This window comes from Negativicoccus succinicivorans (assembly GCF_018372215.1).
GTDB lineage: Bacteria > Bacillota > Negativicutes > Veillonellales > Negativicoccaceae > Negativicoccus.
Genome location: NZ_JAHAJN010000010.1, coordinates 1 through 40933, shown reverse-complemented (window position 1 = coordinate 40933; position 40933 = coordinate 1). Strand labels below are relative to the sequence as shown.

Here is a 40933-nt window from a genome sequence, read left to right as displayed (position 1 = left end):
GATGAAAATCGAACTGATCACGCCGATCGCGATTGAAGAAGGTTTGCGTTTCGCGATTCGTGAAGGCGGTCACACCGTCGGCGCGGGCGTTGTCAGCGCGATTGAAAAATAAGTTTACAAGAGCAGGCGAAGAGCGGTTGAGGTAACCGCTCTCTTGCCGGCCCAACTAAGAAGTAGGAGGTGGCCCGCCTGTGGCGGGGAAATTCCTATGGAGTTAGCCCATTCAGAGAAATGGACGCTGGGAGGAAACAGTTATGTCGAAAGAACAGAAAATTCGGATTCGCTTAAAAGCCTACGATCACAAAGCATTGGATCAGAGCGCTGCGAAAATTGTCGAAGCCGCTCACCGTACCGGTGCGATCGTTTCGGGGCCGATCCCGTTGCCGACGGAAAAAGCAATCTATACTATTTTACGTTCGCCGCACGTTAATAAAGACAGCCGCGAACAATTCGAGATGCGCACTCATAAGCGCCTGATCGATATTTTGGAACCGTCGAGCAAAACGGCGGACGCGTTGATGCGGTTGGAACTCCCGGCCGGCGTCAATATTGAAATCAAATTATAAAAGGAGGTGCGAACATGTCGAAAGCTATTTTGGGAAAAAAGTTAGGAATGACGCAAGTCTTCACTGAAGCAGGACAGCTCGTTCCGGTGACTGTTGTCGAAGCGACACCGAGCGTTGTTGTACGCGTAAAGACTGATGAAACCGATGGCTATCAGGCGATTCAGCTGGGTTACGGCGACATCAAAGAAAAACATTTGACCAAACCGATGCAGGGTCAGTTTGACAAAGCGGGCGTTACCCCGGTCAAATATCTCCGTGAACTGCGCTTACAAGAAGCAGGCGATTATACGGTCGGCCAAACTCTGGCAGCGGATATATTCGCAGCGGGAGATCTGGTGGACGTGATTGGTACCAGCAAAGGCAAAGGCTTCGCTGGTGGCATCAAACGCCATAACTTTTCGCGTGGACCGGAATCTCACGGCTCCAAATCGCACCGCGAACCGGGTTCCATGGGAGCCATGACATCCGGTGGCGGCGGTATTGTATTAAAAGGTAAAAAACTCCCGGGACAAATGGGCGGTATTCAAACGACTGTGCAGCGTCTGGAAGTGGTCCGTGTGGACACCGATCGCAACATCATCCTGATCAAAGGCGGTATCCCCGGAGCCAAGGGAAGTTTAGTTATGGTTCGCAGCACAGTGAAACCGAACAAATAAGTCGGAAGGGAGGATATATAAATGCCGAAAGTAACACTCTATGAAATGACCGGCGCGAAAGCCGGCGAAATAGAATTGCAGGACAGCGTATTTGCTGTGGATTACAACGAAGCGGTAATCCATGCGGCGATCGTACGCCAGCAGGCGAATGAACGCTTAGGTACGCACGCGACAAAAACGCGCGGCATGGTTCGCGGCGGCGGTAAAAAACCGTGGCGTCAAAAAGGAACCGGCCGGGCACGTGTAGGTAGCATCCGTTCCCCGTTGTGGGTTGGCGGCGGTACCATCTTCGGACCGCAGCCGCGTAGCTACGTGAAAGCGATGCCGCGGAAACAAAGACGCTTAGCGATCAAATCCGCGTTGAGCCACAAAGTCGCTAACGATGACGTATTTGTTATCAACGAGATCGAATTAGCGCAGCCGAAAACAAAAGAAGTATTGAACCTGCTCAATAACTTTGAAATCGGCAACGATAAAGCGCTCATCATTACGGAGGGGGACGCCATTTTAGAACGTTGCGCACGCAACATTCAAGGCGTCAAGGCGATGCCTGTCACCGCACTCAATATCTATGATATCGTGCATTACACTAAACTCTTCATCACCGAGGGCGCTGTCAAACAGCTCGAGGAGGTGCTGGCATAATGGATGCACGCGATATTTTAATTAAACCGATTGTTACGGAAAAATCTACGGCATTAATGGCGGAAGGTAAATACACCTTCAAAGTGCCTCTCAATGCCAACAAATACCAGATCCGTGATGCAGTCGAAGAAATTTTCAATGTGAAAGTCGCCGCGGTAAGCACCATGCGTATGGAAGGCAAGAAAAAACGCATGGGCCGTTTCGAAGGTAAGCGCAGCGATTGGAAAAAAGCAATCGTCACGCTTAAAGAAGGCGAAACGATCGAATTGTTCGAAGGCGTGTAAGCGTCTGATTTAAGGAGGCACTATAATGGCTTACAAATCATTCAAACCGTACACCCCCGGGCGTCGGTTTATGACCGTATCGGCCTTCGACGGAGTCACCAAAGCGGAACCGGAAAAATCGCTTCTGGCGCCGGTGACCAGAAAAGGCGGCCGAAACAATACGGGAAAGATGACCGTTCGCCATCAGGGCGGCGGCCATAAACGTCGGTATCGTTTGATTGACTTCAAACGCACGAAAGACAATGTACCGGCAAAAGTTGCGGCGATCGAATACGATCCGAACCGCACCTGCTTCATCGCTCTGTTGAACTATGCGGACGGTGAAAAACGTTACATCTTGGCGCCGCAGGGCTTGAAAGTCGGCGACATAGTGGAAAGCGGACCGGAATCCGATATCAAAGTAGGCAACGCATTGCCGTTGGTGAATATCCCGATCGGTACCCAGGTCCACAACGTGGAACTGAAAATCGGCAAAGGCGGCCAGATGGTTCGCAGCGCCGGCGCCTCGGCTCAGCTGATGGCGAAAGAAGGCAAATACGCATTGTTGCGTCTGCCGAGCGGCGAAGTTCGTCGTGTCTTGGTAAACTGCCGTGCGACTGTTGGTGTCGTAGGCAATGCCGAACACGAAAACATCACCATCGGTAAAGCCGGCCGTAATCGCTGGTTAGGCAAACGCCCGGCGAACCGCGGCGTTGTCATGAACCCGAACGACCATCCGCATGGCGGTGGTGAAGGTAAGTCCCCGGTCGGACGTAAACGTCCAGTTACTCCGTGGGGTAAACCGGCTTACGGCGTGAAGACGCGTAATAAGAAAAAAGCATCCAATCGGATGATCGTCAATCGACGCAAGTAATGGAAGGAAGGGGAAACAAGAGTGTCCAGATCAATAAAAAAAGGACCGTTTGTTGCGGATCACTTGGAAAAGAAGATCGCTGCACTGAACGCTTCGGATGAGAAAAAAGTAGTCAAAACTTGGTCCCGGGCTTCGACCATCTTGCCGGACTTTGTCGGTCACACGATCGCTGTCTATGACGGCCGTAAACACGTGCCGGTGTATATTACGGAAGATATGGTCGGCCATAAGCTCGGTGAATTTGCACCGACCCGCTTGTTCCGCGGTCACAACAAGAGCGACAAAGCGACGGAATTGGAATAAGGAGGAGAAAATGGAAGTAAGAGCGTTTACCAACAACATCCGCATTTCGCCTCGTAAAGTACGCATTGTCGTTGACCTGATTCGCGGTAAAAACTGCGGTGAAGCATTGGCAATTCTTGCGCACACGCCGAAACGCGCCTCGAAAGTGGTTGAAAAAACCCTGCGCAGCGCGATGGCAAATGCAGAAAACAATCATGACTTAAATGTAGATAAACTGTATGTATCGACAGCCTTTGTCGATGCCGGTCCGACTCTGAAACGGATTCACCCGCGCAGCCGGGGGCAGGCATTCAGCATTTTCAAACGCACGAGTCAATTGACCGTAAAAGTATCCGAAAGAGAATAAAGGAGGGAAATGGTGTGGGTCAGAAAGTAAATCCCCATGGAATGCGTGTTGGCATCATCAAAGATTGGGATACCAAATGGTATGCCGAAAAAGATTATGCAAAGCTTTTGATTGAAGATACGAAGATTCGTCGCTTCCTGAAGAAACATCTCTTCATCGCAGGCATCTCGCGCATCGAAATCGAACGCACATTAAAGCGCATTAAATTAACGATCTATACGGCAAAACCGGGCATGGTCATTGGCCGCGGCGGCGCCGGTATCGAAGACATCAAAAAAGCCATGACTCGTTTTACGACGCAGGAAGTGGATGTCAATATTAAAGAAGTTAAAAGTGCGGAATTGGACGCAACCTTGGTTGCGGAAAACATCGCTTCTCAGCTGGAACGTCGTATTGCGTTCCGCCGTGCGATGAAACAGGCAGTCGGCCGTACCATGCGGTTCGGTGCTAAAGGTATCAAGGTTCTTTTGAGCGGCCGTTTGGGCGGCGCGGAAATTGCCCGTTCGGAAGGCTACCATGAAGGATCGATTCCACTGCACACATTACGTGCCAACATCGATTACGGTGTGGCAACGGCACAGACCACCTACGGTGCGATCGGTGTCAAAGTATGGATTTATAAAGGCGAAATCATGCCGGGCGAAATGGTGAACAAAGACGAAAATGTACGCGAGAACCGTGGCGGTAAAGAACGTCGAGTGGGCGATCGTCGTAACAACCGTCGAGGCCATCGCGGCGGCCGCAACGAACGCGGCGAACGTCGTGACAACGACCGGCAACCGAACAACGCAGAAAGGAGCGAAGCCTAATGCTAATCCCGAAGCGTGTAAAATATCGTAAGCAATTTCGCGGTCGTATGAAAGGCAGAGCGAACCGCGGTAATACAGTATCCCACGGCGAATTTGGCTTAGTTGCCATGGAACCGGCTTGGATTACAAACCGACAAATCGAAGCGGCTCGTATCGCGATGACGCGCTACATTAAACGTGGCGGCCAAGTGTGGATCAAAATTTTCCCGGATAAGCCGGTTTCCAAGAAACCTGCCGAAACTCGTATGGGTAAAGGTAAAGGCGCTCCGGAATATTGGGTTTCTGTCGTCCGCCCGGGCCGTGTGATGTTTGAAATGGCAGGCGTTACCCCGGAAATCGCTAAAGAAGCGATGCGTTTGGCCTCGCACAAACTTCCGATCAAAACGAAGTTTGTCGTCAAGGGCGAAGAAGAAGTGGCAGGTGACAACTAATGAAGGTACAAGAAATTCGGAATTTGTCCGCCGAGGAAATGAACGAAAAAATCGCCGGTCTGAAGGAAGAATTATTCAACCTCCGTTTTCAGCATGCGACCGGCCAGTTGGAAAATCCGATGCGTTTGCGTGAAGTAAAGAAAACCATTGCCCGAATTAAAACCGTGCAGCGGGAAGCAGAATTGAAAGCGCAAGCGTAAATCGTAAAGGAGGAACCGTGGTGGAAGAAAGAAACGTACGCAAATCGCGTGTCGGCAAAGTCGTCAGTGACAAAATGGACAAAACCGTTGTTGTTGCTGTAGACCGTAAAGTGCCGCACAAAAAATACAATAAGCCGCTCACTTCGACGAAGCGGTATAAAGCGCACGACGAAAACAACGAATGTAAAATCGGTGATACCGTGCGCATCGTTGAAACGCGCCCGATTTCGAAAGATAAATGCTGGCGTGTAACGAAGATTATTGCCCGTGCCGAATAATTCGGTAGAAAGAGGAGGAACACGATGATACAGCAAGAAACTCGCTTAAACGTGGCTGATAACACGGGCGCCAAAGACATCTTGTGCATCAAGGTGCTGGGAGGATCATTCCGGCGCTACGCGAATATCGGTGATGTAATCGTTGCTTCGGTAAAAGATGCATCGCCCGGTGGCGTTGTCAAGAAAGGTGAAGTAGTTAAGGCCGTAGTCGTTCGTACGAAGAGAGGTTTACGTCGCAACGATGGCTCCTACATTCGCTTTGACGAAAATGCAGCCGTTATTATTAAAGATGATAAGAGCCCGCGCGGGACTCGTATTTTTGGACCGGTAGCTCGTGAGCTTCGTGATAAGAACTTCATGAAGATTATTTCGCTCGCACCGGAAGTACTATAAGGAGGTGCGGATATGAGCAAACGTAAACTGCAAGTCAAAACCGGTGATACCGTCATGATCATTGCCGGCAAAGACAAAGGCAAAACGGGTAAGATCATTGCCGCACAGCCGGCCAAAGATCGCGTCATTGTGGAAGGTCTGAATCAAGTCAGACGGCATACCAAGCCGAACCAGGCCAATTCGCAAGGAGGCATTATCACGAAAGAAGCACCGATTCATGTCTCCAATGTCATGGTCATCGATCCGAAGACCAAAGAACCGAGCCGCATTAAAAAGGTACAGCAAAAAGACGGCAGCTACGTTCGTGCGACCGTTAAAAGCGACTCGATTATCGACAACGTAAAATAATACGAAAGGAGGACGAATTCGGTGTCTCGTTTAAAAGATCTCTACAATTCCCAGATCAAAAATGATCTGCGTGAAAAATTTAACTATAAAAACGTAATGGAAATTCCGAAATTGGAAAAAATCGTCATCAACATTGGTGTCGGTGAAGCTGTTACGAACTCCAAAGCATTGGATGCCGCGGTGAACGACCTGACGGCGATTGCCGGTCAGAAACCGATCATCACGCGTGCGAAAAAATCCATTGCGAACTTCAAAATTCGTGAAAACATGCCGATCGGCTGCAAAGTTACGCTGCGCGGCGAAAAAATGTACGAATTCCTGGATAAACTGATCAATATTGCGATTCCACGCGTCCGCGACTTTCGTGGCGTGCGCGCGACCAGCTTTGACGGTCGCGGCAACTACAGCTTGGGCATTAAGGAACAATTGATTTTCCCGGAAATCGACTACGATAAAATTGACCAAGTACGCGGCATGGACATCATCATGGTGACCAGCGCGAAGACCGACGAAGAAGCGCGTGAACTGTTACGTGCCTTCGGTATGCCGTTTAAAAAATAAGACAAAGGAGGAAGTATAATGGCGAAAAAGTCCATGATTGAACGTGAAAAGAAACGCCGTAAAATGGTGGAAAAATACGCGGCAAAACGCGCCGAATTGAAAGCCAAAGGCGACTATGCAGCGTTGAGCAAACTCCCCAAGGATGCTTCCCCGACACGCTTGCACAATCGGTGCCTTCTGACCGGACGTCCGCATGGTTACATGCGTAAGTTCGGCGTGAGTCGAATCGTTTTCCGCGATTTGGCATATGAAGGTGAAATCCCTGGCGTGAAAAAAGCCAGCTGGTAACGATTGTCCGTGGGAGGAGGTAAACTAATATGGGAATGACCGATCCGATTGCGGATATGTTAACGCGCATTCGCAACGCCAACTCGGCGCTGCACGCGAAAGTGGATATGCCCGCTTCGAAAAAGAAAGCTGCTATACTGGACATTCTGGCCCAAGAAGGCTACATCCACGGATATGAAACTGTGGAAGAAGAAGGCCATCCGGTATTGCGCGTCACATTAAAATATGGCGCGAATAAAGAAAAAGTAATCACGGGTCTCAAACGTATTTCGAAACCCGGTTTGAAAGTGTATGCAAAGAAGGACGAATTACCCCGCGTTCTCGGTGGTTTGGGAATTGCAGTAATTTCGACGTCCAAAGGCGTAATGAGCGATCGTAAAGCCCGTCAGGCTGGTCTTGGCGGCGAAGTTATCGCTTACGTCTGGTAAGTGAGGAGGTAACGCATGTCACGTATTGGGAATCAACCGATTGCCATTCCGAACGGAGTGGACATCACCTTGGACGGACATACCCTCACTGTCAAAGGACCGAAGGGTACATTGTCCCACAAACTGCCGCAGTCAATGCAGGTGGAAGTCACCGCAGACGAAGTGAAAGTTGCGCGTCCGTCGGATGACAAAGAACATAAATCGTTGCACGGTCTGACGCGTTCGCTGATCAACAACATGGTGATCGGTGTTACGGAAGGCTACTCGAAGACGCTTGAAATCGTTGGCGTCGGCTATCGTGCCGCGATGAAAGGTAAAAACTTGAACTTGACACTCGGTTTCTCGCACCCTGTCATCATGGAACCGCCGGCGGGGATCGAATTTGAAACCCCGGAACCGACGAAAATCATCGTCAAAGGTGCGGATAAAGAAGTCGTCGGCCAAGTCGCTGCAGAAATTCGCGACTGGCGTAAACCGGAGCCGTATAAAGGCAAAGGTGTTCGCTACGAAGGTGAACACGTACGTCGTAAAGCCGGCAAGACCGGTGCGAAATAGTTCGGAAGGGAGTGGACAAGTTGCGTAACAATTTACGAAATAAAGCACGTCAACGCCGTCATGCTCGTTTGCGTCGGCATATTGCCGGCACGGCCGAACGTCCTCGCTTGAATGTCTATCGCAGCCTTGCTAACATTTACGCGCAGATTATTGATGACACCAAAGGTACTACTTTGGTAGCGGCCAGTTCTCTGGATGCGGAAGTGAAAGAAGCTCATGCCTATGGCGGTAACGTCGAAGCGGCGAAAGCGGTTGGTGAACTGATCGCCAAACGCGCGCAGGAAAAAGGCGTGAAAGAAGTAGTCTTTGACCGCGGCGGCCAGATTTATCACGGTCGTATTGCGGCGTTAGCAGAAGGTGCCCGTGAGGGCGGCTTGACATTCTAAGCAAAGGAGGAAACGGTAGATGGCAAGATTTGAAAAGAAAGAATCGGATCTGCAAGAGAAGGTCGTCTTTATCAATCGCGTAGCGAAAGTTGTTAAAGGCGGTACCCGTTTTTCCTTCAGCGCTCTCGTCGTTGTAGGCGACGGTAAAGGTAACGTTGGCGCGGGTATGGGGAAAGCGAAAGAAGTTCCCGAAGCGATCCGCAAAGGCGTAGCAGATGCGAAGAAAAATATGGTTGCAGTTCATTTGAAAAACGGTACGATCCCGTATGCCGTCACAGGCATTTGCGGTGCGGGCCGCGTTTTCTTGAAACCGGCTGCAGAAGGTACCGGCGTTATCGCCGGCGGTCCTGTGCGTGTGGTTTTGGAACTCGCCGGGGTACGGAACATTTTAACGAAATCGATCGGTTCGGCAAACCCGATGAACATGGTCAAAGCGACCGTCAACGGCTTGCTCGAGCTCAAACGCGCGGAAGATATTGCGGCGTTGCGCGGCAAATCCGTCGAAGAATTGTATAACTAAGGAGGCGGATGATGGCTAAGAAAGTTCAGATTCAATTGAAGAAAAGTCTGATCGGTTCGAACCAGACGCAGCGACAGACGGTCAAAGCACTGGGACTGAAGAAGACGAATTCCGTCGTCACCCAGGAATTGACACCGCAAATTGAAGGCATGATTCACCGAGTACGTCACTTGGTGGAAGTTACAGACGCAGAATAAGGAGGTGCAAACATGAAACTTCATGAAATGAGCCCCAACGAGGGTTCTCGCAAAGCACGTCGCCGTGTTGGTCGCGGTATCGGAAGCGGCATGGGCAAAACCTCCACGCGTGGTACGAAAGGTCTTTACTCGCGTTCGGGCGGCGGTGTTCGTCCGGGCTTTGAAGGCGGCCAGATGCCGTTGTATCGTCGGTTGCCGAAGCGCGGTTTTACGAATATTCACGCCAAAGACTATGCGGAAGTGAATGTGAGCCAACTCAATCGGTTTGAAGCGGGCGACGTTGTCGATCCGGTCAGCTTGATTGAAAAAGGCATCCTGAAAAATGTACGCGATGGAGTACGAATCCTCGGTAACGGCGAGCTGGAAAAAGCGGTTACTGTCAAAGCGCACGGTTTTACAAAGACGGCGCAGGAAAAAATCGAAGCAGCCGGCGGTAAAGTCGAGGTGCTCTGATGCTCGAAAAACTTTCGAACATATTTCAGATCTCCGAATTACGGAACCGACTGATTTATACGTTCGTTATGTTTATGGTGTTTCGCGCCGGGATTCATATTCCGGTACCGGGCGTTGACGCCTCGGTGATCGAACATCTCTTTTCGAGCGGCAGCCTGTTCGGTTTTTTGGATTTATTTGCCGGCGGTGCATTGAGCAAGTTTTCCATCTTTGCCATGAGTATTACTCCGTACATCAACGCATCCATTATCATGCAGTTGCTGACGGCGGTCGTACCTGTTTTTGAAGAGTGGAAAAAAGACGGCCAGGACGGCTTTAAAAAAATTCAGAAAGTAACCCGTTACGGCACGGTGGTTTTGGCCTTGATCCAAGCCTTCGGTATGGCCTACGGTTTACGCGCCAATCAAGCATTGGTCGATAATAGTTATTTAACGGTACTGATGATTACGTTGACACTGACCGCGGGAACCTGTTTCCTGATGTGGGTCGGGGAACAGATTACGGAAAAAGGTGTCGGCAACGGCATTTCATTAATCATCTTTGCCGGTATCGTGGCGCGGATGCCGGCCGGCATTCGAGTCATTATGGAGTACTTGCGGACCGGTACCATCAACTTTTTCCAAGCCGGTTTATTCGCTGTCATCGCGATCGCAATGATCGTGATTGTCGTTGCGGTAACGCAGGGTGCGCGTCGCATTCCCGTTCAGTATTCCAAACGGGTTGTCGGTCGTAAAATGTACGGCGGACACTCCTCGCACCTGCCTTTGAAAGTCAATCAGGCCGGTGTTATTCCCATCATCTTCGCATCGTCGATTTTGATGCTGCCGATTACTATGGCACAATTTATCGATGTCCCATGGATCAAAGAGATGGCGAATCTCTTTACCTGGGGAACGGTATTAAATACCGTATTGTATGCGATTTTGATTGTTTTCTTTACCTACTTCTATACGGCGATCTCTGTCAATATTACGGATATTGCCGATAATATGAAAAAGTACGGCGGTTTTGTTCCGGGCATTCGTCCGGGGAAACCGACCGCTGATTACTTGGATCGCGTATTGACGCGGATCACGCTCGCCGGCGCGTTTTTCCTGGCGTTCGTGGCGGTACTTCCCAACATTTTGGGAAACATCACCGGCATTCAAGGTGTATACTTTGGTGGGACGGCTCTTTTGATCGTAGTAGGTGTCGCCCTGGATACCATGAAACAAATTGAATCGATGATGATTACGCGTCACTATGAAGGTTTCATGAAGTAAGGAGATGGGAACGATGTACATTTTGTTAATGGGACCGCCCGGCGCCGGTAAAGGTACGCAAGCGGAACGACTCATCGAAAAGTATGGGATTCCTCAAATTTCGACGGGAGACATGTTCCGCGCGGCCGTAAAAAACGGTACGCCGCTCGGTTTGGAAGCAAAAAAACATATGGATAACGGTACGCTGGTACCCGATGAAGTGACGATCGGCATTGTTCGCGAGCGCTTGGCGCAACCGGATGCGCGTGGCGGCTTCATCTTGGACGGTTTCCCGCGTACGACGGCGCAGGCGGTAGCGCTGGATGCGATTTTGCGTGAACTCAATATCACGCTGGACGGCATTATTAACATTGCGGTTCCGAATGAAGAATTGGTCCGCCGTACCAGTGGCCGGTTGATCTGCCGCAAGTGCGGTGCGACGTATCATAAAGCGTTTAATCCGCCGAAAAAAGCCGGTGTCTGTGATAAAGACGCCGGTGAGCTGTACCAACGTGACGATGATCAGGAAGCTGTCGTCAAAGAACGTTTAGCCGTCTACGGACAGCAGACCAAGCCTTTGATCGATTACTACAAAAACAACGGACATTATGTAGAAATTGACGGGCTGCAAGATATGGAAGACGTCTTCAACGACATCGTTACCGCCTTGGAAAAGAAGGACTGACAATGATTATTCTGCGATCCGCCCGTGAGATCGAGCGCATTGCCGCTGCCGGCAAAATTGCCGCGCGGACATTGCAGCTGCTCGCCGATAAGGCGGTTCCCGGTATTTCCACTTGGGAACTGGATCAAATAGCGGAAGAATACATTGTTCAGCAAGGAGCCGTTCCTGAATGCAAAGGGTATTACGGATTTCCGGGATCAGTTTGTATTTCGGTGAATGAAGGCGTAGTGCATGGTATTCCTTCGAAGCGAGTGATCCTCAAAGAAGGAGATATCGTCAGTCTGGATTTGGTTGTCACCAAAGACGGATTTATGGGCGATACTGCTATGACAGTGCCGGTCGGCGAGATCAATCCGGAAAAGCGACAACTTTTGGATGTCACGCAAGGGGCGCTCGCAGCAGGCATCGCGGCCGCCGTGGTTGGTAACCATGTCGGTGATATCGGTCACGCGGTATCCGCGTTTGTCAAACCGTACCATTACGGCGTGGTTAAAGAATACGTCGGACATGGTATCGGCACCGAAATGCATGCGGAACCGGAAGTACCGAATTACGGCACTCCGCACACCGGCGATCGGCTGGAGGCGGGGATGATTCTTTGTATCGAGCCGATGATCAATCTCGGCACCGCGCAGGTGCGCACTTTAAAAGATGGCTGGACTGTCGTGACCAAGGATCGCAAACCGTCCGCTCACTTTGAGCATACGATCGCGATTACGAATGACGGCCCACGCATCTTGACGGAGCGCTCATGACGGAAACCAGACCGCTCTCTCCCGGCACTATCGTTGAGGCGACTGCCGGACGCGAACGGGGGCAATGGTTCCTGGTGTTGCGTTGTCAAGATGCCTCATATGTGGAGCTTGCCGACGGGCGCAAACGTCCGGTCGCGCACCCCAAAACAAAGAATCGTCGACATGTGCGTGTACGCGTCGCCGCCGATTCCGATGCGGCCTATCGCCGCACGCATCCTCATTCGCCGTGGCGGGATGAAGAAATCCGCGCTGCGATTACCCAAGCAAAAGCTGGACTGCAAAAAGGAGGCTTTGATGAGCAAGGAAGATGTCATTGAAGTAGAGGGTAAAGTCATTGAAGCGTTACCGGGCGCCATGTTTAAAGTAAAGCTTGAAAACAGTCACATTGTTTTGGCGCATGTATCCGGTAAAATGCGGATGAATTTTATCCGTATCCTTCCCGGCGACCGAGTCACTTTGGAATTGACTCCGTACGACTTAAACCGGGGCCGGATTACCTATCGCTTCAAGTAAGACCCTGTTAAAGGAGGTTCAACATGAAAGTCAGACCGTCCGTAAAAAAGGTTTGCGATAAATGCAAAATTATTAAACGCAAAGGCCGTGTCATGGTCATTTGCGATAACCCGAAACATAAACAACGTCAAGGATAAGAATAGGAGGTGGAGAGTAGATGGCACGTATAGCCGGTGTAGACTTACCCCGTGATAAGCGCGTTGAGATTGGCTTAACCTATATTTATGGTATCGGCCTCACTCTTTCCAAACAGGTATTGGAAAAAGCCGGTGTAAATCCGGATACGCGGGTACGCGACCTCACGGAAGATGAAGTTGCGAAACTGCGTGAAGCTTTGGACGAATATAAAGTAGAAGGCGATCTGCGTCGTGAAGAATCGCTTAATATTAAACGCTTAGTGGAAATCAATTCGTATCGTGGCCGCCGTCACCGTGCAGGTTTGCCGGTCAACGGACAACGCACGAAAACGAATGCCCGTACACGCAAAGGTCCGAAGAAGACCATTGCCGGTAAAAAGCAATAAGAAGTAAAGGAGGGGACTTAAGTTGGCTAAAGTAAGAACCAAACGTAAAGAAAAGAAACACGTAGAGTCGGGGGCTGCACACATCCGCTCGACCTTCAACAACACGATCGTAACGATTACCGATACGAACGGCAACACCCTTTCCTGGGCTTCTGCCGGCGGATTAGGTTTCCGCGGATCTCGTAAAAGCACTCCCTTTGCTGCGCAAATGGCCGCTGAACAGGCAGCCAAAGCAGCGATGGAGCAGGGCTTGCGGGAAGTAGAAGTATATGTAAAGGGTCCGGGATCCGGCCGTGAAGCCGCGATCCGTGCGCTGCAAGCAGCGGGCCTTGATGTCAACATGATTAAGGACGTAACACCGATTCCCCATAACGGTTGCCGCCCCCCGAAACGCAGACGTGTCTAAGCGTCGCTTTTGGGTGGTGTCAGTTGTATAGGAGGAGGTTTACCGCATGATAGAAGAGAAGAATTTTGACATCGAAACAGTCGAACTGTCGGCTGACGAACGGTACGGTAAATTTGTTTGTGAACCGCTGGATCGCGGCTACGGCATTACCTTGGGTAACAGCTTGCGGCGCGTTTTGCTGTCCTCATTGGATGGCGTCGCCATTACCTCCATTAAAATCGATGGCGTATTGCACGAATTCTCCACCATCCCCGGTGTCCGGGAAGACGTGACCGATATCATCCTGAACCTCAAAAAAGTGTGCTTCAAAGCACACAGCGAAGCGGAATTTCCGTTAGAAGTCCGGGTCGATATAGAAAAAGAAGGCCAATTCACGGCCGGCGATATTGCCGTTCCGTCGGAATTGGAAATCTTGAACAGCGATCTGCACATTGCCACACTGGACAACGATGCCCATGTGGTAATGACACTTACCATTGATCGCGGTCACGGCTATGTGCCGGCGACGAAGAACAAGAGCGAAGATGATGCGATCGGCGTCATCCCGATCGATTCGATTTTCTCGCCGATTTTGCGGGCGAACTACAAAGTAGAAGATACCCGCGTCGGCAACGAACTCGACTACGATAAAATGACATTGGAACTGACCACCGACGGCTCAATCGGAGCCAAGGACGCCGTAGCGAAAGCAGCGACCATCCTGGTCATGTACCTGCGTCATTTCCAAAACATCGCGACCGACCGCGACCTCATCGCTGTCAGCACGAACTTCGACAACGAAGAGGAAACGGCGACGGAACCGGAAATTGATTTCGAATCGATCCGTATTGAAGAATTGGAACTTTCCGTTCGGGCCTTCAACTGCCTGAAACGCGCCAATATCAATACGCTTGCGGACTTGCTCAAAAAGACCGAAGATGACTTAACGAAAGTACGCAACTTGGGCAAAAAATCGATTGAAGAAATCAAAGAACGCCTGACCGAATATGACGGTCACGGTTTGACCTTGAAACAAAAGGACGAATAGAGGAGGAAAAAAATGGCCTACAGCAAGTTGGGACGCAATACCGCAGCACGTAAAGCGTTGTTGCGCAACATGGTGACCTCCCTGCTCCAGCATGAACGCATTGAAACGACGGAAACGAAAGCAAAAGAACTGCGGCGCGTAGCGGATCAGATGATTACGCTCGGTAAACGTGGTGATTTACATGCCCGTCGTCAAGCTTTGGCTTTCATCATGGATGAAGGGATTGTATCCAAACTGTTCGGCGAAATTGCTGAAAAGTACGCTGACCGTGAAGGCGGTTACACACGCGTGCTGAAAATCGGCCCCCGCAAAGGGGACGCCGCTCCGATGGCAATCATCGAGTTGGTATAATGTAAAAAAGATCGTGCACTTGCACGATCTTTTTTATTACCGTCTTACGTTGTATTCGGCATACCGAAACTCGCGCAGTAAGCACTTTTCTTTGTCAGAATTCGGTATAGAGAAAATAAAAAGATGTTGGCGATGCGGCGGCGTTATGGTATACTATTTGAGTAATGCGCCTATAGCTCAGGGGATAGAGCACCGGTCTCCGGAACCGGGTGCGCAGGTTCGATTCCTGCTAGGCGCACCAGCATAATAAAGGCCTCTCGAAAATTCGAGAAGCCTTTTTTTCATGTTTGAGCCCAATTTTGAGCCCAATTGGATTTGAATTATTGGAAAAGGTACGTACATAGGAAGCCGTTTCTTCTTAAAAATCATTCTTCAAGTATCGTTTGGAGCGATAATCGAATCAAGCGCAGTTACGGCAACACCTTGATTGGCCAGCGTTAAATGTGAATAGGTGTCTAAGGTCATGTCAATGCTGGCATGACCTAACCTTTCTTGAACGATTTTGGGGTTTATTCCGGCTAATAATAGTAGTGTTGCATGAGTATGCCGTAAGTCATGAAAGCGAATATGACGCATGATTTTGGCATCTTTTAAAAGTTTTTGGAATTTCCTTGAACTGTAGTGCCTTTTGTTATAGCCGCGTCCAAATAGACCGCCTATGATCCAATCACAATTCTCATAAAGATTTCCTACATTTTCTCTGTATGAGAGTTGCATTTTTTTGTGCTGCTTTAATGCATGAACTAAGTTAGCTCCGATTTGTATTTTTCGTCCGTATCCTGTTTTAGGGCTTGTTATGGATTGACCCTTTACATCTGATTTAGATCTTTGCACAGATAGAAAGGATGTGTGAACATTAAAATCACCCCATTTCAATGCCATGATTTCACCAAGACGCATTCCTGTATAAACAGCAATCATAACGCCTATGTAGAGATCGGCGGCACCCATCCAATCTCCTATGTTAGCAGAAGCTTTAGCCTTCTCTACTTGGTCTTTCGCGACATCCAAAAGCCTTTGGACTTCCAACTCTGATAGGGGATGGATTTCTTTCTTTTCTACCTTTGGAGGCATAGTAAGCTTTGCAGGATTTGAGTTAGTAAGTCCTAATTTTATCGCCATGTCAATACAAGATGTCAAATAGCGTCTTTGATTACGCACTGTTACAGGTGCTAAACCTTGTTTTTTGCGACCACCGCTAAATAATTGTTGCTGGAAAAACTGTTGTAGTGCAGTGGGATTTAGTTTGTTAAGGCGGATTCCTTTAAACGCTTTGCTAACCGGATCTAAACAACATGCATATTTTTCCAGAGTGGAAGGCCTTACTGAGTTTTTCATGTAAACATCCAACCATATTCGGATCCAATCATCCAGCATGGGATTGATATCGGCACTTTTATTTGAGCTTTCGTAAAAACTTAGCCATTCACGACCTTTTTTTCGCGCATCGGCAGCTTTCGAAGCATAGAAAGCTTTTCTGCGAGTGTTTCCGTCTTTATCTTTGTAAGAAATTCGGTACTGGTAACGATCGCTAGCAGCTAAATAACGAATGGAGCCTTCGCCATTACCGCGTGCCATACTTTATTCTCCTTTCATTGTAATAGCATCAAATTTTATTCTCTTTGGTTATGTTGCTCCAGCGTTTCTACATAGGTCATCTGGTTGTCAGGATCAAACCAATATTTAGCATCTCCCTTATAAAGGCTATGGATCATACTGACCTGTGTATGTAGCCCCTGTAATTCGTTCTTCATTTTGTAGTTTAGGGAAAGTTGGAATAAAAGCAATATGGTGAGAATAGCGACGACAAGCTTTTTCCCAAAACTCCAAAACCTAAGCTTTTCACGACCATACGTAAGTAGCACTTCCAAGCGAGTTGCAGTTACATCTAAGCGTTCGCATAGGCCTTTGCTATAAGTTCTTCCTGCATCATCAAGGTGTGAAAAAAGTTCTTCCAACGTCTTTTTTGTGCGGGCATCCGCAGCGTCTGCAGAGTTAGCGATTCTTTCTTCCAGTGTTTTTAATGCCTCAATCACAGGTGCGATTTGTCTTTCGTTTTTTTCATCGGATTGACGTATGATTGCTTTCAATGAGCGCATTAATTTATTTTGCTCAACCATCGTGTCACAAATATCTGCGCCAAAATTGAGAGAGTCCGTTTTTAATTGTAGATTTTTGTTTCTTAAGGAATATAGGCGTTCAGCTATTTCTTCAGCTTCAGATAAGGTTTGTTCAGGCGGCATTACATTTTTTTTTGCTCTTGATGACGAACCGCCTAATCCAATTCCGCGACGATTTCGCTTGCGGATAATCTCTAATTTTTTTTCGTTGTTGTTTTTATTGTTGTTATTGTCCATTAAGTTCATATGTCATTACCTCCCAAGCTCTATAGAGCGATTTCTTTTCAAAATTTTTATAGTTTGCTTTTCTAAAGATTTAGAACGATCAAGTACTAAATCTTCATTGTTTGACTGCTCAACATGTTTATCTTTGTTTGCTTTAAATGCTTTTTCCATAGATTCTTTCGATTCTAATTGCTTTAATGTAAAGGTCTTCGCTAGATTTGCACTTCGCACTTTGCGCGATGGATTATCCATATCACAAAAAGTGACATGTTTACGATTATCATCCCATTTGCACAACACTCCTTTTTCGTTGCAGTTCAAAATAAAATCCATTTTACTGTCAGCTGCATTTAAAGATTCATATACACGTTTCGCTATGTCAGCTTTCCAAGATTTACCTTGCTCGATTAATTTGTACTCTACGATATTGTGTGTAATCACCTGACCTTCCTTTTGACTGCGTTTTCCTACTTCCAACGTATTATCAAGCTCTAAACTGTGGCATATATTTTGCACTTTGTTCATGATTTCATGCATCCCTTTACGCCCGGCTATTTGGAGCTTTTTGCCTGTTTCTAAATTAACTGAATTTACAATCATGTGTACGTGCAGATGATCCGTATCATTGTGCATTCCCAACCAAATTTGATGATTAGGGAAGGTTCCTTTTGCGACCTCAATGGCCTTATCAAATAACTCTTTTTTGGTAAAACGTTTTTCTTCTTCCGGAGAATATGCCAATACCATGTGATGCGCTTCACGGCCTCCGGATTTATGATGGATATCACGGATATAGGCAAAGTCTTCAATGGCATCTTGATAGTACGGGCTGCATTCTATACCTTCAGAAAATAAGACGCGCGGCCGGGTGCTATCTTTTTCATATTGAACATACTTTATAGATCCGCTTGCGCTACCGGATCCTTTGCCTGCGCTAATAGCTGCCATAAGCTTTTCAACTCCTGCTCATACTCGGCACTTAGAATAGGGTTTGAGTAATTGTGCTTAATCATCCAGTGGCGAATTGTATTGTAGTGTCTTTGCAGACCCAATAGCGGTCGCAATATGGCTTGCGTATCCATTTCATTGATAATTATTTTGCCGTTTAAAACGGCGTAGATAACGAATGTGGAAACGTTCATTCCGGCGATACAAGCCAACTCATTTATGATTAGCCATTCTTCCTCTGTAAGTCGTATATAGAGCCGGTGCGTTTTCTTTGGTTTGCTCATTTGGGTTTGCTTCAAGGGGTGCAGGGGACTCCCTGCCCGTCGGAGACGAACCAAGCTGCTTTACGTACAATACGTGTATTGTACGTACAAGTAGTATGGTTCGTACCGTAGAAGCTAGACCTCCTTTCCATTTGAAAGTTGGGCGAATAACTTTTCCAGCTCGGGAATAGTTGTTAGCCCATACTTGCTTTCTAAAAACTCGCCAATCTTGCTTCTACGGGCTTGGATTCTCTCTTGCTCTAAAGCAAGGAGTGAATCCAACTCTGCTTTTCTTTTTTCTATTCTTTCCTTCAATGCCGCATCACTTATTTTTTTCATGTTGACCTCCGAATTCATTTTTAATATTGTTTATGGCTTCTTTCAGTGCATTGGGAGAGGTAACCAAAAGATCATTTATATCTTTTATTTTTACCGTGGCGGAGGAGATGCAAAAGCTCCAAAAGTCTAAAGGCCGTTTCCATTTTTCAATGTCACAATAATTGTAAGCAGCCATTTTAGCGTTTGTACCTGCGCGATCTGTATCTAACGCTAAGATGATTTTGGAATTTATTTTATAAATCTTTTTCAGCCACTTATCTAATTTTTGAGCGCCTCCAATCGCCCAAACATTGGGATAACCAACTTGGATTAAGGATAGGGCATCAATTTCACCCTCGGTTACTATTATTGGCAAATGGGGATCCATATTATGGGTGTGCAAACATTGACTTAAACCGAGTGATCGTTTGTACTTTGGACTTTGCGAATCTATTGGGGTTAGATATCGTAGGATAAATCCGAAATTATCAATCGGTATGACCAAGGCGTTTTGCGTAGGGTGATAGGTAAGGTGATAGGCATTCACGGTATCTTTTTCGATCCCTCGTGCTTGCCAATGTTCGTAGCCTTGTGTTTGATTACATTGATGCAGGAAGGCTGTTCGTTGCGCATCATTTAAGCGACGAGGGATTTTGGCATTTGATAACTCTCGCTTTGAAGGGGGAGTAGCGTTATCCGGGAAAGTAGCATCCACCCAGTCATTTAAAAAGTTGTATTGATTGCGATGCCCGTAAATATGATCCAAGTAAAATACCGCATTATAAATATCGATTGTGCCTACGCAGCCTTGGGCGTGACATGTCAACCTAGGTCTGTCGTCATCGCCAACAAAGTAGTGCATGGAGAGATGATTATCTTCATGCTTTCTTGCAAAGCAGCGCATCATATTGTCCTTGGAAAGCGTTATGCCTTTGAATGCCAAATAATCCAATAGATAAAGTTTTAGCTCTTCTTTTCGGTCTTTCGTATATGCTCGTGTCATATGCTTCCTCCTGTATAGCATTTACAAATTACATTTATTATTTAATTTTCTCAGGTAGTCTCAGGTACTCTCAGGTACTCTTGGTTTCTTTTTAGCTAGCCTCGTACTTTTGGCTCTTTTTAGCTAGCCTCAGGTACTCTCAGGTGTTCTCAGGGATTTTTCCTGCCCTGAGGTAAACGAAGGTAAGAAAAAAGGGTACACTACTCCCTTGGAGTTAGCATACCCAAAAAAATGGGTATGCAAGAGTGCTCCCCTTGCATACCACATGCGTTTGCATATATAATAAATATGCAAGGGGTTTAGTCGGAGAAACTAATATTTCTTGCGCGCCTATTTCAGTGCCAGCTGAAATAGGCTTCTTTATTTTTAAGCATACATATCCTCCATTTTCTGCGCATCAACAAGCACTCGACGACCTACTTTAATAGTAGGAAGCTTACCTTCGCGAGCTAATCGATAGAGAGCAGCTTCGGTAACACGTCCGCAAAAAACTGTTCTGCGGCCTCTGAAATAGTGATATACACCTTTTCAGAGAAATAGTCGTTTTTGTCATCATCAACACCTCCCAACAAAATAAAATGCTAAAATGTTAAAATGTTAAAATGTTAGAATTTAAAAATGTAAAATGGTATAATCAAAATAGGTTTGCGCATCGATACAAACGAGCATGTGTCACGACCAACAAAATTCGATCTATCTGTTGAAAAAATTCTATTTAGTAAAACTAGTTCTGTTTATTAGATTATAGCGCATGTTTTTGAATAATGCAAGGGGGCAGCATTATGTTAAGTACAAGGTTCTCTATAAACTTAAGAAGATTGCGTCATGACTATGGGCTGACGCAAGAAGAGCTTGGCGAAATACTTAATTTAGCAAAGTCGCAAATTTCTTTCTATGAAAGAGGTCTATCGTATCCTAAAGCGGATTTAGTGACTAGGGTTGCGCAATACTTTAATGTTCCGCTGACACAACTTATTGAGACCACTATCAGACCTGATTTCTATTTGCGTGAGGTCGTTACGGGAGAAAATATAACTATTCATCTCCCAACAAAAGACGGAGTAGAAACCTTAACCGGTGAGCCGGGATTCATTAAAATTCCGGCCCAGGCGGATCTTAGTGATATTGGTCATCCCCGCCGTGATCTTCTTAAATATGCAAATTTTATGCTTTTATTTCCGAAAGAAGGGGAAAGGAGTGCCATAGCCTCTTTTTTCTATGAGCATTTTAATGAATTAGGTCGTCAAAAGATAGAAAACTTATTTAGGCTTGATGAATGGGTGGAAGATGTAGAGCCAACGATTACTTATGACGGTTATCCTCTTTTATATCAATTATTTCAAGTCAATAATAAAGGCTCATGGATAAACTCACCACTAACTAAACCTGCCACCAATGTAAATGTTTTGGCATTAGCGTTACCGCAAAATGATGCCATTATCCGGCTATATATACAGCCTGAAAATAGTGGTTGCAAATTACATGCAAAACGTTGTCAAGGTTTAGATGAACTACTCGTAGAGTGGCTACAAAAAAGCAAAGAAGAGTGTCAAACCATTGCGCGAGAGTATTGTCTGCAAATTATGAAAGCAGAAACTGAAGCGGAAGATTGGTTTGAAGAGAACTACGTCAACGCTGATGCGTATGACAAGCAGTATAATTTAAGACGATTTCTTAAAAGGCGCGGTATTGAGCCGGGAGTAGATTAGAAGAGTAGACTAGGAGATTTATATGGATAAGCGGCAGTTAGCATCGACGATTTGGAACTCAGCAGATCAGATGCGATCCAAGTCCAAAATAGAAGGAAATGAGTATAAAGACTTTCTTTTAGGTTTCATTTTTTACAAGTACCTATCGGAGAACGAAGAAAAGTTTTTTAAAGACGAAAAAATTCCGCAAGAAAAGATAGAGGAACTTAGTGAGGATGATGAGTATGCAGGATATGTAAGAGAAAATTTAGGATATTTTATTGCCTATGACAACCTATACTCAACATGGCTGTCTAAGGGCGGCGATTTTGAAATTTCGGATGTAAGAGATGCTTTATCCGCCTTTGACAGAAATATTGGCAAGGCCTACAAAAAAATATTTGAAAATATATTTAAGACGCTAAGCAGCAGCCTTTCCAAGTTAGGCACGAATGCTTCAACACAAACTAAAGCGGCAAGGTCGTTATTGCGCTTAATTAAAAGAATTCCGATGGATGGCAGCCAAGACTATGATGTCTTGGGCTTTGTTTATGAATATTTGATTTCTATGTTCGCGGCGAATGCAGGCAAGAAAGCGGGCGAATTTTACACACCTCATGAGGTGTCTGTTTTGATGTCTGAAATCATCGCTGAAGAGCTAAAAGATAGAGATGAAATTAAAATTTATGATCCGACATCCGGCAGCGGTTCTTTGCTCATCAATATCGGGAAAGCGATGAGCAGATATTTAGACAGCGACAACAAAATAAATTATTATGCGCAAGAACTTAAAGAAAGTACCTTTAACTTAACACGCATGAATTTGGTTATGCGAGATATTAAGCCTGCGAATATTAACGTAAGAAATGGCGATACGCTGGAAGATGATTGGCCATTTTTTGAAGATGGTAGAAAAGAAAGCACTTATAAATTAGTAAGCGTGGATGCTGTTGTTTCTAATCCGCCTTATTCACAAAAATGGAGTCCTCAAAATAAGGAAAATGATCCCAGATATAAATATTTCGGATTAGCGCCCAGAGGAAAGGCTGATTACGCTTTTTTACTCCATGATTTATACCATTTAAATAACAATGGAATTATGACCATTGTTTTGCCTCATGGCGTGCTATTCAGAGGCAACGCGGAAGGGGAAATAAGGAAGAATCTGATAGAAAAAAACAAGATTGATACAATCATAGGTCTTCCTGCTAACATATTTTTTGGAACCGGTATTCCAACCATTATTATGGTTTTAAAGCGCAACAAAAAAAACACTGACGTTTTAATGATTGATGCGTCACAAGGCTTTGAAAAAGTAGGAAAAGGCAACAAGTTAAGAGCTTGCGATATTAGAAAAATTGCAGACACTATACGGGACAGAGTAAGTATAGAAAAATATTCTCGAGTAGTATCGAAAGATGAAATAAGAAAGAACGACTATAATCTGAACATTCCTCGCTACGTTGATTCATCGGAGCCGGCAGAGAAATATGACTTGTACGCCACGCTGCTTGGGGGCATTTCCAAGTCTGAACTTAATGAATTAGGTCGTTATTGGAATGAAATAAAGGGCTTAAAAGAAGCAATTTTTCGGACAGACGATGGAGAACACTTCTATCCCAAAACCGAGAATTTCAGCCAAATAATACAGGAACATGAGTCATCAAAAAACTATCTCGCAAGATATCGAGAGGCTTTTAGCGGCTTTAAAGAAACACTCAAAGAGGATTTGATTGACGATATTTTGGATGTTGAAATCACAGCAGAAAGAGAAAAAATTGTACAAGATATCTTTGACCGATTAGCCAAAGTAGAGCTGGTCGATAAATATGAAGCCTATCAGATCTTTTCGGATAACTGGAATATTATTGCGGCGGACCTTGAGATGATTCGCGAAGAAGGCTTTGAAATCATCAACTCAGTAGAGCCCAATATGGTCGTTAAAAATAGACAGGGAAATGATGACGATATTTTTGAGGTCCAAGAAGGATGGAGAGGCAGGATATTGCCTTTTACATTAGTCCAAGTGAACCTATTAAAAGACGAAGTTAAAGAAATCAACTCTATAGAGAATAGGATTGCGGACATCGCATCGGAGTATGGAGAGATACTGGATTCGCTGGAAGAAGATGAGAAAGATGCGGACTATGTCAAAGAGGACAACAGTGCCTTTGTTAATGCGGAAGTCAAAAAATACATGAAAGAGGCCTATGATGAAATAGAAACGGATGAAATAAAGATACTGAACGGCTACCTTGAATTATCTACAAAGACGGAAAAAGAACAATATATTCATGACCATAATAGCATTGACTGGAATTTGATCAAAAAAGGAGCAAGCGGATCCTACACAAAGACTGACATCAATAAAAAAATAGCTGAAATTCAAAAAACTTTTACATTTGCAGAAGACTCCTTAGAAAGTAAGCTTCAAAGTGTTGTTCTTTTGATTGAAGAAGAGTCTGCGCTAAGGTCAGATTTGAGAGTCAAGAAAGGTGAACTCCACATCAAAACAAAAGAGCTTATTGAAAATCTGGATGAAGACACATTGCTAGACTTGCTCTACAAAAAATGGATAGAACAGCTCGTGATTCGTTTGGACGAATTGGGTCAAAACGTGCTTGCTACCCTTGAAGAAAAGATCCAAGCTATGAACGAAAAGTATGCGAAGAACCTTGCTTCGATAGAAGAAGAGTTAAACCGCACGCAAGAAGAATTTATCGCCATGTCCAATAAGCTTGTGGGAGATGAAAAAGACATAGCCGGCATAAAAGAACTTCAAAAATTATTGGAGGTATAAAGCATGAGGCAAAACAAAAATGTGCCCCAAATAAGGTTTGAAGGATTTACTGACGATTGGAAACAGCATAAGTTGGGGAAAGTTGTTCAAATAACAATGGGACAATCTCCTGATGGAGACACATATTCAGAGATACCAAGCGATTATGTTTTGGTTCAAGGAAATGCTGATTTAGAAGATGGCTGGGTAAAGCCAAGAGTTTGGACAACACAAATAACTAAACAAGCTGATATCGGAGATTTGATTATGAGTGTGCGAGCACCTGCTGGAGCAATGGGGAAAACTGCTTATAGTACGGTAATTGGGCGAGGCGTTGCAGCAATTAAAGGGAATGAGTTTATCTATCAATTGCTTGTAAAGAGGGACAAAGAAGGCTGTTGGAGGAAAGATTCGACGGGTTCTACTTTTGAATCTCTTAATTCGGATAGCCTCAAAAATGCGGAAATAAAGACAGCATCAAATGAAGAGCAACAAGCAATTGGGGAGTACTTTTCAAAACTTGACCACCTTATCACACTTTATCGGCAGAAATACGAAAAATTTCTCGACTTAAAAAAGGCTATGCTTTACAAGCTTTTCCCAAAAGAGGGAAAAACGACTCCGGAAGTACGGTTTGATGGCTTTAGTGAAGAATGGGAAAAACGAAAGCTAGGGGATTGTTTTTCAGAAAGAATAGAAAGTTTTCCAGAAGGAGAGCTTTTGTCAGTTACAATAAATCAAGGAATAAAGAAGTTTTCTGAACTGGATAGGAAAAATAATTCAAATGATAACAAGAATAAATACAAGAAAGTATATATTGGCGATATTGCTTATAATTCCATGAGAATGTGGCAGGGTGCAAGTGGTTACTCCCCCTATGAAGGTATAGTAAGTCCTGCATATACTGTTCTTAGTCCTAATGATGGAATTGACTCAAAATGCTTTTCTTATCTATTCAAGCGGGCTGATATTACGCACATGTTCCAAATTCACTCTAAAGGAATTACTTCGGATAACTGGAACTTAAAATACCCTGATTTCAAGGAGTTAGAGGTTTATGTATCTCGTAATTATGAGGAGCAAAAAGCAATAGGAGAATACTTTTCTAAACTTGATCAACTTATAGCACTTAACAAAGAAAAGCTTGAGAAACTAAAGAATATTAAGTCATTGTTGCTTGATAAGATGTTCGTCTAGGAGCCGAAAAATGCTATTTAACACGGAAGCTGAATTTGAAAAAGCGGTGATTGACACTTTAGTACAATATGGCTGGGAAAAAGAGGTTATTTACTATCCTACCGAAGAGGAGCTTATACAAAATTGGGCGGATATTTTATTTCAAAATAATCGGTCAATAGATAAGCTGAATGATGTGCCTCTAACGAGAACGGAAATGGACCAAATTTTAGAGCAGATTACTGCCCTGCAAAGTCCTATGAGGCTCAATGGTTTTATTAACGGCAGGAGTGTCTCGATTAAAAGGGATAATCCTGACGATAAGCTGCATTTGGGTAAAGAAGTCAGCTTGAAAATCTATGACAGGCAAGAGATCGCCCTTGGGGATAGCAGATATCAAATTGTTTGCCAGCCGAAATTTAAAGCGAAATCTTCTATCTTAAATGATAGAAGAGGCGATTTGATGCTGCTTATTAACGGCATGCCTGTGATTCATTTGGAGCTGAAAAGAAGCGGTATTGAAGTTAGCCAAGCATATAACCAAATCGAAAAATACTCCCATGAGGGGATTTTTAGGGGTCTCTTTTCTCTTGTGCAGATATTTGTAGCCATGCAGCCGGAAGAAACCGTTTATTTTGCTAACCCTGGAGAAGGAAAATTCAATCAAGACTTTTATTTTCACTGGGAAAATTTTAATAACAAACCGATTAAGAATTGGGCAGATGTCATAGCGAACTTATTGAACATTCCGATGGCGCATCAGTTAATCGGGTTTTATACGGTCGCTGACAGCAGCGATGGTATTTTAAAGGTCATGAGATCTTATCAATACTTTGCGGCCAACGGCATAGCCGAGAAAGTAGCGAAAAACAATTGGTCTGAAGGCAATCAATTGGGTGGTCACATATGGCACACAACGGGATCCGGAAAGACCATGACCAGTTTTAAATCGGCGCAACTTATTGCGTCTTCCAATGACGCTGATAAAGTTATCTTTCTCGTGGATAGGAAAGAGCTTGCTACACAATCTTTAAGTGAGTATAGGGCCTTTAAAAATGATGATGAATCAGTGCAGGCTACAGAAAACACCAACGTCCTAATTAGCAAGCTAAAGAGTAATGATTACGACAATACGCTTATAGTCACATCTATTCAAAAGTTATCCAATATTAGTGCGGACTCGGAAGCTTTAAATGCAGCTGATGTTGAATCTATTGCGAAAAAGAGACTGGTCATTATTGTTGACGAGTGCCACAGGTCTACTTTTGGCGAAATGCTAGCAACGATAAAGAAAACTTTCCGAAAAGCTCTTATGTTTGGGTTTACGGGTACGCCTATTCAAGAAGTTAATATCAAGAAAGACAGTACCACACCAACGATCTTTGGAGATGAAATTCATAGATATACTTTATCAGATGGTATCAGAGATGGAAACGTTCTCGGATTTGATCCGTACATGGTAAAGGTGTATCCGGACGAAGATGTTAGAATGCAGGTCGCTTTGCATGAGGCTAAGGCGGAGTCTCTTGCCGACGCTATGGCGGATAAAAAGAAAAAAGAAGTTTTCCTCAAATTTATGGACTCTTCTAAAGTGGGCATGTGCGGAAAAAGCATCAATAACAAATGGGTCAAGGGCATAGAAGACTATGTGCCCAATGCGCAATACGAGACGGAAGCGTATCGACGGGACGTCATTGCTGATATAAAGAAAAAGTGGCCTTTATATAGTAATGACAATAAATTTCACGCGATTTTTGCTACCTCCAGTATTCCTGAAGCGGTTGCTTACTATAGGCTTATGAAGAGCGAAATGGCAGAGCTTAATATTACCGCTATGTTTGACCCGACCATCGATAACAATGGACAAACCTCTCTGGATAAAGAGGATGGCATTGTAGAAATGCTTGAAGACTATAATGCGAAGTATGATATGTCATTTACGATTCCGACTTATGATAAATTCAGAAAGGATGTCAGCACCAGACTTGCTCATAAGGAGCCATACGAAAACATCAACAGAGATGAACAAATCGACATTTTGATTGTTGTCAATCAAATGTTGACGGGGTTTGACTCTAAAAGAGTGAACACCCTGTACCTTGACAAAGTGCTTGAATATGAAAATCTCATTCAAGCGATTTCAAGAACGAATAGGGTCTACAACAGAAAAGAAAAACCATTTGGAATTATAAAATGGTACAGAAGACCCAACACGATGGAGAGAAATCTAAACGAAGCGATAAAAGCATATTCCGGAGATGTTCCGCAAGGTTTATTTGTGGATAAATTACCCGCTAACATCAGGAATATGAACAATGGCTTTGAAAATATAAGAGATTTGTTTGAAAACGCCGGTGTTGAAAATTTTGAAAAACTACCGGAAGATGGTCGAGTCAAGGCGAAGTTTGCGAAAGAGTTCAATGCATTTTCAAGGTATCTGGATGCGGCTTTAATTCAGGGGTTTGAGTGGAGCGTGAAGGAGTACAAAGATAAGACTGAGGGCTCTACCGTTTCTGTCATCTTCACAGAAGAAGACTATTTAAAGCTTTTAGCCAGATATCATGAATTACCGAAAGCTGACCCGGGGGACGGAATCGATGATGTTCCCTTTGATATAGATACTCGAATTATAGAGCACGATAGTGAGAAGATTGATAAGGACTATATGAACTCTCGATTTGAGAAATATATCAAGTTATTAGCGGAGGATGTTTCCCCAAAAGAGGTGGAAAAACTAAGGAAAGAACTGCATAGCTCATTTTCCATGCTTTCCCAAGAAAGACAAAAACTTGCGGGGATCTTACTTTATGACATTCAGTCCGGCAATATTGAACTGAATCCAAATAAAACTTTTAACGATTATATCAATGAAATGCTTGGTAAGCTTGAAAACAGCAAAATAAAAAGAGTCGTTAAAAATCTTGGTTGCTCTGAAGAGCTTTTACGAGAGCTGTTCAGAAAGGGAGTTACTGAGACTAACATTTCTGAATATGGAGTCTTCGATGAATTGAAAGAAAGTTGTGATCGAGAGAAGTCACGGAAGTTTTTCGAGGCCGCACATGGAGAAAGCTATTCTGATAGCTACCTGTCTATGTATATAGATGAATATTTGCGGTACTTTCTTTTGCATGACGGAGAGGATCAGTTTGTCGAAATAGACTATGAAGAGGCTCTCAATGAGGAATATAAAACGAAAGAGTACAAGCAAATCGATGTTGCTCTGACCGAAGAAGACATAAAGGATACAAAAATTGTAACTACGGTTCCCACTGCGCAACTAAGCTCATGGTATAAAGAAGGCGGTGCCTTGGCATCGATTATTGAGAGCGATGCGTTTGCTTATGTCGATGATCATTTATGCCTGAACAAAGATACTTATTTGGAAAAGAAAGCATCCGGTGTCCTTGCGCTAACGGATTATGCGAAAGAACATGGAGAAGAGTGTTTCTTAAAGTTTATTACAGACGAAGATGGAAAGCTTAAATATGTGACTTTACCGTCAGCTCTGGGATCTAAATCGTTTAACTGTCATGACCATATACCGGAAGAGTTATTGGTCCAATACGGTTTAGTAAATGAGATGTCCGGTGAAATGTTAAAAGCTATAAATAATCTTGAGTTTGGCGATGCACTACAAAAACTAATGAGTAAACAAGTATGCAACTATTCATTCAGGCTTTTAGAAAATACCACGGGGTTAGGCAAGTTAATTATTAGCAACATGAGGAGAGGTGTAAACTTAAACAAGCTCAATGTAATATCGACTTGCTTGGGAGTCCATATGCCGTCACGAGTGTCGAAAAAAATGCTGGAATTAGCAGGGATTACTCTTGATGTGGATTTGCCGGGGAAAGAAGGAGTGGAGAAGGCCACTTACGATATGCTGCTTCATCTTAAATGGGCAACTGATTATGACGATATTATAAAAGAGCTGGCATCGCAAAATTTGAATCACCTTTTAAGCGAGCCAAAATCCAAATAAATAACACGCATCAACAAAAGGGATCGGATTGCAATCCGATCCCTTTTAAATTGGGTAATAAACTTTCGATAAAGAGTCTCATCAAAGTCTACTTTTTTATGCCTATAAAAATAACAAGGATTGTAGTATTATAAATGTAGAAATTATGTTATTAGTACGTCGCACAAAAGATCAATAGATTATTATGACGAAAGGAGAAATATTTACTATGTTACGAGCATATATTCGGGAAGACGTTACGTTGCCGGATAAAAAATCTAAAGAAGTTCAAAGATTGGTCGATGAAATGGAAGCGTTATATATGGAATTACAAACGATGAACCCAAACGGACCGGAATACATGGACAAGCTGTGGAAATTTTATCAAACAAATGAAGAATTGGATATTGCAGCTAAATTGGATGACAATGTTGGCCGCGAAGATTATGCACGATATTGTTTTCGTTACTATATAGGAGCAGATGAAGATGAAGATAAATGATTTTACAAACATCTCCAAGCCGACCGGAAAAGGTTTAGAACGATGAAAACTTTCGGCTATGTACGAGTTTCGACAAGAGAGCAAAATCCGAAACGCCAAATTGACGAATTAAAGAAATACATATCCGATGAACGCGATATTATTGTTGATCGGATTACCGGTAAAGTTGGAGATCGTCCCGGACTGGATTTATTAAAGCGGCTGTTGCGCCCCGGCGATGAATTATATATTCATGAGCTGGATCGACTAGGACGAAATAAAAAAATCATCAAAGACCAACTACTTTATTTTAGAGAGAAAGAAATAACGGTTCGAGTACTTGATGTTCCGACTACTTTAATTGATTTTTCTAATTATGGAGAATTAGGAAAATCAATTATGGATATGGTCAATAATCTGTTGATTGAGGTTTTATCTACTCTTGCGGAAACAGAAATGTTGCGCACTAAAAAAAGGCAAGCCGAAGGCATTGCCGCAGCGCGCGCCAGAGGTATAAGGCTAGGCCGCCCGAAAAAAGTATTACCGCCGGAATTTTTTCCAATATATGATCGGTGGGTAAAGAAAGAAATAACAGCAGTAGAAGCGTTTCATACATTAGGTATTTCAAAAAATACTTTTTACCGTTGGGTCAGACAATACAAACGAGAGATACAAAATGCACCAACTTGCATATGTGATTAGCAAACAAGTGGCCGACTATCTACGCGCAAAATATTTAGATATACAGTTGTTTTTATGGACAAAGAATGGAGCGCGAAAGAAGATCAGCGGATTCGGATTGCTCAAAACATGAAAAAGAATCGTATCCAATAAAAAAGACGGGAGATTACACTCCCATCTTTACCCTACGCTTTGTCGTTTGCAGATCTGTCTTTTTATTGGTTTCGAGTGATTAACAGGTCTTCCGTTTTGGCAAAGGTGCTTGCTACCAAGTCGTTGGCGCCAATTTTCGCCAGCCAAGGCGTGGCAAGTTCTGTTTCTAAATATCCGGCCAATATGCGTAGTCCTTTATACTCCATAACAGTTTTTATTTGAAATAATTGCTCATTAGAAAAAAGATCGGGACATCGGTTAATGAAAAAGGCCAGATCGTAAAAATCGCGGATATTTTCTTGTTTCGCGAAAGCGGCCAGCTTCATGTCGATTAATACCTTCCAATCATATACCGACACTTCATATTTATCTCCGGTAGAAAAGTTTCTCCTGAACCTATTCTCCCATTCATTCGATAAATTCACAACTTTTGATGATGCGCGCAATCGAATTGTTTTCAGAGATTTCTTTTGTGATGGCAAATGAAGACCAAATTTTTTAATCGGATCGACTTGGCTTTTTACAAACTGGTCAAATCAGCGTAAAAGCACTACCATGAAAGCGACAGATGCTTTTTAGCGCGTCAGCACGAACTCATCGATTATGAAGGCGGAAGGAGCAATATGGAAAATATTATTTTAGAACGTCTGCGAGGCGAAAAGGGGTGCGGCATTTCCGGCGGATTGTACGAATACACTAAAGTTTGGCTGACATATACTTCCAATACGATTGAGGGCAGCACGGTCAGCTTGGAGGATACCCACGCTATTTTAACCACCGGACGATTGAACGGCAAAGACTATCCGAAACTGAATGACGCGATTCAAACGCGTAATCACGGCATAGCATTCGATTACATGCTGGATATCGCGGAGCAAACGCTCACGGAAGAACAGATAAAGCATTTTCACCACCTGCTGTTTTGGGGAACAGAGGAAGCGATGAAAACTTGGTTCGCCGTCGGGGATTATAAAAAAGAAGCCAATCGGATCGGCCTGCTGACCGAAACATCATCGCCGGAAGAAACGCCGGAGCATATGAAAACATGGCTGCATGACTGGCAGAGCGAAACGAATCCGCAACTGAAAGAAATCGCTCTGGCGCATTACGGTTTTGAAACCATTCATCCGTTTCAAGACGGCAACGGTCGTGTCGGTCGCTTGCTCATGTTCAAAGAGTGTTTGCATCACAACATCCCGCCGCTTATTATTAGCCCGGAAATAAAACCGTGGTATATGACCGCGCTTAATGAGTGCCGGCAAGGCTTGCCGAATCGTTTATTTGAAACCTGCGGCAAAGCGCAAGATGATTATCAATTCATTTGCGCGAAATTCATAAGAGAGTAGCCCTTGCAATCTGACTACTAAACATGATCAATAAAGAGCTTTTATAACTTTAGGAGGAGCATAGCTATGTTAAAAGCATATATCAGAGAAGCCTATCCCATCCCTCAAAATTTATCGGGGGAAATAAAAGAATACGTTGATCGGTTGGAAGAATTATATGTCATTCTAAACAAAATGAGTGACGAAATGAGTGACGAAATGGGTGACGAAGATCCCGAATACATGTCCTTGCTTTGGGAATATGAAGATAAACAGCAATGGCCGGGCATAATGGCGAAAACAAAGGAAGGCATATCGCAAGAGGATTTTGATGCTTTATATTTCAGATACTATATCAGTTAAACGAAATTTTTCCGACGTATAACCGGCGGATAAAGAAAGAAATCACCGCAGTGGAGGCCTTTCATACATCAGGCGTTTCAAAAAACTTTTACCGTTGGGTCAGACAATACGAACGAGAGGTGTACCGGCAATGAACACGTTTTTATTAATGCATAAAAATATCGAAGTTTTAGAGGTACGAAAAGAACCGGATATGGATTATTTCCAAATAAACGCCATCATCAATGCGGAACATTTGCCGGTGAATATGTTAGGGGAAAATAATTGCAATAACCATGAATTGAATCGGTTTTTGAAGCATAGGGTTATTCCTAAAAATCGACCTAATCTTGAGGAAATAAAAGAATATTATCAAGCAAACAGTTCGTATGAGTTAGCCTTACCGTCCTATATGGTCAGCATCGCTGATCATTATTGGCTTTGTCCGGAAGATAAAAAACAAGACTTGAACTGGGAAAAGGTGAATTTCTATGACAATGATTTTTCATCAGACTTATTATTTTTATCATTAGATCAATCAAGCCTTGATGAAAGCGAGCGAATGAATCCGACCCCCAACACAACCAATAACGGGTCATTACCGCAAATGTGGACAAAGAAAGATAGTGATCTGTTTTTTATAAAAAACGGGCAAAGGTCTTTTTATCAACAACCTTATAACGAAGCCGTAATTTCGGACATGATGAAGATTATGAATATGCCCGGTGTTACGTATGACTTGTCTTATATAACGGCTGCGGATGTATCGATATGTCCGTCATTCACAAATTCGCGAATTGAATTTATCCCGGCATGGCAGTTTGTTGCTAAACCAAAACTGAACCATGAAAGTTATTACGAATATTATCTGAAAGAAATAACCGAGTGCGGTATGGATCAGGAACGGGCGCGAAAACAGCTGGAACAAATGATTATACTTGATTTTATTTGTGTGAATGAGGATCGCCATTGGGGAAATTTCGGCGCTTTGCGAGACAGTGATACATTGGAATACATCGGTCTCGCGCCCATTTTTGATAACGGCAGCAGCTTAGGATATATGAACTTATCAATACGGAATCATCAGATTTATGAACGCTCCAAATCATTCGGCAATACCCATCAAAACGAATTAAAATATATTCGTCATATGGACATGGATTCGTTGGACATCTGTGATAAAATACCGGAGATTTTGGACAGAAATTATAAAAAGCTGCGACACCCCGCCTTTGGGGAAGAGCGCGTTGAAGAGATAGCCGCTTTACTGGTAGAAAGGATTCACGACATGGGAAAAGGAAAGGAAAGCAAAAATGCGACGATTCGTGTTGCAAAGTCCATCGAGGAAAAGGAATTGGAACCGGAGTTCGATGAAAAAGCCTTGCCGAAAGACCTGCAACAAGATATCCAAAATTGGTTAGATTATCAAGACGATGAAAGAAATTGGGATGTTTATCATAATGAGCTTTACGGCACGATTAATATGTACCAACACGCGTATGTAATCAGTGAAGAAGTCGCCGATTATTTACGAAAAAAGTATTTGGGATTTTAGGAGATAAAATGGACATAAAAATTCCTAAGTATCTGCAAGATACACTGGACAAACAAAAACGGTTAGAAGAGGAATATGAAAAAACAAACGATATTTGGATCGACTTGAAAGTCAAACTCGTGTGGGAAGAAGTTTATGCGGATATCAATCAGGCGCTGATTCATGACGTTATTACCGAAGCCGAAGCGCGCGAGCTTCGAAAAAAATATTTAGGAATTTAGAAGGTTACCACGATTGTACATAAGGAGAAAAAGAATGAACATTGAAAAAATACGCATTCCAAATTCGTTACAAGAACAAATCAAAAAAATAAAGTTGCTGGAAAGTGAAATAAAAAAAGGTGGTGAAAAAGGTTTGGAGGCAGAATGTATGTTAGGTTTTGAGTTAGGAAATATTCATCCGACTATCAATCGATGCTTAATGGCAGGCGAGATAACACCGGAGGAATCGCATTTTTTACACGAAAAATATTGTGTTGAATTTATAGAAGAGGTGTTACATAATTGTGAAACCTATAATAAGTGATTTTACGCACTTTGAAAAAATCACGCCCCTTAGATTTGACGGAGCAAGTTATAAATATGCCGTTCAAGGAAACGATTCTCTATATATTTTAAAGTTTGAAGAACATCCCCGGCGCAAAGCTTCCATTTCACACACGCATCATCACACATCAGAATATATCGGATCCCATATTTATGAATCGATCGGACTGCCGACACAAGAAACTTTTTTGGTAAAACGAGACGATAGAATCGCCGTTGCCTGCAAACATTTTTGCCAAGGAAATACGCGGCTGTATTCGTTCAAAGAATTGGCCACCGATTTTATGCATCCGTCTATTTCAAAAAACAGCGCATCGCAAGCGATTACCACTCTTGAGGGAACGCTGGAGCTCATTTCAAAGCAAACTGTTTTTCAACCGAAGGTATTAACCGACAGATATTGGGATATGTTTGTCGTGGATGCGTTTATTGCTAATTCGGATCGTCATAACGGGAACTGGGGATATTTGGTCGACAACCATACATTTGAAGTTTCTTTAGCGCCGATATATGATTGCGGATCATCTCTTTTCCCGCTTTTAACAAACGAAGAGATGATGACCTGCTTACAAAGCGAAAGCATGATGAAACAACTTTCCGCCAATGAACCGTCCTCTACCGTTCGTTATAAGGGAGCTAAAATTAACTTTTTGGATTTTTGTCGGAATTATGAAAATCCCGACTTCCTTGCTGCCGTAAAACGAATCGTGCCGCGAATTGATATGGATACAATCAAAGCCATTATCACCGATACCCCCGTCATTACAGATATCAGAAAAGAATTTCTTATTCATTTATTGACACTGCGAAAAGAACTGCTTTTAGAGCCGGCCTTAAAGCGCGCCATGAAAGCGGAAAAAGAAAATTCGTTTAATGAGTCCGAGTCGATCGACAAAGGTTTGGAACGCTGAAAGCATTCGGCGATGCGCGAGCTTCAACAAGAGAACAACACGCGCATGTAATCCGTGAAGAAGTCGCGATTATTTGCGCAAAAAAGTATTTAGAATGAAATAAATGAAGGGAGGTAGAACGATGAGGACGTTAAGTCTATCTGAAATAAAAGAACGAATTATTCCCGTTTGCGAAAAGTACGATATACCGGAAGTATATATTTTCGGATCGTATGCCGACGGAACGGCCCGACCGGACAGTGATGTTGATTTAATTATTGATAGCACAAACGTACAAGGATATTTGCATTTAATTAAAATAAGAAATTCAATGGAGGAACAGCTGGGGAAAAAAGTAGATATTGTTACGTTAAATGCATTGCGAGAACATGCGGACAAAATATTCAGTCAGGAGGTTTCCAAATCGGCAAAACCTATTTTTAAAAAGGAAGAAGAACCGAAGAAAAGCATTCGGCGATGAGCGAGTGTCAGCGAGGGGACACGTCCTCAAATGATAAAAGGATGAACTGAATGATTCCTTCCTGTTCCTTCCTTAAAAGGCTCTCGCGCCGGATGGAGGCGGCTTATCGTGTATCTTTTGCGAAATAAGGACAAAAATCTTTTAACTTTTGAAATCATTAAAAAAGAAACGGAAGTCACGTCTCCGGCAACAACGAGGGCGCAAGTTGGCGTTGCGTATCAAGTCCGCGTCGATTCGCTATGTGAAGATGTCGCGCAACTGCCGCTGCAGATGCAGGGGGAAACCGTCGGCGCGGAGAAATTGGATCGCCGCTTAGAGAACTGGCTCAAATCAAGAAAAGTGCCGGAAAGCAGAGCGTTCGCGGATTGTCTCATGAAGGCGATTGACTCCGGCGCGAACCCGTTTACGTGTATCGATGTTACTTACGGACTTTCACTTAACGATTCGTTTTGGATTTGTCCGGTAAGGGAACGCGATGTATCGTGGGAGGCGGTCAATGCATATCAAAACGCATTCGATGATCGGGTCGCGCGGCTCGCGTTTACCGGTGTCGGCGGTCGGATTGACGGCGTGATAACGACGCCGGAATTTACGACAGGCGGCGCATTGCGGAAATGTTGGCAACGGGAAGAGGATCGGATTTATTTATATAAAGGCGGCAGTGAACGCTTCGCTAATGGCGGGCTGGAGCCGTACATGGAAACATTTGCAGCGGAAATCGCCAAGGCGATGAATTTGAACCATGTTCCCTACAAACTGACGGAACTTCATGGCGTTACCGTCAGCAAATGCCCGCTTTTTACGGATGAAAACACCGGCTTTATTTCGATGTATGATGCGCTGGGGGCGGAATATTTTCAAACCCATTCGCTAAACGATCCGCGAACATGGGAAGATATCGGCGAAAGATACGGCATGACGCAGTGGGAAGACATGCTTTTGTTTGACGCGGTAATCGCCAATGAGGATCGACACTTGGGCAATTTCGGGTTTTTACTGGACACGAATAGCAATTGCCTGAAAGGCCCCGCGCCGCTCTTTGACCACGGAAACTCTCTCTTTTTCAACGCCACCGATGAGGAGTTCGCCGATATTTCTGAATATGCTCCGACCCGTCGCAGTTGTATCGGACTGTCGTTTGAAGAACAAGCGCAACTATATTTGCGCCGTCGCCATTTGCCCGGCTTACAAAAGCTGGCAAAACTGACACTGCCACGATATAAAGATCCTCATATCGATTTCATCGCGACGCAATTAGAAAAGTATCTGCACAGCATATCGGAGAAATTGATTCGGTCGTATCAAGAATAGCGGCAGACATCGCGGGCGATCACCTCGGCAATGCTCGTATTAGCTGAGAGGTAATTTAATCGCTAGCGATTTCGTGCTACAATGAAATCAGGCGAAACACATATAGTTAAAAACTATAATCGAAAAGAACGGGTCGCACCCCGTCCTTTTCCCTTTCTATTTTCGTCGCCGGAGGTAGTTTTTGTAGGCGGCAAGGATTACACCAACACCAAAGGGTGGTAAAGGTTACACGAGTTACACAAAACACCCAAACCAAACGCGTCTCCTTTCCTCGGAGGCGCTTTTGGTTTATCAAAATTTTGCCGATTTCTCGTTATCATCGCCGCTCGATATGGCGTTTGATTGGCTTGACTAAAAGGGTCTTCGTGCTAAAATAAGGGTGCAGGATGACTGCTAGAGAGGGTGCGAGCAAGGTCGCGCACGCAAGAAAATCTACGGAGCAGCAAAAAGGACGGGGTGCACCCCGTCCTTTTTGCTTGCATATTTTGTTATTAATGATGGTTTCCGAACCGGCAGGATTACATTTTTGCGCGTTACAGAGTATGGCACGGATTTTATTGGGGACTTGATTGCGATTCACTTTTCTAAAAAGGAACGTATTTCCGCAACGGTTGCTTCATTAATTTCGGAAACGTCTTTTTGTTGCTCCGCGTCCAGCATCTCGCAAATAAATGCTTGCTGTTGATGTAAATCTTGCGTTTCCGTTTCCGTTAACGGTCGTGACCATTCGTGATCGATGGCAGCCGTGATTTCGTCCGAATTGTTTTGGGAACGGAAAAGTTCGCCGGCGCGATTGCATACGACGATTTCGCTGAAGCATTTCGTGTTCGCCAGATAAATAAGATTTTCTTTTAACAAAGAAACGACTAAATCATGGTGCTTTTTATCCACGGTGCGGGCGTTGTCTTGCTGCAATCCTTGAAACAGTCTTGTCATGGTACCAGTGAAGCTGACTTCCGGCTTCATCGCCATAACATACAGATCGACTTCATATCCGCACGCGCGCAAGCGGTTCGCGGTTCGTTCGGGCACTTCCGTTGTACGCAGCGTTCCCTCAATCAGCAAGTTGTACTTTTCTTTTGCCAGCCGCTCAATTAGTGCTTCCGTGATCGCGCCTGACCATTGGGCGGTGTGTTTCGGGTGATCCGATCCGTATTCCCTTTGAATTTCCGTGTAATGCGGATGCGAATCGCGAAACTCGTCGGTATTCAGAAATATAAAATTATTATCTTTACGATTAACGAGCTTCACAATGCTGCTTTTGCCGCTCCCGGGTTGACCGCCGGTAAGAATGGCGCGCGGGTTGAGTGCCGGCGTTTTGCTCCGAGTAAGTTGGTCATGATAGTATTCAATCTGTTGATTGAGTTCAAATTTTGTGTAATTCATAAAGTTTATCCAAAATCTCTAACACTAAGCTTGCTTGAAATTTGATTTTCAACAGTTCTTCCAGATTGTCCGTGTGTAATGCTGTTTCGCGATAGCCTTGAATTTTTTCAACAAATGGCAGCAGATGTTCCGGAATCGGCTTCTTTTTTTGTATCCAATTTCGCCCGCAAAAGCCGGTTACTGCGGCGATCAGTTCCACAACTACTTCGCGTTCAAAAATCATCATCGACGGGCTTAGTTCAACTTTATATTCGTCCATGGTATTTCCCCCTTTGAAAAAGATTTATTGCAGTTGCTTTATAAGCTTTCATAATCGAATTCGCAATCGTTCGCAAGGGTTTTCATGTCTATCGTCGGTTCATTCGCTGCCATCCGAGCCGATTCATAGTCTTCCGCGTCCTCCATTTGCGCCAGCACGGATTCCAACACTATTGCCGAAACACTTTTATGACGGAGTCGCGCATAAGCGATAATGGCCTGTTTTTCCTTTGCAGTGCAGCGCACCGTTATTGTTTCGCTCATAACAACCCCCTTTGTAACAATGTAACACAGGGGAGTTGTATGCACAATCATTTTCGCTTTTCCATGCATAAAGTCAATCAGCATTTTATGGTTTCATATTTGACAGGTGTTTTCCTGTATACTATAGTTAAATTATAAAAGCGGTTCGCCCGTCCAGCCAAAACGGGAGTGGAAAAAGCGGTTCGCCCGTCCAATCAAAACGGGAGTGGAAAAAGCACGAGGGGGCGAAAGCCCCCTTTTTCATACGAGAGGAAATCTGAGTAAAGCTGCATTGTTTTATTACATTGAGAAATAAGAGGTCAGAAAAGGACGGGATGCCACCCGTCCTTTTTACTTGCTGCTCTTTTTATTCAATCTTTATTTTTTGCCTGATTATTTATTATATCTCGCGCTTCCTGCTCATAATTTTTTCGGATGTCATATATTAATGGAAATTCCGCGTTAAAATTTTTTTGCGCCGATTGAAACACTTCTGTCAATGGCTCAATGCTTTTTCCCACACGAGATAACTGCAAGGCGTTTCGATAAGCTTGCGCGCTTTCACTATGAATACAAATCGGATCTTGGTTGCATACCAAGCATTGTTTGAGAAATAAAAACCGACCGATGCGACCGTTGCCGTCTTGGAACGGATGAATGATTTCAAATTCCAGATGAAACTCCGCCATATCTTGCAATGTCATTTGGCGTTCATTGTATTTTCGCAATAAATATTCCATTTTTTCCGGCACTTCATGCGGCTGCGCGACCGCGATGCGTTTGCCGGCCGGTCCGATAATGACGTTGGGGATTTTTTTGAATACGCCGGCGAAACCGTGCTCGTCGTCAGACGTATATTGCTTTAACAGTTGATGATATTCTCTTAACTTAAATACGGTAAGAGGGCTTTGGCAGTTTTCCACAATGTAATCGAATAAATCAAGTGAATTTTTAGTTTCCGCAACATCATTCCATGAATGCCCACCGCAGACAATCTTGTCGTTCAGTAAGGTTGTTATTTCCGGCAGAGAAAAAGTGCTTCCCTCAATTTTATTGGTATGATACAGAAATTTCACTTTGAAATCGTCATATATGCCGTTGGAAGTGTTTTTCAGTACCTGCAATGTGCTCGCGATATCCAACATTGCCATGTTCCTTTCTGCGTATTCATGCATCTCGTAAAGGCGGAAAACAAATTACTGCTATTTGTATTCTTATTATACTATACGCATACGGCTTCAGATTCTCAGCTATTGCCGCTTCGATTACGTCGGTACGCTTGTTGATTTTCTCCAAGGCTTGTAAAAAGAGCGTCGCTGTCCGGTCATCATTGGGTATGATAGACGACGTTTAAATGTTAAAATGTTAAGAGATTTTAGTAAACAAAAAAGGACGGGGTATCAGTCCTTTTATATGGGTGCTATAGATAATTCATCGTATTGATTGGAGAAAGCATATGGAATTGACAAAAGCAGAGATTAAATTACTAAGAAAAGCTTATAGCGCTATGGCTGACACGCACAGCAAATATCACTCGGAGTCCGAAAAAGACATATCTGAGTTTGAAAACAAATTCGAACCAATTCCGTCAGAATATCGGTATTTACTCAAGGAATTTGGTGGCTGCCATTTTGTTGATCCATGGATTTTCACTTTAGAGGAATTAGGCTGTGAATACCCTGCTTTTATTGCAAACTATAGCGACGACGAAGAAAGCAACATATCAAATAATACTGTTTTTCCTATTGGCGGTTTAGGTGATGGAAGTTTAGTTTGTATTTTAAAGGAAACAGACAAAAT

General features: G+C 44.0%; 58 protein-coding genes and 1 tRNA gene. 48 read left to right on the top strand and 11 right to left on the bottom strand.

The annotated features are described in order from the left end of the window. The 33 genes from KIB08_RS06020 to KIB08_RS05860 all read left to right on the top strand — a co-directional run. Window positions 1-112 (top strand): hypothetical protein (locus KIB08_RS06020; protein ID WP_221417810.1); only part of this gene is annotated, 112 nt, incomplete at its 5' end. 142 nt (window positions 113-254) lie between these two features. Further along, the gene (rpsJ, locus tag KIB08_RS06015) at window positions 255-566 is read left to right on the top strand and encodes a 30S ribosomal protein S10 (protein ID WP_024048882.1); all 312 of its coding nucleotides are present in this window, start codon (window positions 255-257) and stop codon (window positions 564-566) included. A 14-nt stretch (window positions 567-580) separates the two neighbouring features. Beyond that, a complete protein-coding gene (gene rplC / locus KIB08_RS06010) occupies window positions 581-1222 on the top strand; it encodes a 50S ribosomal protein L3 (RefSeq protein ID WP_303990845.1) in 642 nt (213 codons plus the stop codon). A gap of 21 nt (window positions 1223-1243) precedes the next feature. Next, window positions 1244-1867 (top strand): 50S ribosomal protein L4, encoded by a 624-nt coding sequence (gene rplD / locus KIB08_RS06005; RefSeq protein WP_303990843.1) that lies wholly within the window; start codon window positions 1244-1246, stop codon window positions 1865-1867. Then, on the top strand, window positions 1867-2151 hold the full coding sequence (gene rplW / locus KIB08_RS06000) for a 50S ribosomal protein L23 (protein WP_075938484.1): 285 nt from the start codon (window positions 1867-1869) through the stop codon (window positions 2149-2151). Before rplD ends, rplW begins: the two co-directional genes overlap by 1 nt. A 25-nt stretch (window positions 2152-2176) precedes the next feature. Beyond that, window positions 2177-3004 carry a 50S ribosomal protein L2 gene (rplB, locus tag KIB08_RS05995; protein ID WP_303990839.1) on the top strand — a complete coding sequence of 276 codons (828 nt, stop codon included), beginning with the start codon at window positions 2177-2179 and terminating at the stop codon, window positions 3002-3004. A gap of 21 nt (window positions 3005-3025) precedes the next feature. Further along, a complete protein-coding gene (gene rpsS, locus KIB08_RS05990; protein ID WP_303990836.1) occupies window positions 3026-3307 on the top strand; it encodes a 30S ribosomal protein S19 in 282 nt (93 codons plus the stop codon). Between the two features lie 10 nt (window positions 3308-3317). Then, window positions 3318-3653, top strand: coding sequence for a 50S ribosomal protein L22 (rplV, locus tag KIB08_RS05985; protein WP_024048888.1), 336 nt, complete (start codon window positions 3318-3320; stop codon window positions 3651-3653). Window positions 3654-3667: 14 nt separating this feature from the next. Continuing rightward, on the top strand, window positions 3668-4462 hold the full coding sequence (rpsC, locus tag KIB08_RS05980; RefSeq protein ID WP_303990831.1) for a 30S ribosomal protein S3: 795 nt from the start codon (window positions 3668-3670) through the stop codon (window positions 4460-4462). Continuing rightward, a complete protein-coding gene (gene rplP, locus KIB08_RS05975; protein ID WP_303990828.1) occupies window positions 4462-4893 on the top strand; it encodes a 50S ribosomal protein L16 in 432 nt (143 codons plus the stop codon). The genes rpsC and rplP overlap by 1 nt, the downstream gene beginning before the upstream one ends. Further along, window positions 4893-5093: a 50S ribosomal protein L29 gene (gene rpmC, locus KIB08_RS05970; RefSeq protein WP_075938489.1), complete on the top strand. Its 201-nt coding sequence runs from the start codon at window positions 4893-4895 to the stop codon at window positions 5091-5093. The genes rplP and rpmC overlap by 1 nt, the downstream gene beginning before the upstream one ends. A 17-nt stretch (window positions 5094-5110) precedes the next feature. Continuing rightward, window positions 5111-5371 (top strand): 30S ribosomal protein S17, encoded by a 261-nt coding sequence (gene rpsQ, locus KIB08_RS05965; protein ID WP_075938490.1) that lies wholly within the window; start codon window positions 5111-5113, stop codon window positions 5369-5371. Window positions 5372-5395: 24 nt separating this feature from the next. Further along, window positions 5396-5764: a 50S ribosomal protein L14 gene (rplN, locus tag KIB08_RS05960; protein ID WP_303990821.1), complete on the top strand. Its 369-nt coding sequence runs from the start codon at window positions 5396-5398 to the stop codon at window positions 5762-5764. A gap of 12 nt (window positions 5765-5776) precedes the next feature. Beyond that, on the top strand, window positions 5777-6112 hold the full coding sequence (gene rplX, locus KIB08_RS05955) for a 50S ribosomal protein L24 (protein WP_303990818.1): 336 nt from the start codon (window positions 5777-5779) through the stop codon (window positions 6110-6112). A gap of 21 nt (window positions 6113-6133) precedes the next feature. Then, the gene (gene rplE, locus KIB08_RS05950) at window positions 6134-6673 is read left to right on the top strand and encodes a 50S ribosomal protein L5 (RefSeq protein ID WP_075938492.1); all 540 of its coding nucleotides are present in this window, start codon (window positions 6134-6136) and stop codon (window positions 6671-6673) included. Window positions 6674-6691: 18 nt separating this feature from the next. Further along, window positions 6692-6961, top strand: coding sequence for a 30S ribosomal protein S14 (rpsN, locus tag KIB08_RS05945; RefSeq protein WP_024048896.1), 270 nt, complete (start codon window positions 6692-6694; stop codon window positions 6959-6961). Window positions 6962-6990: 29 nt separating this feature from the next. After that, window positions 6991-7389 (top strand): 30S ribosomal protein S8, encoded by a 399-nt coding sequence (rpsH, locus tag KIB08_RS05940; protein WP_024048897.1) that lies wholly within the window; start codon window positions 6991-6993, stop codon window positions 7387-7389. 15 nt (window positions 7390-7404) lie between these two features. Beyond that, window positions 7405-7944 carry a 50S ribosomal protein L6 gene (rplF, locus tag KIB08_RS05935; RefSeq protein ID WP_303990812.1) on the top strand — a complete coding sequence of 180 codons (540 nt, stop codon included), beginning with the start codon at window positions 7405-7407 and terminating at the stop codon, window positions 7942-7944. An 11-nt stretch (window positions 7945-7955) separates the two neighbouring features. Beyond that, entirely contained in the window at window positions 7956-8330 is a 375-nt protein-coding gene (gene rplR, locus KIB08_RS05930; protein ID WP_200841487.1) for a 50S ribosomal protein L18, read from the top strand. A gap of 19 nt (window positions 8331-8349) precedes the next feature. Then, the gene (gene rpsE, locus KIB08_RS05925; protein WP_303990809.1) at window positions 8350-8850 is read left to right on the top strand and encodes a 30S ribosomal protein S5; all 501 of its coding nucleotides are present in this window, start codon (window positions 8350-8352) and stop codon (window positions 8848-8850) included. Window positions 8851-8861: 11 nt separating this feature from the next. Then, complete coding sequence (gene rpmD, locus KIB08_RS05920) at window positions 8862-9047, top strand: 50S ribosomal protein L30 (protein WP_024048901.1); 186 nt, start codon at window positions 8862-8864, stop codon at window positions 9045-9047. Between the two features lie 12 nt (window positions 9048-9059). After that, on the top strand, window positions 9060-9500 hold the full coding sequence (gene rplO, locus KIB08_RS05915; protein WP_303990804.1) for a 50S ribosomal protein L15: 441 nt from the start codon (window positions 9060-9062) through the stop codon (window positions 9498-9500). After that, window positions 9500-10762: a preprotein translocase subunit SecY gene (secY, locus tag KIB08_RS05910; RefSeq protein ID WP_303990802.1), complete on the top strand. Its 1263-nt coding sequence runs from the start codon at window positions 9500-9502 to the stop codon at window positions 10760-10762. The genes rplO and secY overlap by 1 nt, the downstream gene beginning before the upstream one ends. Before the next feature lie 13 nt (window positions 10763-10775). Further along, the gene (locus KIB08_RS05905; RefSeq protein ID WP_303990800.1) at window positions 10776-11426 is read left to right on the top strand and encodes an adenylate kinase; all 651 of its coding nucleotides are present in this window, start codon (window positions 10776-10778) and stop codon (window positions 11424-11426) included. A 2-nt stretch (window positions 11427-11428) separates the two neighbouring features. Then, the gene (gene map / locus KIB08_RS05900) at window positions 11429-12181 is read left to right on the top strand and encodes a type I methionyl aminopeptidase (RefSeq protein ID WP_303990797.1); all 753 of its coding nucleotides are present in this window, start codon (window positions 11429-11431) and stop codon (window positions 12179-12181) included. Continuing rightward, window positions 12178-12498 carry a hypothetical protein gene (locus KIB08_RS05895; protein WP_303990795.1) on the top strand — a complete coding sequence of 107 codons (321 nt, stop codon included), beginning with the start codon at window positions 12178-12180 and terminating at the stop codon, window positions 12496-12498. The genes map and KIB08_RS05895 overlap by 4 nt, the downstream gene beginning before the upstream one ends. Continuing rightward, window positions 12476-12694, top strand: coding sequence for a translation initiation factor IF-1 (gene infA, locus KIB08_RS05890; protein ID WP_303990793.1), 219 nt, complete (start codon window positions 12476-12478; stop codon window positions 12692-12694). The genes KIB08_RS05895 and infA overlap by 23 nt, the downstream gene beginning before the upstream one ends. A 23-nt stretch (window positions 12695-12717) precedes the next feature. Further along, the gene (gene rpmJ / locus KIB08_RS05885) at window positions 12718-12831 is read left to right on the top strand and encodes a 50S ribosomal protein L36 (protein WP_075938501.1); all 114 of its coding nucleotides are present in this window, start codon (window positions 12718-12720) and stop codon (window positions 12829-12831) included. A 20-nt stretch (window positions 12832-12851) separates the two neighbouring features. After that, the gene (rpsM, locus tag KIB08_RS05880) at window positions 12852-13217 is read left to right on the top strand and encodes a 30S ribosomal protein S13 (protein ID WP_303990789.1); all 366 of its coding nucleotides are present in this window, start codon (window positions 12852-12854) and stop codon (window positions 13215-13217) included. 22 nt (window positions 13218-13239) lie between these two features. After that, complete coding sequence (rpsK, locus tag KIB08_RS05875; protein WP_303990786.1) at window positions 13240-13623, top strand: 30S ribosomal protein S11; 384 nt, start codon at window positions 13240-13242, stop codon at window positions 13621-13623. A 46-nt stretch (window positions 13624-13669) separates the two neighbouring features. Beyond that, on the top strand, window positions 13670-14650 hold the full coding sequence (locus KIB08_RS05870) for a DNA-directed RNA polymerase subunit alpha (RefSeq protein ID WP_303990783.1): 981 nt from the start codon (window positions 13670-13672) through the stop codon (window positions 14648-14650). A gap of 12 nt (window positions 14651-14662) precedes the next feature. Then, window positions 14663-15001: a 50S ribosomal protein L17 gene (gene rplQ / locus KIB08_RS05865; protein WP_024048912.1), complete on the top strand. Its 339-nt coding sequence runs from the start codon at window positions 14663-14665 to the stop codon at window positions 14999-15001. Between the two features lie 166 nt (window positions 15002-15167). Beyond that, window positions 15168-15242, top strand: a tRNA-Arg gene (locus KIB08_RS05860). Between the two features lie 131 nt (window positions 15243-15373). Here KIB08_RS05860 and KIB08_RS05855 read toward each other — a convergent pair. From KIB08_RS05855 to KIB08_RS05830, 6 genes are all read right to left on the bottom strand, one after another. Beyond that, window positions 15374-16579, bottom strand: coding sequence for a site-specific integrase (locus KIB08_RS05855; RefSeq protein WP_303990777.1), 1206 nt, complete (start codon window positions 16577-16579; stop codon window positions 15374-15376). A 35-nt stretch (window positions 16580-16614) separates the two neighbouring features. Beyond that, window positions 16615-17367 carry a hypothetical protein gene (locus tag KIB08_RS05850; RefSeq protein WP_303990775.1) on the bottom strand — a complete coding sequence of 251 codons (753 nt, stop codon included), beginning with the start codon at window positions 17365-17367 and terminating at the stop codon, window positions 16615-16617. 6 nt (window positions 17368-17373) lie between these two features. Further along, window positions 17374-18294 carry a relaxase/mobilization nuclease domain-containing protein gene (locus KIB08_RS05845; RefSeq protein WP_303990773.1) on the bottom strand — a complete coding sequence of 307 codons (921 nt, stop codon included), beginning with the start codon at window positions 18292-18294 and terminating at the stop codon, window positions 17374-17376. Next, the gene (locus KIB08_RS05840) at window positions 18243-18593 is read right to left on the bottom strand and encodes a plasmid mobilization protein (protein WP_303990770.1); all 351 of its coding nucleotides are present in this window, start codon (window positions 18591-18593) and stop codon (window positions 18243-18245) included. Before KIB08_RS05840 ends, KIB08_RS05845 begins: the two co-directional genes overlap by 52 nt. 99 nt (window positions 18594-18692) lie before the next feature. Further along, the gene (locus KIB08_RS05835; protein ID WP_303990767.1) at window positions 18693-18896 is read right to left on the bottom strand and encodes a hypothetical protein; all 204 of its coding nucleotides are present in this window, start codon (window positions 18894-18896) and stop codon (window positions 18693-18695) included. Continuing rightward, complete coding sequence (locus tag KIB08_RS05830; protein ID WP_303990765.1) at window positions 18880-19878, bottom strand: toprim domain-containing protein; 999 nt, start codon at window positions 19876-19878, stop codon at window positions 18880-18882. The genes KIB08_RS05835 and KIB08_RS05830 overlap by 17 nt, the downstream gene beginning before the upstream one ends. Before the next feature lie 782 nt (window positions 19879-20660). Here KIB08_RS05830 and KIB08_RS05825 point away from each other — a divergent pair. The 6 genes from KIB08_RS05825 to KIB08_RS05800 all read left to right on the top strand — a co-directional run bounded on the left by KIB08_RS05825 (window position 20661) and on the right by KIB08_RS05800 (window position 30665). Further along, entirely contained in the window at window positions 20661-21587 is a 927-nt protein-coding gene (locus KIB08_RS05825) for a helix-turn-helix domain-containing protein (RefSeq protein ID WP_303990762.1), read from the top strand. 22 nt (window positions 21588-21609) lie between these two features. Next, window positions 21610-24366, top strand: a complete 2757-nt coding sequence (locus KIB08_RS05820; protein ID WP_303990759.1) for a type I restriction-modification system subunit M — start codon at window positions 21610-21612, stop codon at window positions 24364-24366. A gap of 3 nt (window positions 24367-24369) precedes the next feature. Continuing rightward, window positions 24370-25542 carry a restriction endonuclease subunit S gene (locus tag KIB08_RS05815; RefSeq protein WP_303990758.1) on the top strand — a complete coding sequence of 391 codons (1173 nt, stop codon included), beginning with the start codon at window positions 24370-24372 and terminating at the stop codon, window positions 25540-25542. A gap of 10 nt (window positions 25543-25552) precedes the next feature. Continuing rightward, the gene (locus tag KIB08_RS05810; RefSeq protein ID WP_303990755.1) at window positions 25553-29503 is read left to right on the top strand and encodes a type I restriction endonuclease subunit R; all 3951 of its coding nucleotides are present in this window, start codon (window positions 25553-25555) and stop codon (window positions 29501-29503) included. A 208-nt stretch (window positions 29504-29711) separates the two neighbouring features. Then, window positions 29712-29984: a hypothetical protein gene (locus tag KIB08_RS05805; RefSeq protein WP_303990752.1), complete on the top strand. Its 273-nt coding sequence runs from the start codon at window positions 29712-29714 to the stop codon at window positions 29982-29984. Between the two features lie 42 nt (window positions 29985-30026). Then, window positions 30027-30665 carry a recombinase family protein gene (locus tag KIB08_RS05800; protein ID WP_303990749.1) on the top strand — a complete coding sequence of 213 codons (639 nt, stop codon included), beginning with the start codon at window positions 30027-30029 and terminating at the stop codon, window positions 30663-30665. A gap of 194 nt (window positions 30666-30859) precedes the next feature. Here KIB08_RS05800 and KIB08_RS05795 read toward each other — a convergent pair whose 3' ends face one another. Continuing rightward, window positions 30860-31123, bottom strand: a complete 264-nt coding sequence (locus KIB08_RS05795; RefSeq protein WP_303990746.1) for a hypothetical protein — start codon at window positions 31121-31123, stop codon at window positions 30860-30862. Window positions 31124-31420: 297 nt separating this feature from the next. On the opposite strand from KIB08_RS05795, the gene KIB08_RS05790 reads away from it, so the two are divergent. The 8 genes from KIB08_RS05790 to KIB08_RS05755 all read left to right on the top strand — a co-directional run bounded on the left by KIB08_RS05790 (window position 31421) and on the right by KIB08_RS05755 (window position 37246). Then, window positions 31421-32143: a Fic family protein gene (locus tag KIB08_RS05790; RefSeq protein ID WP_303990743.1), complete on the top strand. Its 723-nt coding sequence runs from the start codon at window positions 31421-31423 to the stop codon at window positions 32141-32143. Between the two features lie 66 nt (window positions 32144-32209). Further along, entirely contained in the window at window positions 32210-32485 is a 276-nt protein-coding gene (locus tag KIB08_RS05785) for a hypothetical protein (protein WP_303990740.1), read from the top strand. Between the two features lie 130 nt (window positions 32486-32615). Continuing rightward, the gene (locus KIB08_RS05780) at window positions 32616-34019 is read left to right on the top strand and encodes a HipA domain-containing protein (protein ID WP_303990737.1); all 1404 of its coding nucleotides are present in this window, start codon (window positions 32616-32618) and stop codon (window positions 34017-34019) included. 8 nt (window positions 34020-34027) lie between these two features. Then, window positions 34028-34240, top strand: coding sequence for a hypothetical protein (locus tag KIB08_RS05775; RefSeq protein ID WP_303990735.1), 213 nt, complete (start codon window positions 34028-34030; stop codon window positions 34238-34240). A 34-nt stretch (window positions 34241-34274) separates the two neighbouring features. After that, window positions 34275-34544 carry a hypothetical protein gene (locus KIB08_RS05770; protein WP_303990732.1) on the top strand — a complete coding sequence of 90 codons (270 nt, stop codon included), beginning with the start codon at window positions 34275-34277 and terminating at the stop codon, window positions 34542-34544. Beyond that, complete coding sequence (locus KIB08_RS05765) at window positions 34525-35475, top strand: HipA domain-containing protein (RefSeq protein ID WP_303990730.1); 951 nt, start codon at window positions 34525-34527, stop codon at window positions 35473-35475. The genes KIB08_RS05770 and KIB08_RS05765 overlap by 20 nt, the downstream gene beginning before the upstream one ends. Window positions 35476-35596: 121 nt before the next feature. Next, window positions 35597-35935, top strand: coding sequence for a nucleotidyltransferase family protein (locus KIB08_RS05760; RefSeq protein WP_303990725.1), 339 nt, complete (start codon window positions 35597-35599; stop codon window positions 35933-35935). Window positions 35936-36043: 108 nt separating this feature from the next. Next, entirely contained in the window at window positions 36044-37246 is a 1203-nt protein-coding gene (locus tag KIB08_RS05755) for a protein kinase (RefSeq protein WP_303990722.1), read from the top strand. A 576-nt stretch (window positions 37247-37822) separates the two neighbouring features. Here KIB08_RS05755 and KIB08_RS05750 read toward each other — a convergent pair. The 4 genes from KIB08_RS05750 to KIB08_RS05735 all read right to left on the bottom strand — a co-directional run bounded on the left by KIB08_RS05750 (window position 37823) and on the right by KIB08_RS05735 (window position 40284). Then, a complete protein-coding gene (locus tag KIB08_RS05750) occupies window positions 37823-38632 on the bottom strand; it encodes a zeta toxin family protein (protein WP_303990719.1) in 810 nt (269 codons plus the stop codon). Next, the gene (locus tag KIB08_RS05745) at window positions 38613-38891 is read right to left on the bottom strand and encodes a hypothetical protein (protein WP_034440288.1); all 279 of its coding nucleotides are present in this window, start codon (window positions 38889-38891) and stop codon (window positions 38613-38615) included. Before KIB08_RS05745 ends, KIB08_RS05750 begins: the two co-directional genes overlap by 20 nt. A gap of 38 nt (window positions 38892-38929) precedes the next feature. Next, window positions 38930-39154 (bottom strand): DUF6290 family protein, encoded by a 225-nt coding sequence (locus KIB08_RS05740; protein WP_156101887.1) that lies wholly within the window; start codon window positions 39152-39154, stop codon window positions 38930-38932. A gap of 350 nt (window positions 39155-39504) precedes the next feature. Then, the gene (locus KIB08_RS05735; RefSeq protein ID WP_303990701.1) at window positions 39505-40284 is read right to left on the bottom strand and encodes a Fic family protein; all 780 of its coding nucleotides are present in this window, start codon (window positions 40282-40284) and stop codon (window positions 39505-39507) included. A 305-nt stretch (window positions 40285-40589) separates the two neighbouring features. Between KIB08_RS05735 and KIB08_RS05730 the strand changes: the two genes are divergently transcribed. Continuing rightward, window positions 40590-40933: SMI1/KNR4 family protein (locus KIB08_RS05730; protein ID WP_303990699.1), on the top strand; the 344-nt coding region annotated here is incomplete at its 3' end.

Excerpts from the sequence above, each read along its gene's own strand:
- rpsJ (WP_024048882.1), top strand. The coding sequence starts at position 255 with ATGTCGAAAGAACAGAAAATTCGGATTCGCTTAAAAGCCTACGATCAC.
- rplC (WP_303990845.1), top strand. The coding sequence starts at position 581 with ATGTCGAAAGCTATTTTGGGAAAAAAGTTAGGAATGACGCAAGTCTTC.
- rplD (WP_303990843.1), top strand. The coding sequence starts at position 1,244 with ATGCCGAAAGTAACACTCTATGAAATGACCGGCGCGAAAGCCGGCGAA.
- rplW (WP_075938484.1), top strand. The coding sequence starts at position 1,867 with ATGGATGCACGCGATATTTTAATTAAACCGATTGTTACGGAAAAATCT.
- rplB (WP_303990839.1), top strand. The coding sequence starts at position 2,177 with ATGGCTTACAAATCATTCAAACCGTACACCCCCGGGCGTCGGTTTATG.
- rplV (WP_024048888.1), top strand. The coding sequence starts at position 3,318 with ATGGAAGTAAGAGCGTTTACCAACAACATCCGCATTTCGCCTCGTAAA.
- rplP (WP_303990828.1), top strand. The coding sequence starts at position 4,462 with ATGCTAATCCCGAAGCGTGTAAAATATCGTAAGCAATTTCGCGGTCGT.
- rpmC (WP_075938489.1), top strand. The coding sequence starts at position 4,893 with ATGAAGGTACAAGAAATTCGGAATTTGTCCGCCGAGGAAATGAACGAA.
- rplN (WP_303990821.1), top strand. The coding sequence starts at position 5,396 with ATGATACAGCAAGAAACTCGCTTAAACGTGGCTGATAACACGGGCGCC.
- rplX (WP_303990818.1), top strand. The coding sequence starts at position 5,777 with ATGAGCAAACGTAAACTGCAAGTCAAAACCGGTGATACCGTCATGATC.
- rpsN (WP_024048896.1), top strand. The coding sequence starts at position 6,692 with ATGGCGAAAAAGTCCATGATTGAACGTGAAAAGAAACGCCGTAAAATG.
- rpsH (WP_024048897.1), top strand. The coding sequence starts at position 6,991 with ATGGGAATGACCGATCCGATTGCGGATATGTTAACGCGCATTCGCAAC.
- rplF (WP_303990812.1), top strand. The coding sequence starts at position 7,405 with ATGTCACGTATTGGGAATCAACCGATTGCCATTCCGAACGGAGTGGAC.
- rpsE (WP_303990809.1), top strand. The coding sequence starts at position 8,350 with ATGGCAAGATTTGAAAAGAAAGAATCGGATCTGCAAGAGAAGGTCGTC.
- rpmD (WP_024048901.1), top strand. The coding sequence starts at position 8,862 with ATGGCTAAGAAAGTTCAGATTCAATTGAAGAAAAGTCTGATCGGTTCG.
- rplO (WP_303990804.1), top strand. The coding sequence starts at position 9,060 with ATGAAACTTCATGAAATGAGCCCCAACGAGGGTTCTCGCAAAGCACGT.
- secY (WP_303990802.1), top strand. The coding sequence starts at position 9,500 with ATGCTCGAAAAACTTTCGAACATATTTCAGATCTCCGAATTACGGAAC.
- KIB08_RS05905 (WP_303990800.1), top strand. The coding sequence starts at position 10,776 with ATGTACATTTTGTTAATGGGACCGCCCGGCGCCGGTAAAGGTACGCAA.
- map (WP_303990797.1), top strand. The coding sequence starts at position 11,429 with ATGATTATTCTGCGATCCGCCCGTGAGATCGAGCGCATTGCCGCTGCC.
- KIB08_RS05895 (WP_303990795.1), top strand. The coding sequence starts at position 12,178 with ATGACGGAAACCAGACCGCTCTCTCCCGGCACTATCGTTGAGGCGACT.
- infA (WP_303990793.1), top strand. The coding sequence starts at position 12,476 with ATGAGCAAGGAAGATGTCATTGAAGTAGAGGGTAAAGTCATTGAAGCG.
- rpmJ (WP_075938501.1), top strand. The coding sequence starts at position 12,718 with ATGAAAGTCAGACCGTCCGTAAAAAAGGTTTGCGATAAATGCAAAATT.
- rpsM (WP_303990789.1), top strand. The coding sequence starts at position 12,852 with ATGGCACGTATAGCCGGTGTAGACTTACCCCGTGATAAGCGCGTTGAG.
- KIB08_RS05870 (WP_303990783.1), top strand. The coding sequence starts at position 13,670 with ATGATAGAAGAGAAGAATTTTGACATCGAAACAGTCGAACTGTCGGCT.
- rplQ (WP_024048912.1), top strand. The coding sequence starts at position 14,663 with ATGGCCTACAGCAAGTTGGGACGCAATACCGCAGCACGTAAAGCGTTG.
- KIB08_RS05855 (WP_303990777.1), bottom strand. The coding sequence starts at position 16,579 with ATGGCACGCGGTAATGGCGAAGGCTCCATTCGTTATTTAGCTGCTAGC.
- KIB08_RS05850 (WP_303990775.1), bottom strand. The coding sequence starts at position 17,367 with ATGAACTTAATGGACAATAACAACAATAAAAACAACAACGAAAAAAAA.
- KIB08_RS05845 (WP_303990773.1), bottom strand. The coding sequence starts at position 18,294 with ATGGCAGCTATTAGCGCAGGCAAAGGATCCGGTAGCGCAAGCGGATCT.
- KIB08_RS05835 (WP_303990767.1), bottom strand. The coding sequence starts at position 18,896 with ATGAAAAAAATAAGTGATGCGGCATTGAAGGAAAGAATAGAAAAAAGA.
- KIB08_RS05830 (WP_303990765.1), bottom strand. The coding sequence starts at position 19,878 with ATGACACGAGCATATACGAAAGACCGAAAAGAAGAGCTAAAACTTTAT.
- KIB08_RS05825 (WP_303990762.1), top strand. The coding sequence starts at position 20,661 with ATGTTAAGTACAAGGTTCTCTATAAACTTAAGAAGATTGCGTCATGAC.
- KIB08_RS05820 (WP_303990759.1), top strand. The coding sequence starts at position 21,610 with ATGGATAAGCGGCAGTTAGCATCGACGATTTGGAACTCAGCAGATCAG.
- KIB08_RS05815 (WP_303990758.1), top strand. The coding sequence starts at position 24,370 with ATGAGGCAAAACAAAAATGTGCCCCAAATAAGGTTTGAAGGATTTACT.
- KIB08_RS05810 (WP_303990755.1), top strand. The coding sequence starts at position 25,553 with ATGCTATTTAACACGGAAGCTGAATTTGAAAAAGCGGTGATTGACACT.
- KIB08_RS05805 (WP_303990752.1), top strand. The coding sequence starts at position 29,712 with ATGTTACGAGCATATATTCGGGAAGACGTTACGTTGCCGGATAAAAAA.
- KIB08_RS05800 (WP_303990749.1), top strand. The coding sequence starts at position 30,027 with ATGAAAACTTTCGGCTATGTACGAGTTTCGACAAGAGAGCAAAATCCG.
- KIB08_RS05795 (WP_303990746.1), bottom strand. The coding sequence starts at position 31,123 with ATGAAGCTGGCCGCTTTCGCGAAACAAGAAAATATCCGCGATTTTTAC.
- KIB08_RS05790 (WP_303990743.1), top strand. The coding sequence starts at position 31,421 with ATGGAAAATATTATTTTAGAACGTCTGCGAGGCGAAAAGGGGTGCGGC.
- KIB08_RS05785 (WP_303990740.1), top strand. The coding sequence starts at position 32,210 with ATGTTAAAAGCATATATCAGAGAAGCCTATCCCATCCCTCAAAATTTA.
- KIB08_RS05780 (WP_303990737.1), top strand. The coding sequence starts at position 32,616 with ATGAACACGTTTTTATTAATGCATAAAAATATCGAAGTTTTAGAGGTA.
- KIB08_RS05775 (WP_303990735.1), top strand. The coding sequence starts at position 34,028 with ATGGACATAAAAATTCCTAAGTATCTGCAAGATACACTGGACAAACAA.
- KIB08_RS05770 (WP_303990732.1), top strand. The coding sequence starts at position 34,275 with ATGAACATTGAAAAAATACGCATTCCAAATTCGTTACAAGAACAAATC.
- KIB08_RS05760 (WP_303990725.1), top strand. The coding sequence starts at position 35,597 with ATGAGGACGTTAAGTCTATCTGAAATAAAAGAACGAATTATTCCCGTT.
- KIB08_RS05750 (WP_303990719.1), bottom strand. The coding sequence starts at position 38,632 with ATGAATTACACAAAATTTGAACTCAATCAACAGATTGAATACTATCAT.
- KIB08_RS05745 (WP_034440288.1), bottom strand. The coding sequence starts at position 38,891 with ATGGACGAATATAAAGTTGAACTAAGCCCGTCGATGATGATTTTTGAA.
- KIB08_RS05740 (WP_156101887.1), bottom strand. The coding sequence starts at position 39,154 with ATGAGCGAAACAATAACGGTGCGCTGCACTGCAAAGGAAAAACAGGCC.
- KIB08_RS05735 (WP_303990701.1), bottom strand. The coding sequence starts at position 40,284 with ATGGCAATGTTGGATATCGCGAGCACATTGCAGGTACTGAAAAACACT.